The organism is Bradyrhizobium sacchari (assembly GCF_002068095.1).
Classification (GTDB): Bacteria; Pseudomonadota; Alphaproteobacteria; order Rhizobiales; family Xanthobacteraceae; genus Bradyrhizobium; species Bradyrhizobium sacchari.
Window position 1 is genome coordinate 1 of record NZ_LWIG01000057.1, and the last position, 57,671, is coordinate 57,671.

The 57,671-nt window shown below is 60.6% G+C and carries 47 protein-coding genes and 1 pseudogene (1 of these 48 running past the window's edge); 26 read left to right on the forward strand and 22 right to left on the reverse strand.

Going from position 1 to position 57,671, the window contains the following annotated elements; genetic code table 11:
- A partial coding sequence (locus tag A5906_RS35135; protein ID WP_245327062.1) for an AMP-binding protein occupies nt 1-1,307 on the reverse strand: 1,307 nt, incomplete at its 3' end.
- A 336-nt stretch (nt 1,308-1,643) separates the two neighbouring features.
- Nucleotides 1,644-4,601 carry an acetoacetate--CoA ligase gene (locus A5906_RS35140; protein WP_080139693.1) on the reverse strand — a complete coding sequence of 986 codons (2,958 nt, stop codon included), beginning with the start codon at nt 4,599-4,601 and terminating at the stop codon, nt 1,644-1,646.
- Between the two features lie 805 nt (nt 4,602-5,406).
- On the opposite strand from A5906_RS35140, the gene A5906_RS35145 reads away from it, so the two are divergent.
- Nucleotides 5,407-6,171, forward strand: a complete 765-nt coding sequence (locus A5906_RS35145) for an O-methyltransferase (RefSeq protein WP_080139694.1) — start codon at nt 5,407-5,409, stop codon at nt 6,169-6,171.
- Between the two features lie 386 nt (nt 6,172-6,557).
- On the opposite strand, the gene A5906_RS35150 is transcribed toward A5906_RS35145, so the two are convergent.
- Entirely contained in the window at nt 6,558-7,337 is a 780-nt protein-coding gene (locus tag A5906_RS35150) for a class I SAM-dependent methyltransferase (protein WP_080139695.1), read from the reverse strand.
- Between the two features lie 687 nt (nt 7,338-8,024).
- On the opposite strand from A5906_RS35150, the gene asnB (A5906_RS35155) reads away from it, so the two are divergent.
- Nucleotides 8,025-9,983, forward strand: coding sequence for an asparagine synthase (glutamine-hydrolyzing) (asnB, locus tag A5906_RS35155; RefSeq protein ID WP_080139696.1), 1,959 nt, complete (start codon nt 8,025-8,027; stop codon nt 9,981-9,983).
- Between the two features lie 13 nt (nt 9,984-9,996).
- Entirely contained in the window at nt 9,997-11,622 is a 1,626-nt protein-coding gene (locus tag A5906_RS35160) for a hypothetical protein (RefSeq protein WP_136615710.1), read from the forward strand.
- A gap of 288 nt (nt 11,623-11,910) precedes the next feature.
- Here A5906_RS35160 and A5906_RS35165 read toward each other — a convergent pair whose 3' ends face one another.
- The 6 genes from A5906_RS35165 to A5906_RS35190 all read right to left on the reverse strand — a co-directional run bounded on the left by A5906_RS35165 (nt 11,911) and on the right by A5906_RS35190 (nt 18,014).
- Complete coding sequence (locus A5906_RS35165) at nt 11,911-12,879, reverse strand: glycosyltransferase (protein ID WP_080139698.1); 969 nt, start codon at nt 12,877-12,879, stop codon at nt 11,911-11,913.
- A gap of 153 nt (nt 12,880-13,032) precedes the next feature.
- On the reverse strand, nt 13,033-14,163 hold the full coding sequence (locus A5906_RS35170; protein ID WP_080139699.1) for a glycosyltransferase: 1,131 nt from the start codon (nt 14,161-14,163) through the stop codon (nt 13,033-13,035).
- 129 nt (nt 14,164-14,292) lie between these two features.
- Nucleotides 14,293-15,015 carry a hypothetical protein gene (locus tag A5906_RS46055; protein ID WP_201723811.1) on the reverse strand — a complete coding sequence of 241 codons (723 nt, stop codon included), beginning with the start codon at nt 15,013-15,015 and terminating at the stop codon, nt 14,293-14,295.
- Nucleotides 15,016-15,035: 20 nt separating this feature from the next.
- Complete coding sequence (locus A5906_RS35180) at nt 15,036-16,214, reverse strand: DegT/DnrJ/EryC1/StrS family aminotransferase (RefSeq protein ID WP_080139700.1); 1,179 nt, start codon at nt 16,212-16,214, stop codon at nt 15,036-15,038.
- Between the two features lie 41 nt (nt 16,215-16,255).
- Complete coding sequence (locus A5906_RS35185; protein WP_080139701.1) at nt 16,256-16,915, reverse strand: sugar transferase; 660 nt, start codon at nt 16,913-16,915, stop codon at nt 16,256-16,258.
- Nucleotides 16,902-18,014 (reverse strand): Gfo/Idh/MocA family protein, encoded by a 1,113-nt coding sequence (locus A5906_RS35190; protein WP_161495467.1) that lies wholly within the window; start codon nt 18,012-18,014, stop codon nt 16,902-16,904. The genes A5906_RS35185 and A5906_RS35190 overlap by 14 nt, the downstream gene beginning before the upstream one ends.
- Before the next feature lie 1,346 nt (nt 18,015-19,360).
- On the opposite strand from A5906_RS35190, the gene A5906_RS35200 reads away from it, so the two are divergent.
- The 8 genes and pseudogenes from A5906_RS35200 (at nt 19,361) to A5906_RS46255 (ending at nt 29,173) form a co-directional block, all read left to right on the forward strand.
- Entirely contained in the window at nt 19,361-20,794 is a 1,434-nt protein-coding gene (locus tag A5906_RS35200; protein ID WP_161495468.1) for an O-antigen ligase family protein, read from the forward strand.
- Nucleotides 20,791-21,921: a glycosyltransferase family 4 protein gene (locus A5906_RS35205; RefSeq protein ID WP_080139704.1), complete on the forward strand. Its 1,131-nt coding sequence runs from the start codon at nt 20,791-20,793 to the stop codon at nt 21,919-21,921. The genes A5906_RS35200 and A5906_RS35205 overlap by 4 nt, the downstream gene beginning before the upstream one ends.
- The gene (locus A5906_RS35210) at nt 21,918-23,462 is read left to right on the forward strand and encodes a lipopolysaccharide biosynthesis protein (RefSeq protein ID WP_136615711.1); all 1,545 of its coding nucleotides are present in this window, start codon (nt 21,918-21,920) and stop codon (nt 23,460-23,462) included. The genes A5906_RS35205 and A5906_RS35210 overlap by 4 nt, the downstream gene beginning before the upstream one ends.
- Before the next feature lie 463 nt (nt 23,463-23,925).
- A pseudogene (locus A5906_RS46525) lies at nt 23,926-24,054 on the forward strand (Trm112 family protein); the annotation flags it as partial.
- Nucleotides 24,055-24,168: 114 nt separating this feature from the next.
- Entirely contained in the window at nt 24,169-24,936 is a 768-nt protein-coding gene (locus tag A5906_RS35215; RefSeq protein ID WP_245327063.1) for a class I SAM-dependent methyltransferase, read from the forward strand.
- 118 nt (nt 24,937-25,054) lie between these two features.
- Nucleotides 25,055-26,905 carry an asparagine synthase (glutamine-hydrolyzing) gene (asnB, locus tag A5906_RS35220; RefSeq protein WP_080139707.1) on the forward strand — a complete coding sequence of 617 codons (1,851 nt, stop codon included), beginning with the start codon at nt 25,055-25,057 and terminating at the stop codon, nt 26,903-26,905.
- Nucleotides 26,906-27,463: 558 nt separating this feature from the next.
- Complete coding sequence (locus tag A5906_RS35225) at nt 27,464-28,837, forward strand: polysaccharide biosynthesis/export family protein (protein WP_080139708.1); 1,374 nt, start codon at nt 27,464-27,466, stop codon at nt 28,835-28,837.
- 66 nt (nt 28,838-28,903) lie between these two features.
- A complete protein-coding gene (locus A5906_RS46255) occupies nt 28,904-29,173 on the forward strand; it encodes an NAD-dependent epimerase/dehydratase family protein (protein WP_347337635.1) in 270 nt (89 codons plus the stop codon).
- Nucleotides 29,174-29,995: 822 nt separating this feature from the next.
- Here A5906_RS46255 and A5906_RS35240 read toward each other — a convergent pair.
- Nucleotides 29,996-30,526 (reverse strand): VanZ family protein, encoded by a 531-nt coding sequence (locus A5906_RS35240; RefSeq protein ID WP_430642440.1) that lies wholly within the window; start codon nt 30,524-30,526, stop codon nt 29,996-29,998.
- Nucleotides 30,527-31,247: 721 nt separating this feature from the next.
- Here A5906_RS35240 and A5906_RS35245 point away from each other — a divergent pair.
- From A5906_RS35245 to A5906_RS35265, 4 genes are all read left to right on the forward strand, one after another.
- Nucleotides 31,248-33,779, forward strand: coding sequence for a hypothetical protein (locus A5906_RS35245; RefSeq protein ID WP_136615712.1), 2,532 nt, complete (start codon nt 31,248-31,250; stop codon nt 33,777-33,779).
- Nucleotides 33,780-33,821: 42 nt separating this feature from the next.
- Nucleotides 33,822-34,865, forward strand: a complete 1,044-nt coding sequence (locus tag A5906_RS35250; RefSeq protein WP_080139710.1) for a TAXI family TRAP transporter solute-binding subunit — start codon at nt 33,822-33,824, stop codon at nt 34,863-34,865.
- Nucleotides 34,866-35,518: 653 nt separating this feature from the next.
- Nucleotides 35,519-36,109: a DsrE family protein gene (locus tag A5906_RS35260; RefSeq protein ID WP_080139712.1), complete on the forward strand. Its 591-nt coding sequence runs from the start codon at nt 35,519-35,521 to the stop codon at nt 36,107-36,109.
- Nucleotides 36,110-36,125: 16 nt separating this feature from the next.
- Nucleotides 36,126-36,440 (forward strand): hypothetical protein, encoded by a 315-nt coding sequence (locus tag A5906_RS35265; RefSeq protein ID WP_245327064.1) that lies wholly within the window; start codon nt 36,126-36,128, stop codon nt 36,438-36,440.
- A gap of 62 nt (nt 36,441-36,502) precedes the next feature.
- Here A5906_RS35265 and A5906_RS35270 read toward each other — a convergent pair whose 3' ends face one another.
- The 12 genes from A5906_RS35270 to A5906_RS35325 form a co-directional block, all read right to left on the reverse strand.
- The gene (locus A5906_RS35270; protein ID WP_080139810.1) at nt 36,503-36,934 is read right to left on the reverse strand and encodes a cupin domain-containing protein; all 432 of its coding nucleotides are present in this window, start codon (nt 36,932-36,934) and stop codon (nt 36,503-36,505) included.
- A 260-nt stretch (nt 36,935-37,194) separates the two neighbouring features.
- Nucleotides 37,195-38,238 carry a uroporphyrinogen decarboxylase family protein gene (locus A5906_RS35275; RefSeq protein ID WP_201723812.1) on the reverse strand — a complete coding sequence of 348 codons (1,044 nt, stop codon included), beginning with the start codon at nt 38,236-38,238 and terminating at the stop codon, nt 37,195-37,197.
- A 35-nt stretch (nt 38,239-38,273) separates the two neighbouring features.
- Nucleotides 38,274-39,128 (reverse strand): fumarylacetoacetate hydrolase family protein, encoded by an 855-nt coding sequence (locus A5906_RS35280; RefSeq protein WP_080139713.1) that lies wholly within the window; start codon nt 39,126-39,128, stop codon nt 38,274-38,276.
- Nucleotides 39,129-39,131: 3 nt separating this feature from the next.
- On the reverse strand, nt 39,132-39,791 hold the full coding sequence (locus tag A5906_RS35285; RefSeq protein WP_080139714.1) for a polysaccharide deacetylase family protein: 660 nt from the start codon (nt 39,789-39,791) through the stop codon (nt 39,132-39,134).
- 9 nt (nt 39,792-39,800) lie between these two features.
- Entirely contained in the window at nt 39,801-40,598 is a 798-nt protein-coding gene (locus A5906_RS35290; RefSeq protein WP_080139715.1) for an ABC transporter permease, read from the reverse strand.
- 7 nt (nt 40,599-40,605) lie between these two features.
- Nucleotides 40,606-41,412 carry an ABC transporter ATP-binding protein gene (locus A5906_RS35295; RefSeq protein WP_245327065.1) on the reverse strand — a complete coding sequence of 269 codons (807 nt, stop codon included), beginning with the start codon at nt 41,410-41,412 and terminating at the stop codon, nt 40,606-40,608.
- Complete coding sequence (locus tag A5906_RS35300) at nt 41,391-42,146, reverse strand: ABC transporter permease (protein WP_080139717.1); 756 nt, start codon at nt 42,144-42,146, stop codon at nt 41,391-41,393. Before A5906_RS35300 ends, A5906_RS35295 begins: the two co-directional genes overlap by 22 nt.
- A gap of 2 nt (nt 42,147-42,148) precedes the next feature.
- Entirely contained in the window at nt 42,149-43,114 is a 966-nt protein-coding gene (locus A5906_RS35305; protein ID WP_080139718.1) for an ABC transporter substrate-binding protein, read from the reverse strand.
- Between the two features lie 46 nt (nt 43,115-43,160).
- The gene (locus A5906_RS35310; RefSeq protein WP_245327066.1) at nt 43,161-44,009 is read right to left on the reverse strand and encodes a GntR family transcriptional regulator; all 849 of its coding nucleotides are present in this window, start codon (nt 44,007-44,009) and stop codon (nt 43,161-43,163) included.
- Nucleotides 43,963-44,772 (reverse strand): N-acyl homoserine lactonase family protein, encoded by an 810-nt coding sequence (locus A5906_RS35315; protein ID WP_080139720.1) that lies wholly within the window; start codon nt 44,770-44,772, stop codon nt 43,963-43,965. The genes A5906_RS35310 and A5906_RS35315 overlap by 47 nt, the downstream gene beginning before the upstream one ends.
- A gap of 11 nt (nt 44,773-44,783) precedes the next feature.
- The gene (locus tag A5906_RS35320; RefSeq protein WP_080139721.1) at nt 44,784-45,173 is read right to left on the reverse strand and encodes a carboxymuconolactone decarboxylase family protein; all 390 of its coding nucleotides are present in this window, start codon (nt 45,171-45,173) and stop codon (nt 44,784-44,786) included.
- A 27-nt stretch (nt 45,174-45,200) separates the two neighbouring features.
- Nucleotides 45,201-46,577: an MmgE/PrpD family protein gene (locus tag A5906_RS35325; RefSeq protein ID WP_080139722.1), complete on the reverse strand. Its 1,377-nt coding sequence runs from the start codon at nt 46,575-46,577 to the stop codon at nt 45,201-45,203.
- Between the two features lie 61 nt (nt 46,578-46,638).
- Here A5906_RS35325 and A5906_RS35330 point away from each other — a divergent pair, with 61 nt between their 5' ends.
- The 11 genes from A5906_RS35330 to A5906_RS35380 all read left to right on the forward strand — a co-directional run.
- Entirely contained in the window at nt 46,639-47,697 is a 1,059-nt protein-coding gene (locus A5906_RS35330; RefSeq protein ID WP_245327077.1) for an NAD(P)-dependent oxidoreductase, read from the forward strand.
- A 30-nt stretch (nt 47,698-47,727) separates the two neighbouring features.
- Complete coding sequence (locus A5906_RS35335) at nt 47,728-49,119, forward strand: MmgE/PrpD family protein (RefSeq protein WP_080139724.1); 1,392 nt, start codon at nt 47,728-47,730, stop codon at nt 49,117-49,119.
- Nucleotides 49,120-49,212: 93 nt separating this feature from the next.
- Complete coding sequence (locus A5906_RS35340) at nt 49,213-50,148, forward strand: branched-chain amino acid ABC transporter permease (protein ID WP_080139725.1); 936 nt, start codon at nt 49,213-49,215, stop codon at nt 50,146-50,148.
- A 2-nt stretch (nt 50,149-50,150) separates the two neighbouring features.
- Nucleotides 50,151-51,926: a branched-chain amino acid ABC transporter ATP-binding protein/permease gene (locus tag A5906_RS35345; protein WP_186465136.1), complete on the forward strand. Its 1,776-nt coding sequence runs from the start codon at nt 50,151-50,153 to the stop codon at nt 51,924-51,926.
- The gene (locus A5906_RS35350) at nt 51,913-52,620 is read left to right on the forward strand and encodes an ABC transporter ATP-binding protein (RefSeq protein ID WP_080139727.1); all 708 of its coding nucleotides are present in this window, start codon (nt 51,913-51,915) and stop codon (nt 52,618-52,620) included. The genes A5906_RS35345 and A5906_RS35350 overlap by 14 nt, the downstream gene beginning before the upstream one ends.
- 36 nt (nt 52,621-52,656) lie before the next feature.
- Nucleotides 52,657-53,907, forward strand: coding sequence for an ABC transporter substrate-binding protein (locus A5906_RS35355; RefSeq protein WP_080139728.1), 1,251 nt, complete (start codon nt 52,657-52,659; stop codon nt 53,905-53,907).
- Nucleotides 53,908-53,942: 35 nt separating this feature from the next.
- The gene (locus tag A5906_RS35360) at nt 53,943-55,181 is read left to right on the forward strand and encodes an ABC transporter substrate-binding protein (protein WP_080139729.1); all 1,239 of its coding nucleotides are present in this window, start codon (nt 53,943-53,945) and stop codon (nt 55,179-55,181) included.
- Between the two features lie 29 nt (nt 55,182-55,210).
- Complete coding sequence (locus A5906_RS35365; RefSeq protein WP_080139730.1) at nt 55,211-55,591, forward strand: carboxymuconolactone decarboxylase family protein; 381 nt, start codon at nt 55,211-55,213, stop codon at nt 55,589-55,591.
- Nucleotides 55,592-55,606: 15 nt separating this feature from the next.
- A complete protein-coding gene (locus A5906_RS35370) occupies nt 55,607-56,377 on the forward strand; it encodes a 3-hydroxybutyrate dehydrogenase (protein WP_080139731.1) in 771 nt (256 codons plus the stop codon).
- Between the two features lie 24 nt (nt 56,378-56,401).
- Nucleotides 56,402-57,142, forward strand: coding sequence for an SDR family oxidoreductase (locus A5906_RS35375; protein WP_080139732.1), 741 nt, complete (start codon nt 56,402-56,404; stop codon nt 57,140-57,142).
- A 23-nt stretch (nt 57,143-57,165) separates the two neighbouring features.
- A protein-coding gene (locus A5906_RS35380; RefSeq protein WP_080139733.1) for a GntR family transcriptional regulator crosses the window boundary here: on the forward strand, nt 57,166-57,671 show its 5' portion. 211 nt of this gene lie beyond the right edge of the window; 506 of the gene's 717 nt are visible here — the first part of the coding sequence; its start codon is at nt 57,166-57,168; its stop codon lies off the right edge, out of view.

Consider the following 57,671-nt stretch of genomic DNA (forward strand, 5'->3'; position numbering starts at 1 on the left):
TCGCCGCCGCGATTGATCAGCTCTCCCAGGCGGCCATGCAAAGAAAGAAAGCCGTCTTCGTCGAGGCTGCCGATGTCGCCCGTGCGAAACCAGCCCCCGACGAAAGCGGCTTGATTGAGCTCCGGCGCATCGAGATAGCCGGAGAACACCGTCGGTCCACGAATCCAGATCTCGCCGCGCTCGCCCGCCGTCAGGAAGCGTCCATCCTCACCAGCGATGGCCAGAGTCCCGGGCGGAGGTTGGCCGCAGGTCCCCGGCCTATTCGGGCCGGGCGGCGGCAGATTGGCAGCGATTTGCGCGGCTTCGCTGGAGCCGTAGTGCTCTAGCACAGGCACGCCTAAAACGCGCTGCAGGCCGTCCCGTACGTCGGGCAGCAGCGGCGCGCCGCCCGATACGATAAACCGCAACGTATGCGCCACGCGCACGTCTGCGAGCGAGCTCACCTTGTCCAGCATTGCAGCATGAAGCGCGGGACCTGCCGAGTACCAGGTCGGGCTGAGACAATCGAGCCACTCATCCAGCGCGACGATGGCATTGTTTGCCGGGACAGCAATGCTGCCGCCGGTGAGCAGCGGTGTGAACACCGTTACCTTGAGCCCATGAGAATAAAATGGGGGCGAGACGCTCAAGCAGCGATCTTGATGCGTGAGGCCGAACCAGGCCTGAAGACGCGCGGACGCGGCCAGCATGTTGCTGTGGCTGAACGGAATGAGCTTTGGCTGCGCGGTCGTGCCGGAGGTCTGCAGAATGAAGGCCGGCGAGTGTGGAGCAGGTTCAGCGTCGATAGCAGCGCGGTCGGCGGCCCGGACCGGGACATCAAGTCCGAGCTGGCCGCCATATGCGGGAACGGCTTCGATGATGGCGATCCCACGCCGCTCGGCCGCTTGCCGCGCTTCTGTGTCACTGCCTTGCGGCACGAGAAGAGCGTTCAGGTGCAGCATGCCGAAACGCAGATCGACCTCTACCGGAGACAGCCGCGGATCAAGAGGAACCGCAATGCTGCAGCAAGCCACAGCCACGATGGCGAGAACCGCCTCCGGACCGAACGGCATGAGCACCCCGATCCGAGCGCTGCAATCGAACCCACCCACACGCAACTGCCCGCGGATGTCGTCCAACCGGCGCTGGAGATCGCCGTAAGTCAGCGGGGCAAACCCGGTGGAGACGATCGCAGCCCGTTGTGGGAACCGGCTGGCAGTCCGACCAATGACTTGACCCAGCGTGCATTGCGCGTCGGGCTCTGTGCCGTCGAGGACGAACGTGATTTCCTCGGACGACTTCGCGATCTCTCGGAGCAAATTCGTCACGGCAGGCTCTGTCATCTTCAGAGAGATGGGCAAAGCCGCCGCAACGCCCGTTGCGAAGCTTAGGCCGCTTTCCTCCAAATCGCGCAACTGGCAATGAGGAGTACCTCCTCGGGATGTCTCCTTTGGGTGAGACACAAGCAGATACGAGGTGTGCCCCACGGAGTCCGCCAAGGCTGTTATCGGACTGCAGACGGCGGTCGGTCAGATTGACCGCGATCCGCCGACACGAGCCCTATCGAGCCCGGGAGGGCTGGTCGATCCCCCTTTTTTTTGCGGAAATCAGAGGCATGTCACAAACGCCAGCGAATCTACGTCCGCGGGCGCAGCGTCTTCCGTCTATGGTTCGAATTTGAGTTCAATACATTCTGCGCCACCAATCGCTGCAGACTTTTCGCGGGTTCTTTCCTGGATTGGGCCCCGGGTTCCCCATGGGCCCGTTACAATATTCTTCAGAACGATTTTGGCTGGATTGCCCATTACGATGGATCCCGCTGGGACATTTTGCAGAACGACGCTGTTTGGTGACACAATGCAATTATTTCCGATTTGAACCCCTGGCATTATCAATGAACCTGCTCCGATTAAGCAGTTGTCACCGATAAAAACGTCCTTGTACCTTCCGTTTACGAAATCATGAGCAAGTATTGCAGATCGAAAAGCAACCGCAGTATTCCTACCAATGTGCACACCAGAAGGATTTACCTTATCAAGTTTTGCGCTAAGCGAGATGCGTGTCCCCTTTTTTATATCCATTTTCCAAAGCAAAACAAAATACAACCGCCTCAATTCATAGTTGAGCAGAGCTAACTTGGATCTAACAAGCGAGATCATCGGTATTGGCATATTATCACTCCGAACAATACTAGCTGTCGCAATTGTCGCGCGCTCGGCTCGCGCCTCTTCGAGGAAGCGGCAGAACGGCTCCTGGTCGTCCGGACCCGAACCAGCCTGCTGCGCCGCCATTGCCCCAGCGCCGGTGGACAGTACCGTGGCCAAGGCTTCGACCGACTGCGCCGACAGAAAGGCCGAAAGGGACATGGGACGCCCAGCATAGCCCTCGATCTCGAGCAGCAGATTCACCAGTGCCAGCGAGTCCGCGCCGAGGCCAAGAAGATTCTCGGACCAGCCGATGGGCGAGACGCCCAGCACGTGCTCGCAGATCGCCTGCAGCTCCCGCCGCAGCCGGTCACCATCCCGGATCACCCCACCGGCTGGCGTCGCCCCGCGCGCTGCCCTGATGGCCGGAGGCGCCCGGAGAACTGGATGCTTGGCAATTGATTTGAGGCATTCCGGGTTCTGCAAGGCATCACGGTTCCGCACAGGGCGGCCATTCACCGCATCCCGCGCCGCCGCCTCGGACCGCTTGCCGCTAAAGGTGACGGGAAGCGCCGCGACCTGTGCGATGCCCGCCGGCACGAAGGCGGGAGAGCCGCAGCGCGCAAGCTCCGAGCGGATGTGCTTCGCCAGCATGTCGTCGAGCACCAGGCCTTCGCGCAGCACGATCAGCAGAATCATGCGCGAGCCGCCCGCCTCCTCCTCGGCCTGCTGCTCAACCGCGATTGCCTCGCGAATCTCCTCGATGTTGTCCAGGATCCGGTAAATCTCCGCGGTGCCGATGCGGATGCCGCGCACGTTAAGAACGCCGTCGGAACGACCATGCAGCCGCCAGCCGCCCCGAGGAGTAACCTCGATAAGATCGCCATGTGTCCAGAAGCCCGGGTTCTGGGCGAAGTAGGCGGCATGGAAACGCGTGCTGCCGGCGTCACCGTGAAAGCCGAGCGGGCGAGAGGGAAAAGGATTGGCGCAGACCAGCTCGCCGATGCCCGCCTCCGGATCGTCGGGCGGCGGCAGCGAGCGGACATCGAGGCCAAGGCTGCGGCATTGTATCTCTCCGCGATGGATGGGCAGGTTCGGATTGCCCAGCACAAAGCAGCCAATAATGTCGGTGCCGCCGGAGATCGACTGCAATGGCATCGCTCCATTCACTTCATCCCGAACCCAGTCGTACTGACGGGGATATAAGATCGATCCCGTAGAGAGCACAGCCCGCAGAGCGGAAAGATCGAACGCCCGCCCCGGAGAAAAGCGCCTCTGCTCGCAAAAATGTAGATAGCCAGGATTGGTGCCGAACACGGTCACACGTTCCTCGGCGACGATCCGCCAGAAGGTGTCCGGCCCTTCGAGCGGCCCGTCGTAGAGAACGAGCTCCGCGCCGGAGGCGAGCGCGGAGAGCTGCCAATTCCACATCATCCAGCCGCAGGAGGTCTGGAATAACAGCTTGTCGCCCGGGGCGAGATCGCAGTGCAACCGGTGCTCCTTCACATGCTCCAGCAGGGTGCCACCAGCGCCATGCTGGATGCATTTCGGCGGCCCCGTAGTGCCGGAGGAGAACATCGTGAACAGGGGCTGATTGAATGGATGACGCAGCCAGCGCGGCCCCTCCCCGTCGCCAACAGCATCGCAGAGCAGATCGGCGAGCCTGTGCAAGGGCACCGTCCTCTCGCCGGCGGGAAGAGAGCCGTTGTCCAGCGCAACGATCGCGGCGAGGCTCGGTAGACCGGCCGCCGCACCGGCGACACGCTCGGCGACGGGGGCCCCCGAATCCCACGGCTTCGCCCCGAGACATCCGAATAGCACCACGGGATCTAAGGGGGCGAAGCGCGCGAGGATGGCTGGGACGCCCATGTCCGGCGCGCAGCTGGCGAAGGTCGCGCCAACGGCAGCGGTGGCGAGCGCGGCAATGACCACTTCCGCATTGTTGCGTGCGATGGCCGCGACATGGTCGCCACGACGCACACCCAACCGCTGTAACGATGACGCCAGCCCGACGACCGCGACGCGCAGTGCGCCGCGCGTGAACCTCTCCCGGCTGCCGCCCCCATGGCAGGCCGTCATGACGGGTTGGTCTGGACTACCGGCGAGGAGGCACTCGGTGTAGTTAAGACGGAGATCCGGGAAAAAGCGGGCGGTCTCGCAGGCATCGCCGACACAGACCGGTTCGACCGCACCCTCCCGAGGTAGGTCGCACCACTCCAGGAAGAGGCGCCAAAAGCTGCGGAACTCCTTCACCGAGAAACGGTCCATCGCAGCATGATCGGACAGGTTCAGCCCCGTCCGAGCCTCGCACCATTGCCTGAAGGCGGTCAGCTGCGAATGCGCGACAGCCCCGTCATCGGGACGGTACACCACTTCCTCTCCCGTTCCGCCAGAAGAACGACCGTTGCGCAAAACCTCAGTCAGCTGATCGGCAAAAGCTCCTGGCTGGGTGAGTTGGACAACGTTAGCGTCGGTCATGGCGTAGCACTCCTTTGGTGGAGAAGTGGGAGGCTTCGAACACCCCCAAATACGCTCATGCCGTCACCAACTTTCGCCCATAGCTTGCCGGACCTCTAGCTCACGCTCGCTGCGGGTCGAACGCAACAGCGCCGAAGGATTACTCCCTCCGGTTTCGTCGCTTCAGTATGGCCAATCGTCAGGGATAGCCCTCAAGTCAAATGCTCGGTTCTCGGATTGGCGTGGTCGGCAATGTCGCCATGGCGCGGACTCAGCACGCTCGCAATGTGCCAGCGCCACCTTAGTTCCGATGTCGACGACGCCGAAAGGTCCGGGTGCTGAGCTGCGCGTTGCGCCGGTTGACTTCGATCTGTCGGATTGAGGTCATTGGGCTCCCTGCATCAAATTGGGTTCGTTTCGTCATTTGGACTGCTGGGCGCGGTATCGTACGTTCCGAACCGGGCACCATTCAATCGTCCCCTCAAGCTCGTCCGCGCCGCTCGCCGGGATTCCAAATTCATGTGTTTTCCTCCAAGCGCGGCAGCGACGCCAAGCGGCTTTATTCCGTAGCGACGCCACCGATGCTGGATAACGCCGCGCTGCGGCGCGACTACAACCATGTGCGGCCTCATTCGCGGATCGGTTGGCTGGCGCTCGCGGTCTACGCCGCAAATTTCTCACCGCAATCGCGGCCAAGGCGCTGCGTTCCGCAATGGCTCCGCGCCTTGGCCCCTTGCTCCAACTGTGCAAAATGGCAACTCCCGGACTCTCAGCGAACCTGGATAAGAGCCGGTGGCAACGTCACTGATTTTAGAGGAGCTTAGTGATGCGGTTTGAAGAAATCCGGGAGTTGCTTGGTGACATACCATTTATTAGCCCCGAACGGGGACATGTCCTCTACCAACATATTCGACAACATAAGCCTCAACATGTTCTCGAACTAGGGATCGGCCACGGTGTCAGTAGCTGTTATATGGCGGCAGCTCTTCATGAAAATGGTGCAGGGCACCTAACTTGTGTTGATTTGATTGACGCAGCATTTTCCCCATCTGCTGAAGAGTTGGTGAGCCGGGCAAATTTGACGTCTTTTGTGTCCGTCGTTCGCGAAAAGTCATCTTATACTTGGTATCTAAAAAACCTGATTGAGAAGCGTACTCCTGCTGGCGGAATCTGCGAGCCGCAGTTTGATTTCTGCTTTATCGACGGACCTAAAAACTGGACCATCGATGGAGCCGCGTTTTTCATGGTCGATAAACTTATGAAAGCAGGCGGTTGGATCATTTTTGATGATTATGACTGGACCTACAACTCCGTTTATGATCCTAAAACAGGGGGAACCAGCTGCGATGGCATCAATATACCGGAGTTGGCTGAGGACGAGAGGACCCAACCGCACATTGAGGCGATATTTCGTCTCCTAGTTACCCAGCATCCAAATTACGGAGCTTTCCGGATAGATGGAAACACCTGGGCTTGGGCACAGAAAGTCCAGTCTAACGACCGTAAAATCAGTCTGACCTACACTCCAGATTTCCGTTACAGTTTCTTTTCAAGATTACGCTCCCTATACAAGAGATTTCGTTTGAGCTGACCTGACGGCCGCATCGAACGACAACAATACGGTCGGCCTCAGCGCGAGACCGGCTGCGGGGTCTGACGTTGCCCCTTTGGTTTTATCCAGGTTGAACTGGAGTCTGGCCCCTGAAGGAGGACCAGACGATGAAGCGGAAGCGGTTTACGGAAGAGCAGATCAGCCGCGCAAGGAGTTCGGCGCGCATCTGGAGGTCGAGACCATCATCGAGCCCGAGGTTGCCTGATTGCGAAGCGTTGGAGAAGGTCCTGATCAGCGAGGACGGGTTGAAGCGCCTGGTCGTGACGCCGGCGAATTCCGCCTGATTGTGACGTGCCGCCCGAAGGCCGGAAATAGCTCAAGAGACCGACACTTGATGGACGTGACGCGTCGCTAGAGGCCGCAGATCAGGCGGGAGAGGCGACGCTGACCTGCAGGTCAGCCCTCGCGGGGAGAGCCGGCTTGCGGATCATCAAGATGATGTCGTCGTAATCGGAGCTCAGGCGGCCGAGAGACAGGACGTGAAGCGTCTTTTTGTAGGCTTCCACCAAGTTCTGTCTAAGGCTCTTGTTAGTCAGGGTGCCAGAGTACCCATATTCAGCGGCCAGGACCAGTCCGTTCTGTCTGCAGAAGGCCCGAATGCCTTCGCGCGACACCACCTTATCGTAGGTGACGCGGTAGGGGGCGTAGCCTGGCTTGCCGGCGTTCTTCGATCCGCGGATCAGGCGATAGAAGAGCACATGAAACCAGTGCGGCGTCATCCTGGAGGTGAAGCCGAATGCGGAATAGGGATCCGGGATCACGATGATGATCAGCCCGCCCGGTTTCACCCATCTGTTGAATTTCTCCAGGACCTGCTGCGCCCCCGACACGTGCTCCAGGACATAGCAGTTGAAGATCACGTCGAAGGTCCGCCCACCGAAATCAGCCGTGCGCAGATCCCCGAGGATCGCTTCGTGGAGGTCCTTCGTTTCGTCGCGCCGGATGCGAAGGGCTTCGGGGTCGAGGTCGATGCCGGTCAGCACATAGCCGCCATCGCCGATGTCGAGATCCCACTTCTGGCCGCAACCGGCTTCGAGGATCTCAAGAACCTTGCCGGGATCCTTGATCGAGCGAATCTCCCGGGACATCACCTGCACCGCGTGATTCCAACCGTTCGTCAGCGGAATTCGGCTTCGTGCTTTCATCGACTTAGCTCCATGCTTGCGGAAGATCTCGTGTGACCGAGAATTCGGCAAGATCGTCGGACAACGATAGTGACAGGAGCGCCTTAGGGTCGGTTTGTTGCATCTGTTTTCTATCTAAGCATTCACTCGTCTCGAACGCTGGCTGGACCAGAGCCGACACGAATCCCTCACTCTGCCGCCAACAGGCCGGCTTGCGTCACTAGCGCTCGACTTTTTTATTACAACCAGCCCAGTGGAGAGCGCACTATTGAGGACTACCCCCTAACCATGAGCAGCGCGAAATCACCGCGTCGCAACCGCCAAACTGATCGATCGATAGGCCCAATAAACGGGAAACGGGTCGTGTCCTCAGTGATGGTCTAGCTCGGTATAGCAAAGCCGCTCGAGGGCGGGCCAATCCCGCCCAACACACATGATACTTAATTGCATGTGCAGCTGGCTTCACCTTCGGGTAGGAACTGGAGTCGCGGCATACCGCGTCCTCGAGTCGACAGAGCGGACGGGCACGAGCCGGGACTGTTGAGAAAACGGAGCTTTCGGTGGAGCTACTGCTTGCTGCCAAGGTTCTAATTGCCGCACTGCGTCGTCTCTTGCCAGAAGCGCTGGGCCTGGTCGGGGATCGTTTTGGCATCGGCTGCACTCTCAACTAGTCACCGAGTCACCAGGTCGCGCTGAAAGGACTCCGTCGTGTGTGGCATTTGCGGGCAGTTTAACTTCGGCAGCGGTGCGCCCGTCAGCGCTTCCACCATTGAAGCGATGATGGGCACGATCATCCACCGCGGCCCCGACGATGCCGGCCAGCATTTGGACGGGAATCTCGGCTTGGGTTTCCGCCGCCTGGCGATCATCGATCTGTCACCCGCCGGCCACCAACCGATGTCCGACCAAGCCCAGACGGTGTGGGTGGTCTTCAACGGGGAGATTTACAACTATCAGCAGCTTCGGCAGGAGTTGCAGGGGCACGGCCACGTGTTTCGCTCAAACTGTGACACCGAGGTGATCGTTCACGGCTATAAGCAGTGGGGGGACGGCGTGCTGAACCGCTTCAACGGCATGTTCGGCCTCGCCGTTTGGGACGTGAAAAAGCGCCGGCTGCTGCTGGCGCGCGATCCGATGGGCATCAAGCCGGTCTACTACGCAATCCGCAACGGATCGCTCGCCTTTGGTTCGGAGATCCGGCCGGTCCGCGTTGCTCTCGGCGAGCCGCCGGGCATTGATCCCGAAGCCGTCGCTCTTTTTCTGCGCTATCGCTACACGCCCGCCCCGCGCACGATATTCAAGGGCATCCACAAGCTCGCCGCCGGTGAAAAACTCGTTGTCGAAGACGGCCAGGTGCGCGTCTCGCGCTACTACCAGTTCGCGCCGGTGCCATTCGCCCCGCAGCCCCGCCCTGAGGAGGCGGCGGAGAAATTGATCGAGCTCTACAAGGCGGCCATGAAGCGGCATCTCATCAGCGACGTTCCGCTCGGACTGCTGCTCAGCGGCGGCCTGGATTCGGGCCTGCTGCTCGCGCTGATGAGCTTCTATGGCCGCGACTGGCACACGTTCAGCGTCGGGTATGGATCCTCGTTCGCCGATGATGAGCTCGAGGATGCCGCTAAAACGGCCCGGACCTACGGAGCCAAGCACAACGCGGTTCGCCTCACCCGGGAAACCTTTGAAGACGTCCTGCCCCGCGTCGTAAACGTCCTCGAAGAACCGGTCGCCTCGTCGTCGATCGTGCCGATGTACTTCGTCTGCCAGCGGGCCCGTGAAAACGTGAAGGTGGCGCTCATCGGCCAGGGGCCGGATGAGCTGTTCGGCGGATACACCCGACACCTTGGCGTGCACTATGGCGCCACCTGGCGCGCGCTGCCCGGCTGGTTGCAGACACCCAGTGCCGCACTCGCACGCGCCCTCCCGCGGAACGATACGGTCAAGCGTGGGCTTTACTCGCTGCACGAGCCCGACCGGCTTCGTCGTTTTCAGCAGGTATTCTCCCTGGTATCGGAAAACGCGATGCAGGGGCTTCTTCGACCCGAGCTGATCCCCGACGGCGAAGCCACCGTGGCCGCCCGCTGCTGGGAGGAATATCGGCCGGCCTTCGAAAACCTGGACGACCTGAACGCCTTTCAGTTACTCGAGCTGCGCTCGTCGCTCCCGGACGAACTGCTCATGTATGGCGACAAGCTGTCCATGGTGCACGCCCTCGAGCTTCGCGTACCCTACCTCGATCGCGAAGTGACCGAGCACGTCCAGCAATTGGGCGCGTCCTTCAAAGTGCGTCATGGCGTTCGCAAGTGGCTTCATCGCGAAGTGAGCAAGCGGCTGTTGTCGTCGGAAATCATCCATCGCAAGAAGCGCGGATTTGCGGTGAATGTGGTCGATGGGTGGCTCCGCCAATCTCTCGACGGACGGATCCGGCAATACCTGGCCGATCCGCAGTCACAGGTCTACCGGTTCTTGGAGCCGGCTGCGGTGCAATCCATGCTGCGTGACCACGCGGCCGGCCGGGCCGACCACCACAAGATGTTATTCAGTGTCGTCCTGCTGGAGCAATGGTTGCGCATCGCCCGCGAACGCGACGTAAACATCCTCTGCGCGCGCGACGCCTTAAGCGAGTCTCCAAGCGGGCTGGCAGCGAGTAGTTCCCCGGCGAGGACCTAGGACACCCATGCGTATGTCCAATTATCGGCACTTAATCACTCGCTTTTGCTTGTTCGCGTCGGCCAACGTCGCCGCAGTCACGGGCTATTCGGACGTGGACTTTGTGGTCGCTAGGGGAGCGTGGCCTCTAGCGATCATGAAGTGGATCCGCGGCGCCGGACCGCCTGGACCGGTTGTTGGTTGGAAATCCCCTTCTATCACTCTGCCGCATTTGCTGTTGTGGGCATGTGGTCAACGCATCTTCTTGTTCCTAGCCATTCTGTTTTTGCCCTCAATGATTGCTCCGACCGCAGCGTTCGGTGTCACGTATCTTGTAAATCCCGGAGACAACATTTCGGCAAAACTAAGCGTACTAAAGCCCGGAGACACGCTCATTTTCAACGACGGCACCTATTACCAATTGTACATCAACCCAGCGAACGGCACGGCTCTGAAAGGAACCGCGGCCGCTCCTATTGCTCTCAGAGCTGCTAACGACGGCAAAGCAGTTTTTGACTCTGGAGGTACTGCAGAGCCGATCTTTATTACCGGAAGTTCCTATTTGACTCTTCAAGGCTTTGTCGCGCGCAATTCCTCGGCCAGCGTGGTCCATGTTTATGGAGGAGGCCGCGGCGGGCAAAACAACGATCACATTACTCTGCGACGGATCACTGCTTACAATGCGGGCGCCGACAACCACCACGTCTTCAACATTGAGTACCCGCAAACCAACATTCTGGTCGAGGACTGCGCTGCCTGGGGAAGAGGCAGGTACAAGTTTGTCGCTTATCATTCCAGTTACGTCACGTTCAGACGAGATTGGGCTTTTTGGGAGGGAATCACTACCTTTAGCCCCGCCCCGCGCGCGCCCTTTGCCGTGTATGGCGCAAGCAATGTGAGCCTGGAGAATGTCATCGGCACCAACGCGATCCCCACTCAGGCTGACGACAATTACTACACATCGCTTTGGCACACCACCGATGATGCCATCAATTATCCGGCCAACAACATGACCATTCTTGGGTCCATCTTTTACAATAACTGTGAAGGTCATTGGGAGAACGAGTCGGCTAGCCCTGGCACGTACATGAAGGACAATTACTTCTCCATTCCCGTCAACCCAGCATGCCCACAGTTTACGACGCGCCCCTACGGCGATGGTTTGACGTGGAATTACAATGCCAACACCGGGATCATCACCAACGCAGTATTTGTAAACAACAAAGTCGGACTCAACCAATTTGGCGCAGTCGGATCGCTCTTACTCAGCAACTCCGTCATGCTCAGCAACACAACCGCGATCGTTTCAAGCGCCACCCACAGCTACGTCGATTTTTGGGGCAACGGTCATAATGGCATCGCCGTAAAGTCCGGTGATCAAACCATCAACCCGGGCTACGACAGGAACACCTTCGGAACCGGCGCCTACTTTTTCGTGCCCGCGCGCTCCCCCCTCAAGGGCGCAGGATCTGGAGGCTCGGACATCGGTGCCAATATCATTCATCAATACGTCAACGGCACATTGACTCAAACGCCACTTTGGCCGTGGCCGATGGAAGGAAGAATCCTCGACGAAAAGGGCATCAGCGTAACTTACTCGAGCAATGGCGGTTTTTGGAATACCCTTAATGGCGTATACTCAACACCCGCGGATAAGTAGAAACCCTCGTCCCACCAAGCATTGACTTCTTCTCCCTTGAGAGTCCTAGAAGCTTCGCAGTTCTCACAGCGAGCCCCTGTGCGGCTGTCCGGCGCGCAGTTGTCGCAACTTTTCGCGGGGCGCCGCAAGGCAAAGGCCTCTGGGGTGGTCGTGTTGTTGGCAGCAGCCCGAGCAAGCCGGTCAAATTTGCGCGCTTTGAAGCGATGCGGAGCGACATGGCAGAAATTGTTATCAGCGATAACGATCCTCATCCACGCGCCCCGCGCCAACCCCTCCTCTCCGGCAGCTTCAGGAGAGAACGTGCTCGTACAAAGATTGTATTCGCCTGCCGATCTTCGCGAGCGAAATTTCATCGACCGCGGCATAAGCACCGGAAAGACGCTTTCCACGGACCAGTACCTTCGCTACAGCTTCCGCGATAAAGGCCGGTTCATCAGGCACGATGTAACATCCTTCGAATTCTCTAATTCGCTCGGCCACGTCGCCAACATCGACGGAAACAATCGGTAGATTGCAGGCAAGAGCTTCTTTGACAATGTTCGGAGAACCCTCATGAGCGGATGTAAGCAGCAAACAATCGACGGCGTTCAGGAAACGCGCGACTTCTTGTTGAGTTCTCTTATCAAGAGTGACCAATTTGGCAGATGGATTTGACTTTCGCACTAACTCAAAAGCGGCTTCGGCGAGCGGGTATCTCTTATAACCCCCTGCCGAGGGCCTGCCGGCAAATAGAACGTGCTGCTCGTCCTCCTTCAGATCCACTTCGCGCTTAGCGACCGTTCTGGGATAGAAGATATCAAGATCCACTCCATTGGAAATAATCGACGTTGTTTTGGCGCGAAGATATTTTGCAAGGCCGGCACTCTTCGCAATATTGTGAGCCGTCGCGTACGACAATAAACGGGAGAATAGTCCGTGCAACATTCGATTGTAGAATCGATATTCTCCCCGCTCGCTGCAATCTCCATATACGTCGTTGCCCATAAACGACACAACGAGTGGCAGGGCAGTAGCTAATCTGGCAGTCCAGCCCGAGTACATATAGTGCGCATGAACAATATCGTACTCACGCGAACGCACAGCCTTCCGGACTTCAGCAATGCCCTTGATATATTTGCCAATGCCAGTGCCATTGAGCAGGCAAACATCAACATCAATCCCAAGCTTCGCCAGCGACTCCACTTGAGTACGGATAAACACTCCCTCAGACGGATTCTGTTTAGTAGGGTATGCGCCCGTCACATGCAGAACCATCATCGCGGCTTGCTCCTTGTAGTCTCCGGCTGCGCCGCGAGACTAGGATCAATCAAACCTGCAATCCCGCACATAGCGACCAATACCCTTTCAGCAGCCTCCAAATATGATCGGATCAACTCGAGGCCCCATCTCGCAATCAAACCTCAAAGCGCTCTATTCCCACTTTGCCAATCGCCGAAAGAGTTCTACGTGCTTCTGCACCATTTGCTCAATCCCGAACTTCTGCTCCACGAGCGCCCGTCCTGCGCGACCGAACGCGCTTCCAACGTCAGGACGGTCGACAATTTCCCTTATCCGCAACGCCAGTGCATTTTCATCTCCGAATGGAATCAGGAATCCATTCTCCCCGTCCCTGACAATTTCGCGATTGCCAGCTGCGTCTGTGGCTATGACCGGCTTTTCCAGCGCCATGTACTCCAGAATTGCATTAGCTATTCCCTCTCCGTGGTATCTTGTGTCCGTTACCAAGACTCCGACGGAAAACGTTTTTACGATTTCTTCGACCCGTTTGCTGACCCCTAGAATGCGTATATTCGCCTGACTGTCGCTCTTCAGAACCCCCCTGAAGCCTTCCAGATCCGGTCCTTCACCGACAGCAACGAATGTAATGTCATTCCGCTCGCTGCACAGCAATTTTGCTGCTCTAAAAAACGTACTGTAATCCTTCTGTCGGTGGAATCTCGCGATCATACCGACCACATGGCTGGTTCTTATCTCCAACGAACGCTTGACTGAGTTGACGTCAGGAAGATCGCTTATTCTGTCAAAATCAAAACCGTTGTATATGCAAAGACCTTTTTTGCCATCAACTCTGAAAGCTCTAAGTCCCGCCAATGAGTTTGCCAAGATTACCGTTGAAAATGGAGCTGTCAGAAGTAAACGTCGGTACGCTTGATCTTTCAAATTCAAAACGAGCGGTGCGTATCGTATCATTCCATTGATCAAAGCCGATCCGAATAACAACGCAATTGGCGACGCATACACGGAGCACATCGACTCCCAGGAGTATACTATATTCGGCCGGTATCGTCTCGCCACGCCATACAGCTTTTCGAAAATACGGAAGTCCCATTTTCGGCTTCTTCTGAAGATGTGTATGTTTATTCCCAGTGTCCCAACCTCATCGTAGTGGATGGTATCTGAAAGAACGACTAGCTCGTTAACGAACCCATCTATTTTGTTCAACCCGCGCAACAATTCAATCAGTTGTCGCTCCTTCCCCCCGGAGCCCAACGTGTCGGTTATATGCAGGACCCTGATCGCAGGCCTTGACGAACTCAGCATTCCATCACCCGACCGTTATCACCCTGCAGTCCCAGCGTTCAACCAAAATTCGGAATTCGATACATGTTGGTGACGCCGAGTTTCCTCACGATTGTGTTCGCTCCACGCTTGGCAGGAACCATCGAGTCTCTAGGCTGCGTCGGTAGTCGCTTTGAACCGTCGTCGGGCCCCCGCTGGGACACCCATCACGAGCGCACCGTCAGGCACGTCCTTCGTCACCACCGCGCCGGCGCCGACGACGGCGCCAACCCCGATTCTGACGCCTGGCAGTAAGTTGGCTCCCACTCCTATTGCCGCGCCGCGCGCGATATGGGGCCCGAGCATGGTCGAACCGTCGTAGCCGTTCCGGCCCATCGCATTGTCGTTCGAAGTGCCGACACAGCCCGAGATGAATACGTCGTCTTCGATCGTCATGTTGCCCGCCAGCCAAGTGTGATCCTGCACCCGGACGCGATCGCCTATTCGCATGTTGTAGTTGACCGTGACGTAACGTCCGATGACGGTCTTCGAGCCGATCCGCGATTGTTCACGGATCGAGGCGCCATCCCCGATCAGGGTCCCCGCGCCGAGCGAGACGTCGTAGAAAATCACCGCGTGCGGCCCGATAGAACAGTCGGCGCCGATATCGACCCACGCCTCGAAACGCGGCGCGCGCGACAACGCGCCGGCTCCCTTGGGCGCCTTGCCGATATAGGCTCCCGGAAAGATTTCGACGTTGTCCCCGACTCTTGCGCCGCTCTCGATCACGACATGCGGATGAATGACCACCCGGTTGCCAATCGTAACATCAGGCCGTACGACGGCGAACTCGGCGATCGCCACGTCCGCACCGATCGCCTCGGTCTCGACCACCGCCCACGCGCTAATTCGATTCATCGCCATGCCCTCCCGCGATCCGCGCGAAGCGCGGCGGGCGAAAACATTGACTTCGGCTGCAATTTCTCACCGTCCCGCTCAGCCGCAGCGCGTGCAATCGCGGCGATGCGGCGCACCTGGTCGCGTGTGAGCTCCGGGAACATGGGCAGGGACAATGATCGCGCGGCCGATGCTTCGCAGCATGGCAAGTCGCCCTGCCTGTAACCGAGATGGGCGAGAGCAGGCTGCAGGTGGAGCGGCAACGGATAGTGGATCCCGGTCGCCACGCCGGCCTCTTCGAGATCATTCCGCATTGCGTCACGGTCGTTCGTATCGATCACATACAAGTGGTAGACGTGCGTCGACCCCTTTCGAACGAACGGAGTCTTGATTCCCGACTCCGCCAACTCCGCGGCGTACCACTCCGCGGCGCGCTGCCGATTGGTGTTCCATTCATCCAGGCGCCGGAGCTTGATCTGCAGGACCGCCGCCTGGAGAGCGTCGAGCCGGCTGTTGAACCCGACCTCGGCGTGGCTGTAATGGGTGGTTCGACCGTGGTCGCGCAGTCGTTCGATCCGCTCGGCGATCGCGGCACTGTTGGTGGTGACCGCTCCGCCGTCTCCATAAGCCCCGAGGTTCTTCGCAGGATAAAACGAGAAACATGCGATATCGCCGAGCGCGCCGGTCCGGATCCCCTGATATTCCGCCCCGTGCGCCTGGGCCGCATCTTCTAGTACATAGAGTCCGCGCCGCCGTGCGATGTCATTGATTGGGCCCATGTCCGCCGGCTGCCCGAAGAGGTGGACTGCGATGATCGCTCTTGTACGATCCGTTAAGGCGCGCTCGATCATTTTGGGATCGATCGTGTAGGTGTCCGGATCGATATCGACCAACACGGGCCGCGCTCCCGTCGCCAAGATCGCGGCAGCGGTGGCAATGAAGGTGTGGGCGGTTGTAATCACGTCGTCGCCATGACCAATACCCAAGGCCCGCAGCGCCAGATGAATCGCGTCCGTGCCGTTCGCCACACCGCGCGCATGACGCACCTGGCAATACGCGGCGAAATCTCTTTCGAACGAGGCAAGCGTCTCGCCGCCTATGTACTGCGCGGAGTTGAGAACGCCTCGAATTGCTTCGGCCACCTCGTCTTTCAGCGTCTGATATTGCGCTTTGAGATCGACAAACGGAATGTGCATTTTCGAACCTCACGAGAATCCGTCTTTGCTTCTTGAGAACGTCATCGGGCACCGTGCCCCCGCAGCACGACTGGAAACGTCAGGGCAATCAACTTCAGGTCGGTCCATAAGGTCCAGTTCATTGCATATTCGACGTCCATCTCGAGCATCACCTCGGGGCTGACACGACCCCGACCGCGCACCTGGCAAAGTCCGGTTATTCCGGGCTTCACAATGTGACGCGTATGGTGCCAGTCACGGAAGTATTCGAGTTCATAAGGAATCGCCGGCCGTGGACCGACGATGCTCATTTCGCCTCGCAGCACGTTGAGGAATTGGGGAAGCTCGTCGAGGCTGGTTCTCCGCAGCCACCGTCCCACGCGCGTCACGCGAGGATCGTCTGTCAGCTTGTATGGGGCGGCGGGGTCGTTCGAGAGGGGTTCATTCGCCCAAGCCCGCCGGATCGCCTCGCGATGGACGTTTTCGTCGGCGTTATGGCGGAGCGTTCGGAATTTGAAGCAGGTGAACGGCTTCTCGTCTCGTCCGATCCGACGTTGGCGAAAGAGCGCTGGTCCGGGACTATCGAGATGGATTGCTATCCACACCCCCGTGGAGACGAGGGCCAGCATCGGGCTCGCGAGAACGCAGATCGCGATGTCGAGCGCCCGTTTTCCGAATTCTCGCGGGATCACCTTCCGTCGCGTGGCTTCATGCGATAGCAATTTCGGGACCTCCCGCCGGCATGTTCCGCCGCCGAAATATCCGTTGATCCCTACCGTTGCTACGGTGTTTGTGCTTGAGCCGTAGACACGCCGATGCCGCCTCGAGCGCTTCGACAACGCGCAGCGCGTGCATTGCGTCCGCGCGCGGCCGTTTCCCGGTCATGATCGCATTGACGAAGTCGTGTATCTCGAGTTTCAGCGGTTCGCTGCTGGATATCGCGGGGATATGCACGTCGCCGTGATGATAGGCCGACTGGAAGTCGGCATAGGAATCGCCGTCGATCCGCGGCCTGAATCGCTTCTGGTAAACGCGCACTTTCTCGGACGGCTGCACGTCGTCGAACACCAGCATCGCATCGCTTCCGACGACCGTGATCTGGCGTACCTTAACCGGGTCCAACCAGGAAACATGCACATGGGCGGTCGGGCCGCTTTTGAAGCCCATCTTGGCGTAAACAACATCCTCAACGTTGGGCAGAACGTGCGCGCAACCCCAGGCGCCGATGGTTTGAGGCACCTCCTCCAGCAAGCAGAAGATGATCGAGAGGTCGTGCGGGGCCAAGTCCCAAAGGACATTGGCGTCCTGCCGGTAGAGACCAAGATTCAGGCGCCGCGAATCAATGTAGTAGAGCTCGCCAAGAGAGCCGCTCTGGATCATCTGGCGCATGACGCCGACCGCCGGGTGATACTCGAACGTGTGCCCGACCATTAGCACACGCTTGCGCTCTTCGGCGATCGCATTCAACTCGCGGCATTGCGCGCTCGTCATGGCCATCGGCTTCTCGACGAGCGCGTGCTTTCCGGCTTGGAGCACAGCCCGCGCCAATTCAAAGTGCGTGTCCACAGGGGTGGCGACAATGACCCCGTCTATAGAAGGATTATTCAGTACTGCGCCGATATCACGCGAAACGGCGACACAAGGATATTGTGAACGGATATATTCCAATCTGTCAGGGCGCGGATCGACGGCCATCGCCATCCTTGCGTCGCGTATATCGCAGCTGACGCGGATGTGTTTCGAACCCCAGTAACCGCAACCGATGACCGCGAGCGACGGGCCGCGGTTCGCGGTCTGATTTTCCGCGTCCTTATTCGCCATGTTGGCTCCTTGTTTGAAGGCCGTCATCGTGGTTCATTCAAGATAATCAATCTGGCCCGCGGGCTGTCGAAGAACATGGGTAATGATCTACGCTCTTTGGGAGTACTACCGGGCCGGGCGCCAGGACAATGATCGGTTGAGGAAGGCGAAACACTCTGTGGCCAATTGCGCAATTCGCAAGGCCTATACGCGTGTTGATCCGCTCTTCGGTGGTTCGTTCACTTTACTCTCGGTAGCGCTCACCGCCAGCGTCACGTCGCGGCTCAGCTCATCGTATTCCGTCTCTCGACGAGAGACCGGCAATCTCGTTTTTTGCACTCCGGAGCTCTGTGCGAAGCTGTGCCTCCATTGCGTCAGCTTGAAACGAGCAGCCATTGTGTCCTGATAACTGCGGATGAGCTCGGCGAGAGATCGCCTCGCCTGGCTCGTGGAGCCACTTTCATCCCTTTCAGCATTGGTTGCTCTCAAACTGCTCACAATCCCGCAGACGTCTTGCGATTGCGTGGCCGACGTCAGCCTCAGTAACTGTTCGGTCAATGCTGCTTCCGGACCTTTATAGCTACGCCATGGAGCCCTACATTGATTCGCATGGTCGTTCGCACGCCTGAGTGCTGATCATTGATGGAACAGATCGAGACTGCAGCCGAAAAGCTCCGAACCTGGAGGCAGCCTTCTGAACCTCCTCCCTCAGCTGTTTCCTCTGCACCTCAAGCAATTGAAAGGCGCCCCGCACGTTAAGGAGCTCAGCCTGCTTCAACCGATCGGTGCAATGCAACACTCTAATCTTTTAGCAGAGATGGATGCTGTGCCAGTATCTTCCGCCTGCCATCGATATGTCCCTGTATAGCCGGGCCAAGCTCAGCGCGATCGCAAGGCAGCTCAATGAAAGGCCTCGAAAGACTTTGCTCTATCAGACCCGAGCTGAGGAGTTCGTAGAATGTGTTACGGCGATCCGTTGTCATCATCGTGCGTTCAGTCGAAATTGGCACACGCGCTGCTGAAAACAGAGACTATTACCTACCTCCTCTGAGGTACACAGCCGGGAGTACCTGCGCGCGCACGCGGAGTACCCACCAGCATCGCTCATGATTCTTGTTGGAATATTTGGCGCAGCCGTGGGTAGATTGACCGCCATGATCGGAACGTTATGCTTGGCCTCGCTCTTAAGCCGGGAGCCGTTCGGCTTTCCGGACTGACGCTGGCGCTGTTGGCTCATGTCGTCGTCAATTTGAGCGATGAGTGTTTAACCGTGAGCACATACCTGCAACAGCGAGCAGATACCTGCAGGACAGTTTTGCCAAGCCGAAACCAGTCGGCATAGACCTAGAATGTCGGTAAACCAACCAATGTCAACGAATCTGACGCTCGACCATGCCTCTCAATTGAGGGTTAGCATTCTAACTCTAGTACTCCTTGGCATTTCCGCGGCGCTGATCGGTGGCGTGGCAGCATTCCTCGGCGCGTCTGCCTACGGTCTTCTCTATTGCAGCTTCTTGTTCGCACTGATCATTTTTGCTGACTATCGGAAAGGCGTTTGGCTGCTCGCATTTCTGTTACCATTCGCCTCGAGCCAGCTCGTTCCACGAGAACTTTTCGAGATAACCGGATTGAACCCATTCAATATCTTGTTTGGGCTAACACTCTTATCGTTGTTCGCGGCTTCCGCATTCAGGCGAGAGAATATTCAATTCGTCCGCTTCCCAACTACATTCTGGATTTATGTGGGCATCATGACACTTGGCGCCTGCCTCGGTGTCGGTTCGGTGGAAAGGGCGATCGTACTTCCTAACCTTGAGCCCCTAACAAAAACCGCATATCTGCTGGACTTTGCAAAGTCGATGATAATGCTGGCCGTGGCGTGGTTGGCGGCGGTTCTTTCCCGAAGCGGCAATGGACGCCCCGTAATCTGGGCTCTAGCAGCTGCTTACACTACCTTTTTCGTCGTAATTGCCGGTTACTTCGTTATCGATGGCATCAGCCTGCAGGGCCTGGCGGCTGGCGACAGAGATTTTCTAAGTTGGATCGGATTACACGCCAATGAAATCGGCCTGCTGGCCAACATTGGCTTCGCGATTCTCCTCCACGCCGCACTAGCGACCTCTGCGCCCTGGTCGCGTGCAATACTGCTGGCGTGCGCCGGCGCTGCCGCAATGATGGCCGCGTTGACTTTCTCTCGGGCCGCTTTCGTTGGGATTGCCATCATACTGGGCTCCTACATGTGGAAACAGCGAGGCATGGGTCAGTTCTTGCTAGCGCTGTTTGCAATCGTGATGGTTCTATTGCTATTGCCCGACGCGTTCATCGAACGGGCATCGACCGGACTGGCAACCGGGGACCAACAGGCTATAACCGCTGGTCGGCTCGACCTCTGGCTCGTATTGATAGGTACTTTTTGGGAGGCGCCCATTATTGGTGGAGGCCTCTACTCGACGCTGTGGGCGACCCCGAACCTCCGTGGCCTCATGCTTCCGGTCGCTCATCCGCATAATGCCTATCTTGCCGTCGCCCTTGATCTCGGAATAGTGGGTGTTGTGGTTGTGGCGGCTTTCTTCTGGTCGGTATGGCGGACGTTTAGTCATTTGTCCAAGCACCACGTCGATCCGCAATGGCGCGGTGTTTTTGAAGGCTGCATGGTTGGCCTGTTGTGCCTTGCAGCCGACGGATTCACTGACGGTCGATTTACTCCGACTCCCCCGCAGGCGGCCCTATGGCTATGTTACGGGCTCGCCCTCGGTCATCAGGCCCAATCGAGGGGTTCTATCAAGAGACCGCCGCCATGAAGGTGTGTTTCGTCGGTTTCGACAACCTTCCGGTCCTTGCCCGCGAATACAACCACCATGGTAATGGCGGGGCGCAGTTGCAACAGACGTTGCTCGCGAAAGCACTCGTTGCCCATGGATACCAGGTTTCCATGGTCGTCTGGGATTACGGTCAGTCAGACGCAGCAGCCTGGCATGGCGTCACAACCTACAAAGCGTATCGTCCGGATGCGGGTCTTCCGGTACTTCGTTTTGCTTATCCCCGTTTGACCGCAACGTGGGCGGCGTTGATGCGGGCCGATGCCGACGTTTACTACACGAGTACCGAGGGTGGGCTTGTCGGCTTGGTCGCGATGTTCTGCCGCCGACATGGACGTGGCTTCATACACCGGTTAGCACACGACAACGATGCCGATCCTAAACCTAATCGACTGAGCATTCTCTATACGCGAGACAAGCAACTGTACAAATTTGGATTGAGACACGCTCATACTATCCTTTGCCAGCACGCCGGCCAGCAACGCGCGCTCATGGAAAATTACGGGGTGATGAGCGTGGTCGCCGACCCGTTGGTGGATGCCCCGGGCCGGCAGCTGGATCGTGAGAAACACGACTTGGACGTTCTTTGGGTCAGCAACCTGCTTCCCTTCAAGCGACCCGAACTCGCCATCGAGTTGGCGCGTCACATGCCGTCCCGGCATATTCACATGGTCGGTGGTCCACAACCGGGTTTTTCCGATCTGTACAGCAAGATCGAATCTGCCGCGAAGAAACAGCCGAACCTGACGTTTTGCGGTCGCGTGCCTTATCACGACGTAGGTGACCTCTATGACCGCGCCAAGGTCTTCATCAATACCTCCGACGCGGAGGGATTTCCGAATTCCTTTCTTCAATCCTGGAGTCGCGGCGTTCCTGTAATATCTTTTTTTGATCCTGGTGGACTTATCAGTCGCGAAGGCCTGGGCGTCTCTCTCCGGTCCATCGATGAGATGGCTTGCGCTGCTGAGCACTTGATTGCCGATGAAACAGAATGGCGAAAGGTGTCCGCGCGATGCAGGAACTATATGGACCGGGTGCATGGCGATCACGTGGTGCTGAAGCCCTACGTCGCAGCCATCGAGGAAGCGGTTCGCCGAAGGAAGAAATGACGCGCGCCGAGCAAACCGCTCCACTTTGCAGGAAGTGCGAAAGCCTCCTGGAGCGGGCCGCATACAGAAGGCGCGCGCGCGGCATGGGATCGGGTATTCGCCGGAAGGCAGGATTTCTCGCGGCTGCAGGATTGCTCGAATATGCCATGCAGTTGGCGGTGCCTGTCATCCTGGTCCGCCACCTGACCAAGCAGGAGTTCGGGGACTACCGCCTGATGTGGCTGCTCGCACAAACGGGGTTGATCCTCTTTCCCCTGTTCCTCCCGCAGTCCCTGTTCTATTTCCTGCCGCGCGCCGCTCCAGGAACCCGCCGAAAGCTCTTGGGTAATACGTTCGCAAGTCTCTCCGCTCTTGGGGGGCTCTCGATTCTGCTGCTTTTAGGGCTGATGCCCGTCTTGCCGAGTTCGATTGGAGGCCTCCGGCCTTACTCGCCCCTCGTTCAGATCTTCGTTGGCATCTGGATATTGGCGTCGATTCTTGATGTCTTGCCGACGGCGGACGGAAAAGCGCAATGGGGGGCCTGCGTAACGATCGGGTTTGCGATAATCAGGACAGCAGCATTGGGAGGTGCAGCAGTCGCATCTGGCGATGTCGGTTGGATTCTGGTGGTAATGTGCGGCCTGGCCATGCTGAAGGTCGGCCTTGCCGTGTTCTATGCCCTCTTTGCCGCGCAGGAACGGGGTCTCGGATTCGACGGCCAGTTGGCCCGCGCGCAATTTAAGTACTCGCTGCCCTTTGCGATGGCCGATGGCCTTTTCGCCTTGCGTGGGCAGGCCAGTCAATGGGTCGTGGCAGCGAGCTTTTCCAGCTCGGCCTTTGCACTCATCTCGATTGCATCGACGGCCATGCTCCTCGGAACCTTGACCCGCCAGCCTCTAGGTAACGCGCTTCTGCCTAACTTCAGTTCCTTGGTGGGCGAAGGCAACGTTGATGGCGCCCGCAAGCTGGTGTCGAAAGCGTATCTGCTGCTGGCATGCACGCTACCGCCGCTCTTCGGGTTGCTGATCGCGACCGCGGACGACCTTGTGGAACTGATCTATACACGCGAGTATCTCGGGGCAGCGCCGCTCATGCGGATTTATTCCTTGGGACAGATCGCAACTGTTTTCGGGGCCGGCCAGCTTCTTTGGGCGTTAGGATTGGGCCGGCAGGCCGCCACGCTAAGCGCGATATCGCTTTTCCTGTCAGTTGCCTTGAGCATCCTTGGTCTCCAGTTGTTCGGCCTCGCCGGTGCGGTTGCAGGAAGCATCACTGGTCTAGTTCTTTGGGAGTGGTGGGCGTTGATCAAGGTCGCCACGGCGCTCAGAACCAGTATCGCCAAATTGATACCGATGGATCAGACCTGGAAAGTCGCCTTCGTGGTTTCCGTCGGTGTACTTGTCGCTCATATCGTCTCCTCCGAGCTAGACACATCCGTTTTTTTGCGACTCGTGGCGAAGTCTTCGGCGTTTATGACGACCGTGCTGCTTGGGTTCGTGCTCACGAAGGTCCATCATTCGGTGCTACCTCTCGTTTTCGGCGCGGGCGAAGAGCGCGTTTAGCAATTGTGAAATTCAAGGGCAGTCGGAGGATGTATGGAAGAAAGGCGACTGCGTTCAACACCGAACGAACGATGACGATTCGCACTGGGCCGCGAGGGCAGTTCATGCCTGGGAAAGAGTGCCCGGACCGCAAGGTTTATTCGTCGAACGGGTCTAACGCTGTTGGCCGCTTTGAGCCTTGCCGCAACGCATGCAGGCATTGTCATCGGGAGCGACGGACGGGCCGTCTTCTACGGTGGACCGTTTGATGCCGTCCCAAGCTCGCAACTGCAATGATTAGTATTGTCGACCCACTCAATCCTTGTTCCGCATCCGCGGCTTTCAATCGTCGCATTGGGCAAATGCTTCTCCTTGGGGGTACGACGCATGCACGTTTGACTGCTCTTCCTCTCACGTATCGACTACGATACCGTGGATTGTTCAATATCGCGCGACTCGTGGTTTAACATGAGGTCAGACGCCGATGCGCACGGAGCACATTGTACACCTCTGCTGTCCGTCCTGTCGGTCTGGGCTCACAATCGTCGACGGCAATTCCGAGGGTGCGATCACCGAAGGTGCCCTGGAGTGCGAACGATGCGGTTCCATTTATCCAATCGTCCGTTCGGTTCCGCGCTTCGTACCAGAGGAGAATTACGCTGCTAGCTTCGGACTTGAATGGACGGAGCATGCACGTACGCAATACGACGCGACAAGCGGACGTGCTTTGTCCAAGCAGAGGTTCTTCGAAGAGACGCGCTGGCCCTACAATCTCCAGGGTCAGATTCTGATCGAGCCGGGCAGCGGATCGGGAAGGTTCACTGAGATAGCAGCCTCAACCGGAGCGACGCTCCTTTCACTCGATATGAGTGTGGCCGCGGATGTAAACTTCGCAACCAACGGCCACAACGAAAACGTGCTGATCGTCCAGGGCGACATCACGCAGATGCCGTTCCCGTACGAGTACGCCAACCGTCTCTTCTGCTTCGGAGTCCTGCAACATACGCCCGATCCGAGGCAAGCTTTCTTGTCGCTCCCTCGCCATCTGAGACCAGGTGGCCGTCTCGTCGCGGACGTATATCAGAAGAAATTTACGAACTACGTGCTTGGGACTAAGTACTGGGTAAGGCCGCTGACGCGCAGGGTACCGCCAGAGCGGCTGTACCGGCTCGTCCGTCGCTACGTCGATCTCATGTGGCCCACCGCCCGCGTTGTTCGCACGATTCCGCGCATCGGCCCGACCCTCAATTGGCGGTTACTCGTTGCGGATTACAGTCGCGAGCTCGGTAAAGAAGGCGCAATCGATGATGCTGTGCTGAAGGATTGGGCATACCTCGACACGTTCGACATGCTGTCACCTCAGTTCGACCAACCTCAAACACTCGGCGCGGTGCGACGCTGGTGTAATGAGGCAGGCCTCAACGATGTTGAAGTGGTCGTCGGTTACAATGGCATCGAAATTCACGCGACAACCTCCCAGTTAGGACGAAGCTAGTATCCAATTGCGCCCACGCGGACACAAATAAACCAGGACCGCACCGAACACCGCCTGGAACGAGGTGGGCGACGAGTACGCGCTAACTAGATTATCTTTGAAAAGGCTCGGGGCAAGCATGTGCGGAATCGCCGGTATAGTCGAGGCCGAGAAGCCGGTTAGCTTTCAATTGGTGCAAAGCATGTGCGATGCGCTCGCACACCGCGGTCCGGACGACGCTGGTACCTGGCTCAGTCCTGATCGGCGGGTAGGCTTAGGTCATCGGCGCTTAGCCATAATCGATCTCAGCCCTCTCGGCCATCAGCCAATGAGCTCGGACGATGGCCAGATAACAATTGTCTTTAATGGTGAGATTTACAATTTTCAAGAAGTTCGAGCCGAACTTCAGGCGCGTGGCAATAGTTTTCGCAGCACAAGCGATACCGAGGTCGTGATCGCCGCGTATCGAACGTGGGGCCCCGCGTGTCTCGATCGTTTGGTCGGAATGTTCGCGCTCGCGATCTGGGACGGCACCAAACGACGCCTGTTCGTTACTCGCGATCGGGCCGGCGAAAAGCCTTTATTCTATTTGCACAAGAATGGCCGGTTTGCTTTCGCGTCCGAACTGAAAGCTATTCTCGTTGATCCGAAGATCCCACGGAGCATCAATCGCGAGGCGCTCGACGATTACTTGGCGTATGGTTACGTGTCGGGGTCACTTTGCATCTTCGACGGATTCGCAAAGCTACCGCCGGGGCATTGGCTGACTTACGAACCCGATCTGGATCGACTGCGGATCAGCAGATATTGGGACCTACCGATACGTTCCACCAACACCGCGCAGAGCGATTTGCAAGAGCTCACGAGCGATCTGGACGTACTGCTGACGCAGAGCGTGCGCTGCCAGCTCATCGCTGATGTGCCGATTGGCATCATGCTGAGCGGTGGCCTTGATTCGAGCCTCGTGACTGCCGCGGCGGTCAGGAGTTCGGGGCGGGCTGTTCGCACTTTCAACGTCGCGTTTCCAGGCTATCCGAGCTTCGACGAGTCGCACCACGCGCGTCGGGTCGCTGATTATCTCGGTTCAAACCATACTGAACTCGTCGCTGAGCCGGGCTCGGGCGAGTTCCTGCCTTCACTCATCCGTCAATATGACGAGCCTATCGCTGACAACTCGGTGCTTCCCACCTATCTGGTGAGTCGCGCAATTCGAAAGGAATGCGCTGTCGCCCTAGGAGGCGATGGCGGCGATGAACTCTTCGGTGGCTACATTCATCATCCTTGGCTTCTGAAGATCGCGCAGCTACGGAAGCTTGGTCTGCATCGGCTCGGATTGGAGGCACTTGCCGCAAAATCGATACCGTTGGGACTCGAAGGACGCAACGCGATCATGGGGCTACTCAGCTGCAATGAGCCACAAACAGCGCTGACGCGACTACTTGATCCGATTACGCGGTCGCGACTGACCGGCCGGCCGATGTCGGCTACCCCGGAACTTCGCCGCGCTGGATTGGAAACAGTCTGCGGTGGCATAGATGCGATTTGTGCCGCCGAGTTTCGCAGCTACTTACCGGATGACATTCTCGTCAAAGTCGATCGGGCCAGCATGCTCACATCCCTGGAGGTGCGCGCGCCGCTTCTGGATTATCGAATCGTCGAGTTTGCTTTTGGGCGGTTGCCCGGAAGATTCAAAGTCCAGGATGCTCGAAGAAAGATCATTTTGCGTGCTCTTGCACAGCGCTGGCTACCTCCCGACTTTGACAGTCACCGAAAGCAGGGTTTCTCGATCCCTCTGCATGAATGGTTCCAGGGGCCTTGGAGGCCACTCGTGGACGATCTCATCGCGACCGGTTCGCCACTTTTTGAAAAACGATTTTTGACGCGCCTCCTGTCAAGACTTCGTTCGACAGAGCGCGGAAGTCGCCGCTTATTTCAGCTCATGATGGTCGAGATGTGGCGCCGTGAGTATCGTGCTTCCGTGCCAGAATAGCTCGCAACTCGGTTCGAGCGTGTTCACCAGCAGTGCCTGCGCTCGGCGGATCCTGGCGCCGGCGTGATCATCGGCGGTGAAGCGTTCGTCCGCGATGGCCGTACTGTCGTCATCTGCGCATCCATAGTCCGCACCGGCTACGAACAGGAACTCGGCACCTGCCGCCAATAGCAATAGAGCGGCCAATCTGCCCCTTCCAACGGCCTGCGGTCGCCCTGCCGCCATCGACCGGATGTGCCGGAAGCTTAGCGGAGGCCGGCAAAACGGGCAATAAGTGGGTAACTACGATGGTCGATTGAGCCGCGACCACGCGAGACTAGATTCGGGCGGCAATGGAAGCGCCCGTCCCGATGGGTTCGATGAGCATGATAGAGAACCGATCAATCGAACTGTGCGGAAGAAGGCATCGAGCGGTTGGACGTCAATGAGAGAACGGAACGTAATCTTGCGGATCGCCTGTCGGAACGGCTACTCGGACGGTCGTTCACGTGCTGCCTTCCGCCACCAAATTTGAAAGACTTTCACCTCGGTGACGACGTTCGTACAGGGAATGACGCCATGCCGAACTCCAGACTGCGCAATAGCTTCTATTCTGGCAGCGACCTGGGACGTTGCATCAAATGGGCCTTGGTGGCTGTTGGCCTGACAATTTCCGCCACTCAAGCAAAGGCGGAATATCTGGTAAACGTCGGAGATGTGCTGGAGGTTGCGGTGGCGGGCGTGCCGGAGCTGCGGCATCGTGCCCCCGTGCAAATGGACGGGAATGTTTCGTTGCCACTGGTCGGAACGCTTCCAGTGGCGGGCCTGCCCTTGCCCCAGATCCGAGCCAAAATCGGGGCTGCACTTGCGCGCAAGGTATTTCGACAGAGGACGTCCGATGGACGTGAGACGGTCGTCGTGATCGACGCAGACGAGGTCACGACGATCATCGCCGAATACAAGCCTGTATACGTAAATGGCGATGTATCAAAGCCGGGTGAGTACCCTTATCGTCCGTCTATCACCGCACGCCAAGTCGTCGCGGTGGCGGGCGGTTACGACATCATGCATATGAGAATGAACAACCCGTATCTCGAGTCAGCAGACCTGAGAAGCGAATATGGTTCGCTTTGGACAGAACTGGCCAAAGAACAAGCGCGTATGTGGCGCATCAAGACCGAACTTGGAGAGGGAGCCCATATCACTCCAGGCGCTCTGATGGACGCGCCCTTAGCTCGATCGGCGATTTCGGAAATCGTTAATGCAGAAGGGGAGTATCTGAAGACCAAGCAGAGTGATTATCAGCAGGAAAAGACGTACCTTCAGCGCGGCATTCGACAGGGAGACGACGAGGTCCGCGTGCTGTCAGAGCAGCAGAAGAAGGATGAAGAAGGACTTCAGGGAGATCTTGAAGAACTGCAGAAGGTGACCGAGCTCTTCGGCAAGGGTTCCTTGATCAGCCCTCGCGTTACGGATGCGCGTCGCGCAGTGCTGCTGTCATCAACCCGGAAGCTGCAAACCTCTGCGCAACTGCTGCAAGTCAAGAAGCAGCAGGACGAGTTCGTCAGGAAGCTGGCGAAACTAGATGACCAGCGGAGGCTCGACCTGCTCCGCGAGCTGCAAGATACCAGCGTGAAGCTCAATCAAATTCGCGAGAAGCTGCAGAGCGTCGGCGAGAAGCTTCAATACACTGCGATGGTTCGATCACAACTCGTGCGAGGCGCCGGAAACCACGCGGAGATTGCCATCGTCCGGAAGGGTGACAAGGGGCCGGAACGGATCATCGCAAGCGAAGATACCGAGTTGCAACCGGGTGACGCCGTGGAGGTCAGCCTCCAATACCAGGATGGTCCTGCCGTCCCTCCCCGAAGGGTAGGCAGTTCAGATATTCCATCAGGGACAAGCCGGACCGATGCGACCGCAGGCGATTCGGTGCGCGTGGGGCAGAGATGATAAGACGATTGGCGGATCGCCAATCTGCGCTACTTCAATCCGGTTGGCGCGCACGAAAGCGGGCTCATCGGAGAACGCCCGCTGGGCGTTCCCAACCACTTGCTACCGTTTGTGGCGCAGGTTGCTGCAGATTGGGAAGACGACTATGAAATGCCCGATGGCACCGGAATCAGCGACTTCATTCATGTAGTCGATCTCGCATCCGGGCATTTGAGTGCCTTGCGCCACCTCGGACGGCCCGGCGTGCTCACGATCAATCTTGGCACGGGCAACGGCAGCAGCGTTCTGGACGTCGTTCGCACATTCGAGGCAGCGAGCGGGCGCTCGGTCCCCTAAGAAATCAGGGAGCGCCGGGCCGGTGACGTCGCCGTCTGCTTTGCAGACCCGACCTCTGCGCGCGAGGTATTGGGTTGGAGATCGACCCGGTCGTCGTAGCAAATGTATACGAACCATTGGGGTTGGCAGCTGCAAAACCCCGACGGTTATAATGGTAGCGAGCTTCCGAAATTTCAGGAGCGGTCCGGGCATTTCCGCCGTCACGGCTGAGTGTGTGCCCGAAGGTGTTCGAACGGGCAGCGAAGGCTCCGACCGAATGAGCGTGTACGACAAAGCATACCGCTCATCAGAGGTAGCTCGTAATGACCCAAAATCTCCAAGCCGCAGAGCGAGGCTACAGGTAAGATGCTCTCGCATGGGGATTTCCGATGCCACACTATCGTGCATTCGTTCTGGACGAACACGGCCAATTGGGGGGCGTGGTCAACCTTCACTGCCCAGATGACGCGTCCGCGACCGAGCGGGCTGGGCGGTTGGCGGACGGCCACGAGGTTCAACTCTGGCGGTTGGTTGCCGAGCTCAAGTTTGGCGATCCGCGGCAGCGACCCAAGCGGCGCCGGAACTCCCGCGCACCAATGCACTGAGCTCGATTGAGCGTTGCGCGTTTGTCTCGCAGTCAGCTCCGCTGACAATCTGCATACGGTTCGACTGTGACCTCCTCGCCGGCTCGCGCATCAGCGACGCCGTGCCAACGGTAGACGCCGGTAAACCGCCTGGCCGTGGCAGCGGCTGACGTGCGCGGCTCGCCGCGTTTGAGAGAAGGAGCCGATCCGCCCCGGCATGTGGCTCGCAGGACGCCTTCGAGGCCGATCAGCCTGCCCGTTAAGGACGTTCGCGCGTCAATTGGTCGGGATCTCCGCCAAATTGCGCCATGATCCGGTCGGCAGCTGCGAGCAACGCGAAGCCGACGCAGAGCGAGAGCGCGTCGACCATAAAATCCCCAAACCTCGCGTGCCGTCCCGGCACCCATAGTTGCATGATCTCGAGCAGGCCGATCAACGCAACGGCAACCACTGAAGCAGTCCAGCGGCGCTGCGGATAGGCAAGCCCGAAGACGATCCCGACCAGAAGGAAGGCGAGCGCGTGATCGGCGTGCTGTCCGAAAACAGGGTGAGGCCGAACGTCCCGAGGTCCGAGCGTTACGAAAGTGACAGCGGCCGCGAGCAGCCACGCGACGAACCGAAGAAGAGCGCTAATAATCACCAGAGCGTCTCGATTGGTAGCCCCAGCCGGGGGGTTCTGAGACTCGACTTCAAGAACATGCTCCCTCCACTCCGCGACAACGGCAACGTCAATAACCGCCCCCTTCAGCAAGTATTCTTCGTACACCGCGCCTAGGCCGCGAACCTTCAACGATCCAGTCGGCTACAGGCTCCCGGCTCGAAGCAGATCGACCTGCCCGCGCTGAGCTTGCGGACTGCAGCAGGGTGTGTTCGTACGCGATTGCATCATGTAGCGGCGCTGGGCTCCGAGCGCTGGGACACTAGGTCGATCGTTACCACCTGCTCCCGACATACGAGTGCAGAATTCCTGATGTGCGTGAACGAAAGGAGAGTACTCCAAAAGGATCGGACACTGAGCCAAAATCCGGGCCTTTCTGCAACGGCTCGGCGATGCGGGCTTGCGCGCTTTGCTCTGGATCGGCACAGGCCGATTAGGTGCGAAATATCATTGGACGCTCGACATACAATTTCAAATAGCGGTTGGTGCAGGCTGATCCGCACAGGGAGTACCCATCCATGGCAGTTGTTAAGCGCTGCTTCTTGGAAACAATATCTCTGCTTTCCTCGCGATTGAGGGCATCGCAATGGCGACCCTCAGAATTGAAAGCAATGCAATGACGATCCAGGCAGGCGCTACTCGCGGGCGCGGGAATTGGACGCCCCAGGCTCGAGCCCGCTGACGCCATCGCATTGTTCACGGCGTGGATGATCGGGCTAATCCGTAGCCTAACCCCAAAGTGGTGGGAGGGTCCTCCATGCGAGCTATATGATTCGCATAAAGATGGAGCGCATAATGAGGCATCTGAAAGCATCTGAAGGATATCAGATCGCCAAGCGACAGGTACTTGCAGATGGCTCGCACGGTCATGCTCAGCGGCGAAGTGAAGATCTCCCTCGCGCGGGGGAGATCCGCTCCCCGGTGGATGGCAGCGGTCATCCTCGCTATGACATGGGCGTCGGAAACTGAGGCTTCCCAGGATCAGGCACGACACCTCTCAGACGCGCAACTGGCAACGACTGCCCACAATCTGGATTCTGACGAGTTCAAGAAGTTGCTGCCGAGCCCGGGTGGCGGCGACAAATCGATACAGGTTGCACAAGCACCAACTAGCGACACAGGGGCCCTGCAGCAGCCCCCTAAACAGCAACGCGACTGGCCAGAGTCCCTGTCATGCGAACTTGCCCTTGCAAGGCGCGACATCGCGTTGCTGCAACGTCTGGAGCAGGAGCACGATCGGGCCGAGCGGCTGGCGCAGGGTCTTGAAACTGCGCGGCGCGAGATCGAAGCCCAAAAGGCGTTAGCGGCGAAGGCCATCGAGGACGCTTCCCGACTGAAGGAAGCTTCCCGACGGAATCAAGCGGGCGAGAGTGGCGCGGCTGAGCTGCAAACATCGCTGCAGCAAGAGCGCGAGCGGTCGGCGCGGCTGGAGCAGGATCTCGCAGCCGCGCGGCGCGATGTCGAAACCAAGACCGCGCTGGCGACGAAGGCTGGTGAGGAAACGTCCCGGCTGAAACAGGCGGACGAAAGCGCCGCCGCGGAGCTGCAGACATCGCTCCAGGAGGAGCGCGAGCGATCGGCGCGGCTGGAGCAGGATCTCGCAGCCGCGCGGCGCGATGTCGAAACCCAGACTGCGCTGGCGACGAAAGCAGGTGAGGAAACGTCCCGGCTGAAACAGGCGGGTGAAAGCGGCGCCGCGGAGCTGCAGACATCGCTCCAGGAGGAGCGCGAGCGGTCGGCGCGGCTGGAGCAGGATCTCGCAGCCGCGGTCCGCGATGTCCAAACCCAGACTGCGCTGGTGGCGAAAGCAGGCGAAGAAACGTCCCAACTGAAACAGGCGGGCGAAAGCGGTGCAGCGGAGCTGCAGAAGGAGCGCGGGCGATCGGCGCGGCTGGAGCAGGATCTCGCAGCCGCGCGGGGCGATCTCGAAACCCAGACTGCTCTGGCGACGAAAGCAGGTGAGGAAACTTTGCGGCTGAAACAGGCGGGCGAACGCGGCGCCGCGGAATTCCAGAAGACGCTGCAGCAGGAGCGCGGGCGCTCGGTGCGGCTGGAGCAGGATCTGGCAGCCGCGCGGCAAGATGCCGAAACCCAGTCTGCGCTGGCGGCAAGAGCAAGCGAGGAACTTTCGCAGCGAAGCGCTGCGGAGGCCAGTGCATTGAGGCAATCGATGCAGAAAGAGCGCCCCGGGGCCGACACGCCTGAGCAGGATCTTTCCCTGACAAGAACCGCTATTTATGCATACCAGATACAAACGGCACCGGTGGCGAAAGCCGACGAGAACGCCTCCCTACCGAAAGTGGCAGGAGAAAGCAGCGCAGCACAGTTGCAAAGCTCCCTGAAACAGGAGCAGGATCGGATCGGCCAACTCGAGCAGGCGCTTGCGGCTGCGCGACGAGACATTGATGCGCAGACGGCGCTGGCGGCAAATGCCAACGAGGAAGTCGCCAAGCTGACGCAAGCAGCCAAGGCTGGCGCCGCGGAGCAGAGACGGTCGATGCAGAAGGAGCGCGAGAGAGCCGATGCGCTGGCGCAGGATCTCTCGATCGCTCGCAGCAAGGTCTACGCATACGAAGCCCAAGCGGCCAAAGCCAGCGAGGAAGCGGCACAGCTCAGCCAGACGGCGGCGAGCAATACGGCCTCGCTGGAGCAGTCGCAGCGGCGCGAGCGCGAGCGGGCTGAACAGCTGGCCCGGGACTTTGCGAAAGCAAGCCGCGAGCTCGACGCGCAGACCGAACGGGCGTCCAAGGCGAGCGAGGACGTGGCACGGATCAAGCAGGCTGTAGAGCGCGAATCGGCCGAGCTGCGGAGCCTGTTGCAGCGTGAGCGCGAGCGCGCCGAGGGGTTGGAAAGGGATCTGACACTGGCGCGTCGGGATAACGGCGCGCTTGCGGCGAAGACTCTCTCCGCTGCGCCTCCGCCGGCTACCACCGGCAAGGCCGCGCGCGAGGAGCCACCGTCGGTGCCGGCGCGGCCAATCCAAAACCGGCCTACGCAAGATGGACTCGTCCACGACAAGCCCACCCAACCGAAATCTGTCGGAGACAGACCAGTCCAAGACAAGGCCATATCGGCGCGTAGCCAGGGCGATGCTGAGGTCCAGTCTAACAACAGCGCGCAGGCGGAGAAACTGGTCGCGCGCGCGAGCGCATTACTTGAACAGGGAGACATCGGCTCGGCGCGGATCGTGCTGGAGCGCGCCGCTGAGATGGGGAGCGCGAAAGCAAGCTTCGCGCTCGCGGAAACCTACGATCCGCTGATCCTGCCGAATTTCGGAACGTTCGGAACGCAAGGGGATTCCACTAAAGCGCGAGATCTTTATGCGCGAGCCGAAGCCGGGGGCATCAAGGAAGCAAAAGCGCGATACGAAGCGTTGCGCCGATAGAAAGCCCAAACACGGATGCAGCGTGCGTAAAGGAGTTCGTCGATGAAAGGGCTCGTAGGATTCCGCCGGCTGGCCTTGCTTGCGGCGTTCGCATCATCGCTCATGGCCGTTCAGTCCTGGGCGGATGCGCGGCCGTTGAATTCGCAATCCCACAATGCTCGGCCGGTTCGCCCCGCGCCTTCGCAGCCAAGACCTGAGGTGCTCTCGATGAACGCCTGGACTGTTGGCCTCGCCGGAGGCCTGCTCGAGGGCGCACCGATACGGCTGGCGGCGGAGATCGCGCGTGTGGTCGACGAGGGGGATCGCCTACACGTTCTGCCGATCGTCACTCGCGGAGCCACTGAAAACGTGAATTCCCTGCTCTATTTACGCGGCATCGATGCGGCAATCATCAATTCCGACGCGCTCGAGGAATACAAAAGCCAGGTGCCCGACATCCAGCAACGAATTGCATATGTCCTGAATCTGTTCCCGTCCGAGCTGCATATCTTCGTTCGACCGGAGATCCAGAGCTTGAGCGATCTTTCCGGCAAGAAGGTCAATTTCAATACGCAAGGCACCGCTGCGGCCTATTCGGGCCCGCTGATCTTCAGCCGCCTCAAGCTCGAGGTGGAAAAGACGTTCATCCCGCACCAGATCGCGCTCGAGCAGATGCGCAAGGGCGAGATTGCAGCGGTCGTCTTCATTACATCGAAGCCGGTGGATGCCTTCGTGCGGGGCCGCTGGGAGCCGGGCTTCAAGTTTCTGTCCCTTCCCTATGACGGCAGGTTCGAGGACTACTATCTCCCCGCCTCCCTCGGCGAAGCCGACTATCCCAATCTGATCAAGCCGGGCGAACGGATTTCGACGATCGCCGTGCCGACCGCACTGGTCGCCTTCAATTGGCCGATCAAGTCAAACCGCTCCGAGCGCGTCTCACGTTTCATCGACCACCTGTTCTCCCGGATCGACAGGCTGCAGGCGCCCGGTTTCGACCCGAAATGGAAATCCATCAATCTTGCTGCAACAGTTCCGGGTCTCACCCGCGTCCCTGCGGCGCAGGCGTGGCTGGATCGTCAGCACCGCGCAACACAAGCATCACAATGAACCGGGCCGCGCCCCTGCTTCTCTTGGCGCTCGCGGCTACAGGCGGCGTAGCCTCGGCGCAGGATTCGATGAGGCAACTGCACTCCTGCCTTCAGAGGCAACATGCCGAGCGCCTCGAATGTCTGGACAAACTGACTCGCACCGTGGCGCCTCAGCATCGTCAATCCCCCGAAGACGGCTGGGTCGTCAGCCAGACGACCTCGCCGATAGACTACTCTCCGATCGCGACTGCCACGACATCCTCACGCAGCGGAGCCGGCGAGTCCGCGATGCAATTGTCGATTCGCTGCCGCAGCGGGCGGACCGAATTGGTGCTCACGGGACCAGGCATCTCCCGTGGGGGCGGTGACGATGCAATTTTTTACCGCATCAATGATAACCCGACGATGCAAATCGGGGCAGCCGTCCCGGCCTTCGGGCCCGGCGTTGCGTTTACGGGGGACGTTGTTCGCTTGGTGCAGTCGCTTCCAGACAGCGGGGATCTCATTGTCCTGTTCTCGCGACGGGGCGGCGCCGCCAATGACGGATCGTTCTCCCTCGCTGGATTGGACGAAGCGCGTGCGAAGATAGCAGCGGCATGCAAATGGCCGCGCGCGCTCGCGACACCGAGTCATTGATGACATGCAAAACGATTTTCTCGATGGAGGCGGATAATGATGACGTTCCAAGATACTGCCAAGGTGTTCGCGATGGCGGCGATTATTGTTGTGGCTTCTGCACAGTTTGCGGCCGCGGAGCAAGGCGGAAGATACTGGACGCCGGCAGACGGGCAACAAGTCCAGTACAGGGCGCACGCGAGACAACACGTGGCGAAGCCGGCAAAGCGAAAGCAGGACGCGTTTGCCCATATGAAGAATTCGGCGGCGCCGAAGGAAAGAGAGCATCATTTGATCCTGCAGGTAAATACCAATGACGCCCCGGCGATGAATCTCGCGCTCAACAACGCGATGAACGTGGCGCAATACTACAAGGACGCCGGCGAGAAGGTGAAGATCGAGGTCGTCACATTTGGGCCCGGGCTACACATGCTGCGTGACGACACGTCGCCGGTAAGAGCGCGCATCGAGGAAATGGCCCTGAGCACGCCTGAGGTTTCGTTCAAGGCCTGCGGCAACACCCAGGAGAAAATGAAGAAGGCCGAGAACAAGGACATACCGATTGTGCGTCAGGCGGAGATCGTGAAATCGGGCGTCGTGCGCGTGATGGAATTGCAGGAGATGGGCTGGACCTACGTCAAGCCGTGACAGGTAAGTAGCGGCAGTGACGTCGGCCGCCATCGCGGCGTCTAAGAGCATTTCATCTGAAATTCGCGGGGTGAGCATTGTCTCATTCGCTGCTGAGGAAGCCATGCCGGAATCCGCCTGCACCCATCTCGGGTTTCCCCCGGGCTCACGCGTTCAGGTCAAACCTGAAGCTGGTGCTCGCTTGGCTGGAAAAACCGGACGCGTCATTGGCGGCGGATTTTATCCGAGAAGCCTCCGTCTGGTTCTAGACGGATCGAAGGTTCCGATCACCCTGCACGTAAACTATGTGGCGGCGATCGACGACGAGATCGACCGGGTGAAATCGGATTGAGGGATGGGGCGAGGTCGGAACGCAACCGACTCCCGTTCCGGGAGCGTTCCAATTCGCTGCCGTCAAGTAAGTCGCGACGCCGCAGGCTGGCCGGGCATCAGTGACTTGAGTTTGCTGGCGGCACGGATGACAAGGCCTAGCGGAGTCCGCCGGCAGAAGGCGACCTTCTTCACGCGATCTACGACGTGCCATTTGGCATGCGTACCGGTGCGGAACAAGATCACGTCTCCGGCGCCATAACACGTCGGCGCTGCACCATCGACCTCGAGCATGATTGATCCTTCGAGGATCACGACGGTCTCGTCGAAATGGTAATGCCAATTGAACTTGCCTTCGGTGCAGGACCAAATCATCGTCCACCAAGTCTTGAACGCGCTCTTCGACAGAAGGTGCGAACGAGCTTCCGGGCGACCTTCAATGATCCACGACGGCTCGATGGGTGACGGCGTGAGTTCAAACGTCTCGCAATATGCCGCTTTAACAAGTTCGCGCATCAATGCCTCGAATACATGATTTGCACTGCTTGATAGACAATTGGTCTCCTGTCCACCTCGGCATATTCGTGTTTCCGTCGAAGCCAGTGAAGATGTCGCCTTGTCGCACTCCCCCGCTTGTCGTGCACCATTGCGAGGTACCTCGGATCGCCCTGGGCTCCGCGGCGCTTGCTCCGGCAAGGTTCCAAGACCGCATTCGAGTGCCTGGCCACGGCTAGCCGACTACCGGTAGACGAAAGCGTATCCGGGCGTCCGCTTCTTCAGCCGATCTCCTGCCGCACCTTGGCCGCGGCGTCGCACATCGCCTTCAGTTTTCCGAATGCGGTTGCGCGCGGCATGTATTTCATGCCGCAATCGGGCGCCGCAATCAGACGATCGGGCGACACGTATTTCAGGCCGTTGCGGATGCGGCCGGCCACGGTTTCGACGTCCTCGATCTCCGGATCCGCCAGGTCGAGCACGCCGAGCATGATCTTCTTCGATGAGAGATCTTTCAGGACGCCGAGGTCGAGCTTCGGCTGCGCCGCCTCGATCGAGATCTGCTCTGCGATGGTATCGTCGAGTTCGGCAAGGAAGGAATAGCCGGCCGGCTTATTCGAGCCCGGCACGACCGCCGCATAGCCGAAACAGAGATGCACGACGGTCGGCACCGTAATACCCCTCAGCGCGCGGTTAATCGCCTTGACCGCATAGCGCATGGCAAGCTCGGGATTGTTGCGCACCCAGGGCTCGTCGAGCTGGATCACATCCGCGCCAGCTTTTTGCAGATCGAGCGCCTCGGCGTTGACGGCCTCGGCGAGCGCCATCGCGAGTTCTTCCTCGTCCTTGTAGAACTCGTTCTTGGCCTGCTGGCTCATCGTGAATGGGCCCGGCAAGGTGATCTTGGCGGCGCGGTCGGTATTCCTGCGCAGGAACTGCATATCGTGCAGCTCCACCGGGCGCTTGCGCTTCACGGGGCCGACGACGCGCGGCACCGGGGTCTGGGTGTTACCGGTGCGCGCGACGATCATCGCGGGATTGTCGCCGTCGATGCCATCAAGCGCCGTGGCAAAGCGATTGGAGTAGCTCTCGCGCCGGATCTCGCCATCGGTGACGATGTCGATGCCGGTGCGCTCCATGTCGCGGATCGCGACGATGGTCGCATCGTCCTGTGCTTCCTCCAGATGCTCGGCCGGCAGCCGCCACATGTCGTGCAGGCGGGTGCGCGGCACCACCTTCGACAGCATCGCGCGGTCCACCAGCCATTCGGGCTGCGGATAGCTGCCGACCACTGTGGTCGGCAGGATATGCGTTGGCATGGGCATGGGGATCTCCTTCTTATTGTTGTTGAACGCCGCTATCAGGCCGCGCGTCCCTCATCCTTGACGGGATTGCGCAGGATGCCGATGCCGGAGATCTCGATCTCGACGGTGTCGCCACCCTTCATCCACAGCGGCGGCGTGCGGTATGCGCCCACGCCGCCGGTCGTGCCGGTGACGATGACATCGCCGGGGGCGAGCTCGGTAAAGGTCGAGCAATAGGCGATCAGGGCCTGTACATCGAACACAAGATCGGAAATCGGGGCTCTCTGCACCTCGACGCCATTCAGCCGCGTGATCAGCGTCTGCCGGGCGACGTCAGTCAATTCGTCGGTCGTGACCATCCAGGGACCGAAGCCGCCGGTGCCGACAAAGTTCTTGCCCGGCGCGAATTGCGAGGTGTGGCGCTGCCAGTCGCGGATGCTGCCGTCATTGTAGCAGGCATAGCCGGCGACATGGCCGAGCGCAGAGTCGCGCGAGATGCGGCGACCCGCCTTCCCGATGATGACGGCCATCTCGCCTTCATAATCGAAACGCTCGGACTCCAGCGGCCGGATCATTGGCTGGCCATGCCCGACCTGGCTGTTGGCAAAGCGCGTGAAGATCATCGGATGCGCCGGCGTCGGATGGCCGCTCTCGGCCAGGTGCGTGGCGTAGTTGACGCCGATGCAGAAGATCTTGTCGGGATCGGGAATGGTCGGCAGCAGCGCGACATCCGGCAGCGCGTAGTCGGGCCCCTCGCCGGCGAGCTTCTTCAGTTCATCGAGCGAGCCCTTCGCAAGCAGCGTCTTGAGTGTCGGAAACATCTTCAGCCGCTTGCCGCAATCGATCACGCCCTCGTCGGTGACGACGCCATAGCTCGCGGTGCCGGCGATCGTGAAGCTTGCGACTTTCATTGGTCAAACACTCTCTTCGATGGAGGAAACATAGTCGTTGATCGGAAGTGCGATCTCGCCGCTGCGGATCGGAACGCATTGGGGCGGGAAATCCTGGCGGAAACAGGCGCCGCCTGCCTCGGCACGGTCGAGGAACCGCTCGAGATGATCCATCGCGCCGGTCGGGAGATCATGCAGCACCATCAGCGTCCAGGGCTGCCGGCTGCACTGATCGAGTGCGCGCCCGGTCCAGCCGTCAGGGTCCTCCCAGTCGCGCGGGATGGAATTCCAAAGCACGCAGCTGTGCTTATAACGCGTGAGATGATCGACGACAGACGGCTTCAACAGCCTTGCATCCAGATTGCCGCCGCCGCCGAACGGCCGGAACCAGCGCAGCGGATGCGTGAGACCGCCGATTGCTTCCTGCGTGCGGGCGATTTCGTTCTCCGCCGTCTTGCTATCCTTCTGCTGACCGAGCGGAATGCTGTGCGTAAAGGTGTGATTGCCGATCCAGTGCCCCTTCCCGTGCGCACGCATCGCAAGACCGCGCCGCGCGGGGTCGGCGAGCTTCTCACCGATCACGAAGAAGGTGGTCTTGATGCCGCGCTCGCCGAGGATGTCAAGCACACGCGGCGTCACGTCGGGATCGGGGCCGTTGTCGAATGTCAGGGTCAGATGGTACACGCGAATACCTCAGGTCGCCGGCTGCATCGCCCCCGACGCGATCTCGTCATTGGCCTCGCCAGCGCGCGTGCCGGTTTGCCAGATCGCCGCCTTTCGCTCGATCCAGCGGATCACGGCGTTGAAGGCGATGGCGAGGAACAGCACGAGCAGCACGCCCGCGAACACGTGCGGACTGTCAAGGATAGTGCGGTAGCGCGAGATCAGGTAGCCGATGCCGGCCGAGGAGATTAGCATCTCCGAGACGACCACGCCGACGATGACAAGCGCGCCACCGACGCGCAGGCCCGACAGCACAGTTGGGATCGCTGCTGGAATGATGACGCGGACCAGGCGCTGGCTCAGCGTCGCGCCCATGCTGCGCGCGGCGAGCAGAAGTTGCGGGTCGATGGTCTGGATGCCGGCGGCAGTGGCGAGCATTGTCGGGAGGAAGCCGTAGATCGAGGCGAAGGCGATCTTGGACTCCGAGCCGATGCCGAGCCATACCGTGAACACCGGATAGAGGATCACGAGCGGCACCGCGTAGAGGCTCGACACCATCGGCATGATCAGCACGCGCGGGCGTGGGAGGCTGCCGACGATGGCGCCGAGCAGGATGCCGCCGCCGCAGGCAAACGCCATGGACACCACGACCTCGTAGAGCGTTACCGCGAGCGCATGGCCATATTCGCCTGCATCCGTCCACCCGGCCATCAGCGTCGATGACAAAGACGGCAGGAACAATTCAGGAATGAGACCGGTGCGTGGCAAGAGCTCCCACAAGGCAATCAGTCCGATCACGATAAGATATCGCAGCGTTTTGGCGCTCATGTCCGCCTCATGCCGATTTGCGGATGTGCCGCCAGATGCGATCGCGCAACGCGCCGAAGGCATCGCCACTGAGCATCTCGTAGGTGCGAGGCCGCGGCAGCTGAACCTGAAGATGATCGACGATCCGCCCGGGCCGCGCCGACATCACGATCACCTCGTCGGCGAGATAGACCGCCTCGGTGAGACTGTGCGTGACGAAGACGACCGTCTTGCCGGTCGCGGCCCAGATGCGCAACAGCTCGTCGCCCATGGTCATGCGCGTCTGCTCGTCGAGGGCGGCGAATGGCTCGTCCATCAGCAGCACCGGCGGGTCCTGCACCAGCCCCCGCGCGATGGAGACACGTTGCTTCATGCCGCCGGAGAGTTCATGCGGATGGCGCCTGCCGAAGCCCTCGAGGCCGACCAACCTGAGCGCATCTTGCGCTTTGGCGCGGCGCTCTGCCTTGGGAACACTGCGAAGCGCAAGCGGAAACTCGACGTTGTCCTCCGCCGTCAGCCAGGGAAACAGACTGGCCTCCTGGAACACCACACCGACCCTGTCCGGGTCGGGCTGCATGATCGGCGCGCCGCTGATGGTGATCGTGCCCGACGTCTGCTGGCGCAGGCCCGCCATCGTCATCAGAAGGGTCGACTTGCCGCAGCCGCTCGGGCCGACCAGCACCACGAAACGGCCGGGCTTGACCTCCAGCGAGACGTCCTCCAGCGCAACGACGTCCTGCGACCTGGTCTTGAAGACCTGGCCGACATTTTTCACCTCGATCGCACCGGCCCGCGCTGCGGACTTCAACGGGGTCACGTTCGCCAATGGCTGCATCGCGCTTCCACCCATCTGACAAGTTCGTTGAACGCCATCGCGATCGCGGCCACCATCACGACGCCGGCGAGGAGCTGCCTCATCTGGAAATTCTCGCCCCAGGTCGCGATCTGGTGGCCGATGCCGTCGCGCGAAGCATACATCTCGGCGAGGATCACGCCGGTGAGGTTGAAAATCATGGAGATTCGCAACGCCTCCAGCAGGACCGGCAGCATGCTCGGCAAATAGACGCGAAACGCGGTCTGCCATGGCGTCGCGCCGTAGGAGCGCGCCACGGTCAGATACTCGACCTTGACCGATTCAACCGCTGTGGTGGTGGACATGATCACGATGAAGATGGTCGAGAAGAAACCGAAACCGACTTTCTGGGCAAAGCCGACGCCGAACACGAGGATGAACATCGGCAGGAAGATCGACTTCGGGATGCTGAAAGCGAAGAACAGCAACGGCTTGGCCACATCGGCGAAGTAGCGGTTCTCCGCGACCAGGAAGCCGATCACCGCACCGACGGGAACGGCCAGCGCGAACGCGGCGAGTACCTCGCTCGCGGTCACCATCAGATCCTTCTGCACGGCGGCGCGCTGCAGGAGATCGCCGAGCGTCACGAACGTATCGGACGCCGACGGCAGCAGGCGGGGATTGACGATGCCGGTGCGCGACAGCATTTCCCATAGTGCCAGGATCGCGACGATCATCGCGACCCGCGTGAGATTGATGGCGAGCGTGCTTTGCATCGCTATTGCTTGGTCGGGACGGGCTTGAACTTGGTCGAGATCACGTCCTCGACCGGCACGATATCCTTGAGCCCGCCGAGCTTGGCGAGATCGAGCGAAAGCTGCACGGCCGCGTTCACATCGGCCGCGCCCATGTCGCCGCTGGTTTCTAGCTTCATGATGGTGTTGTCGTATTCAAGGGCGGCGATCTCCGGCGCCATCTCGTAGAGCTCGGCGATCAGCTTGACAGTAACGTCGCGGTTAGCGCGCATGAACGCGAGGGCGCCGTAGAGGGCGTTCACCGCCTTCTGCACCAGTTGGGGCTTGGCCTCCGCGAATTTGTCGAGCACGATCCAGCCGGCGGTGAGGTTCGGCGGAACCGCGGCCGCGTAGTCGAGGATGGTCTTGGCCTCACCGGACTTCGAGATCTGGAAGCTCAGCGGCGAATAGACCACGGCGGCCTCGACGTTACCGGCGAGCAAGTTCGGCACCAGGCCTCCACCACCGACGGGAACGCGGGTGAAATCGATCTTCTTGTCCTGGATGGTCCACAGCGCGAGCAGGTCCGAGCCCGAGCCCGCAGCGGTGATCGCGACCTTCTTGCCGTTGAGGTCCTTGACGTCGAGCGTCGACTTGGCCGGGACCATCAGCTGCCAGCCGAAATTGCCCATCGCGGCATTGGCGACGATCCGCGACATCACGCCCTTCTTGCGTCCGGCGGAGACCAGCGACGGCGGATCGAGAATGATGTCCGCCGCGCCCGCGGCCATGCCTTCGAACGTCTCCGCGCCGCTGCGATAGATGGTCAATTCGGCCTGGATGCCCTCCTTCTCGAACAGCTTTTGCCTAACCGCGGTCTCGGCGATCGTCGTCGGCCAGTATGTTTTTGTGGGCAGGCCGACGCGAATGGTGTCCGCGGCGCGCGCAGGCCCAGCAAGAACGGCGACGGCAACGAGCGACATGAACGCATGGCGGCAATTGACCTTCATTGTCTCCTCCCGGTTTTTGTTTTTTATGCCGGATTTTTCCGGATCGTCAGGTCGCGCGGCTCACCTCCGCAATACGCGAGGCGGCGAGCTCGACGAATTCTTTGGTGGCGCCAAAATGCTTTGACAAGGCGCGAACTGCCGCATCCGCATCGCGCTTGATGACGGCGGCGACGATCGCCTTATGCTCAGCTTCGACGTCACGTTTCTTGCTGCCAATCTCGCGACGGATCGAGAGCCGGCGATAGCGCTCGCTCTGCTCGTGCAGCACGTCGCGAAAGCCGAGCAGCCACGGCGAGCCGCAGGCGTCGACCAGCGTTCGGTGGAAGATGCGATGACGGATCACCCACTCCTCGTAGTGCACGGTGGGATCATCGGGGTAGCGATGAGGAACGGCCTTCAGATCCGCCCAGGCCGATTTCACCGAAGCGAGCCAGGCATCATCGCCCCGTTCGATCGAACGGCGCAGCGCAAGCCCCTCAATGTCGATCCGCGTCTGGGTCACATCGGCTAAATCCGCCAGCGACACCGGACTTACGCGAAAACCGCGCTGGTCGGACGCCTGCACGAGCCCGTCGGCCACGAGCCGCGACAAAGCCTCGCGCACGGCGGCAAGGCTCACGGAGAACTGCTTGGCGAGCCCCGCAATATGAAGCTTCTGGCCCGGCAACAGCCGCGTCGCCAGGATGTCGGCGCGCAAGCGTTCATGCAGCGCCGACGTCAGGCTGCGCGGACCTTCGCCGGGGCTCCCGGACAACTGGAACTGAAGCGAACCCATGATCGGATGATTGCAAGGCGGCAGGCGAGGGTCAATAGAAAATCGAAAATCGATTTTCGCCCCTCCTGACGGCCTAGGAATGAGCTGGCTCGGATGGCGGCACATCCAGGCGAACTGCAATGCCGCTCAGGTCCGGACTCGGCGCGGGATAGAGCTTCATCACCAACGGATCGTGGCCGGGCACGATGTGATCTGCGTCCGGCGCTGCGGCGCGCAGCTTGTCGAAGCCAACCAGCATGTCGCCGACATGAAACGCTGTCGTGAATGGTCGCTCGCTCGTCATGTTCTCGTAGAAATGGCTGACGTCGGAGGCGAGCACGACCGGGCCACGGCGCGTGTTGACGCGAACGAACTGAAGCCCGGCGGAATGGCCGCCGGCGGCATGGACGGTCAGTCCGGGCGCGATCTCGGCCTCGCCATCGTAGAACAGCACCCGGCGCGCATAGTTCAGCCGCACCAGCCCGCAGACATCCTCGACCTCGAAGGAATGCGACAACCGCGGATATTGCATGTAGCGCCCGGTGGCATAGGCAAGCTCACGCTCCTGGAGATGAAAGCGCGCATTCGGAAAGCGGTCGAAATTGCCGGCGTGATCGTAGTGCAGATGCGTGAGGATCACGTCCCTGACGTCGGCGACATCGATGTCGAACGCCGCAAGCGCCTCCACCGGACAGCGCAAGAACGTCCGCTTGCGCTGCCTGGCGATCTCGGCATTGAACCCGGTGTCGATGACGAAGGCTCGCCCGTCGCCCCTCGCCAGCCACATGAAATAGTCCATCGGCATCGGCCCGTCATGCGGGTCGCCGCCGATGAAATGTTCGCTCCGCTGCGCATCGCGCGTGGCATAGCGGATAGCAAAGAGCTCGTATTGCGGGTCAGCCATGGGACCCTCGCTCAGGAACCGGCCGAGTCGACCTCGTTAAACGCCTCGCGCGCGTTGCGGAAGGCGTCGATGCCGGCAGGCACGCCGCAATAGACGGCGACCTGGAGCAGGATCTCCTTGATCTCTTCCTTGGTGAGCCCGTTCTTCAGGGCACCCTTGACATGCAGCTTCAATTCATGCGGGCGATTCAGCGCGCCGAGCATCGCCAGATTGACGATCGAGCGCGTGCGCCGATCAACGCCGGGCCTGGTCCACAGCGCACCCCAGCAGAATTCGGTCGACCATTCCGCCATGGTGCGCGTGAACTCGTCAGCACCAGCGATCGACCTGTTCACGTAGTCCTCACCGAGCACCTCCTTGCGAACCTTGAGGCCCTTTTCGAACAGTTCGGTCTTGCTCATGATCGTCCCTTTCAGGTCTTGGAGAGTCTAGTTGGAAGAAGTATCGCGAGCCGCCAATGCCGGGCGCAGCGATCGCAGGAGATGACCGGCGTCGTCCGACGTATCGAACCGCCAGACCGCGTCAATGACGCGGTCCGCGTCCCAGTCGCTTTGACCGGTGCGAACGCCATCGCGCAGCTTCTCTTCGAGATCGCGGTCGGACAGCGGCGCAGCCTGGCTGCCGCGCGGCGAGACGACGGTCTCGGTGAGCACCTCGCCGGACAGCAGGCGCAAGGTGACACGCGCAGCGCCAGCCGGCATCTGAGCATCGAGGGCTGCCCTCACCTTCTGTCGCAGCTGTACGATATCGGGCCGGACCACGGTTTCGTTTGCGAACTCGGTCACACCGGCCGCGCCGAGCAGCAAACCGCAGGCCACACAATGATGGATACTGACGCGCGCATCGCGCTCGTTATTGACGGGGCGATCGCCGCGCGCGAGCAGCAGCGCCGAGCCCTGCACTGTAACGAACTCGATCTGGTCGACGTTGCGATCGATCCGTTCGCGCAACAACAGGCAGGCATCGATGACGGAATGGAACACGATGCCGGCGGGATATGGCTTGTAGGTGTTCTTGGCGATCTCCCAGCGCTTGCCGAGACCGTCGAACAAACGAAACAGATCCGGCTCGTCGCCCATGGTGCGCGCCCAGCCGAGCGGGCCTTCGATGGCGCCTGGCGCGGCCTCATAGCCCTGCTGCGCAAGCAGCGCGGCGAATAATCCGTTACGCGCCGCGTTGCCGACGCTGACATTCTTCGCGGCGCTCGGCAGGTTTTCGACGTTGCCGGCGGACTGGCTCGCCGCAATCCCGATTGCGTTCGCAATCCCCTCCGCAGGCAAGCCCAGGAGCTTCGCACAGGCAGCAGCGGCACCAAAAATGCCGCAGGTCGAAGTGATGTGCCAGCCCCGGGCATAATGGCGCGGCGAAACCGCATTGCCGATGCGGCATTCCACGTCCACGCCGAGGATGAACGCCGTCAGCACCTCGCGGCCCGACAGATTTCGCGTCTCCGCAAGCGCGAATATGGCAGCGGCGACCGGCGCTGCCGGATGAATGATCGTCTCGGGATGTGTGTCGTCGAAGTCGAGCAGATTGGCCGATATGGCATTGAGGAACGAGGCGCACAGCGCATCCATCGGCTGCGAATGACCGATGACCGTGGATGTCCCAGCGCCGCTGAAAGGGGCCAGCGTGCGCATCGCCGCCATGACGACGGGATCGCGCGCGGAGCCGAGCGCGGTTGCAAAGAAATTGAGGATCGATCGCCGCGCCTCACCGCTCTGCGCCTCCACGTTCGCCCACGACGAGGACGCGACGAAGTCGGCGAGCGTCTTGCTCACACTTGGAATTGGGTCTTGCGGCACCAGAGCGTCTTCCTCGTTTTCACGGACCTTATGCCGATCCGCGGCAAACTGTCGACCCCAAATGTTATGCTTGACAGCTTGTCTGACAATCATAACAATCTCCTCCGTTGGCGCGGGATGCCGCTGCCACCATGACGGCGGCCGACGAGGCCGGCCGGCGAAAGCGGTTGACCAACGAGATCAAGAAGGCGCGCCCGTCACGGGATCGCGCGACAGGGAGCAGACGATGGCGGGAGAGATCCTCGGCGTAATCGGCACGGGCCGCATGGGCGGTCCCATGGCAGGTCGATTGATCGACGCGGGCTATTCGCTCGTTGTCTATGACACCCAGACCGAGGCCACCCAGCCGTTGGTCAAACGCGGCGCGCAGCTCGGCAAGTCGCCGGCGGACGTCGCCTCGCGCGCCGACATCGTGCTCGCCAGCCTGCCGACGCCCGACATCGTCAAGGCGGTCACGCTCGGACAGGACGGCATCAGCAGCGGAAACCGCGCCCGGATCGTGATCGATCTTTCAACGTCGGGTCCGGGTGCAGCAAAACTCGTTGCCGAAGGCCTGAAGGCCAAGAACATGACGCTGGTCGATGCGCCCGTGAGCGGCGGCATCAAGGGCGCAGTCAACGGTACGCTGGCCGTTATGGTGTCGTGCCCGCAGGCAACCTACGACAGCGTTCAGCCGATCCTGAAGAACTTTGGCAAGCTGTTCTACACCGGCGACAAGCCCGGCGTGGCACAGACGGCCAAGCTTGCCAACAATCTGATGGCAGCGGCGGCGCTGGTGATCACCTCGGAAGCGGTCGCGATGGGCGTCAAGGGTGGCGTCAATGCAAAGGTGCTGATCGACATCATCAATGCGAGCAGCGGGCGCAACAGCGCCTCCGAAGACAAATTCCCCCGCGCGGTGCTGCCCGGCACGTTCGATTTCGGCTTCGCCACCGGCCTTTCCTACAAGGATGTCCGACTGTGCGTGGACGAGGCCGAGGCGATGGGGGTGCCGATGGTCTGCGGCGCTGTGGTGCGGCAAATGCTCGCAATCACCAACGCTAAATATGGCGCGGCTTCCGACTTCACCTCGATCGCCAAAGTGCTCGAGGAGTGGGCTGGCGTCCAGATGCGCGCCTGATCGCGCGAGCTATCGAGGGAAGCGATTGCGATGACGATCGGCCCGACCGGTTCAGGCAAGGTCCCGCTCGCGCGCCAGATGGCGCGGAGCGCGCTTGCGCGGGATCTCGGCGATTTCGAGTCCGAAGTCGTCGCCAAGGCGAAGCTCTGCCTGCTCGACTTCCTGTCCTGCGCCTTCCACGCAGGCAACCATCCCTGGAGCCGCCAGGCTGTTGCGATCGCGCAGGCCGGCGGCAGCACGACGATCATCGGGATCTCGCAGCGCTCCTCACCTGCCGACGCCGCCTTCGCCAATGCCGTGATGGGGCATGGGCTCGTGCGGGAAGACATGCATGCGGCCAGCATCGCGCACCACGGCGTCGTGATCTGGCCGACCTTGCTCGCGCTGTCGGAACAGGTGCCGATAAGTGGAGCGAAACTGCTCGCGTCGGCCGTCATCGGCTATGAGGCCGGCGCACGAATCGGCCGCGCGCTCCTGACCACCGACCTCGCGCGTCTCTATCGTCCGACGGGCCTGGTGGCGCCTCCAGGCGCGGCACTCGCCGGAAGCTATGCGATCGGCCTGTCCGAGGACCAGGCAATCAGCGCCATCGCGATCGGTGCCAACACATCCAGCGGACTTAACGAATGGCCGCATGCCGGCGGCTCGGACATGTACTTCCATCCGGGTTTTGCGGCGAGCAACGCGATCAAGGCGGTCGGACTTGCGGCGGCCGGTGCGTTTGGCTCGGAAACGATCCTCGAAGGCCAAGCCGGCCTGTTCGCCGCCTATCGCCGCCAGGCCGCGCCCGACAGCATTGAGCTCTTTCCGGATGGCGTGTGCGAGATCATGGCTGTCTACAACAAGCCGGTCCCGGCCTGCAATTTCGCGCAGACGGCCGCGCAAGCGGCGCTCCGCGTCTCGCACGAGCTCGTCAGCTCCGACGAGATCGACCGCGTCGTCATTCGTGCACCTGACGCCGCGGTTCGTTATCCCGGCTGCGACTCAATGGGGCCCTACCGCAACGCCCTTCAAGCCAAGATGAGCATTCCCTTCAGCGTCGCCGCGACCCTGGCGCGGGGCGAGATCGAGGAAGAGAATTACTCCGAGCTCGACGATGCCGACATTATCCGCCTCGTCTCGATTACAGACCTCCAGGCCGACCCAGGCTTCACCGCCACCTTCCCCGCCAAGCAGGGCGCGGATGTGACGGTTCATCTGCGGAACGGCCGAACGATCCGGCACGCGTTGCCCGACGTCATCGCCGCAACGCCGTCGGATATTCGCGCACGCTTTCGCACTGCCGCCGGCGCCGTCCTCGGCGAGGACGGCGCGCGCCGCCTTGAGCAACTCATCGACGAATGCGAGCAGCTCGGCAATGCGAGCGCAATCGCAGCGCACTGCCGCCCGGCAACGGAACGGGTTTTTCGGTCGGCATCGTAAGAATGCCGGAGAGTACGGGGGAAACATGGTCGACTTGGAGACCGGCATTGCATCGTCGACAGATGACGCGATCGCCGCGTGGAGGCGAGGCTGATGGAAGGATTTCTGCAAGCCCTTGCCGCGGGCCTTCTGATCGGCGCCGTCTACGGCTTGATGTGCGTCGGCCTCGGCCTGATCTTCGGCGTCATGCGCGTCATCAACTTCGCCCACGGCGATTTCATGATGCTCGGCATGTACACCGCCTTCTACCTCTTCACCGCCGCCGGGGTGCAGGCGATGTTCGGCAATACGGTCGGACCGTTCGTCGCCATTCTGCTGGCGGGGCCCGTACTCGCCGTGTTCGGCTATTTCGTCCACCGCACGCTGATCTCGCACGTGTCGGGGACACGCACCGCCGCGCTGGAGGGTGAAGGGCATTACGCCCAGCTCATCCTCACGCTGGGCATCGCGCTGATCCTGCAGAACGGTGGCCTCATCGTGTTCGGCTCGGTGCTGGCCTCGATCCGCACGCCGCTGTCGAGCTCGGCATGGGAGCTCGGCCCCTTCTTCGACATGAGCATTTTTCTCAACAAGGCGCGCAGCATCGATGCGATCGTCTCGCTGGCGATGATGATATCGCTCTCGCTCCTGATCACCCGCACCCGGATCGGCAAGTCGCTGCGCGCCGCCGCGGACAATCCGACCGCCGCGACCTATATGGGCATCGACGTCGACCGCGCGCACCGCACTGCCTTCGCGCTCGGCTGCGGCATCACCGCGATTGCCGGCGGCCTGCTCGCTACCAACTATCCGTTCCATCCCTTCGTGGGTCTCGAATATGTCATCGTCATGTATGCCGGGGTCGTTCTCGGCGGTATGGGCAGCATCATCGGCGCCTTCTGGGGCGGCATGACCATTGGCCTCGTGCAGCAGATGTCGACGCTGGTCCTGCCGACGCAACTCCAGAACGCTGCGATCTTCGCCGTCTTCCTCCTCATCATCTTCTTCCGTCCGCAAGGCTTCTTCGGGCGCATGGTCGAAAGGACGTGACCATGCTTCGGATGCGATCCTTTCTGCCTCCCCTCCTCTTCACCCTTGCCTATGCCGGCGTCTCGCTTGGCGTCACCAACTCGTATTACCAGCTGATCCTGACGCTGGTGCCGGTGTGGGCGGTGTTCGGTCTGTCATGGAACCTGCTTAGCGGCTACACCGGTCTGATCTCGTTCGGCCACGCCGCCTTCTTTGGCATCGGGGCCTATGCGACCGCGCTCGGGCAGATCTATTTCAACATCTCGCCTTGGCTGCTGATCCCGATCGCCGCCATGCTGGGCGGCATCGCCGGACTGCTGATCGGTTTTCCGACCTTCCGTCTCCAAGGCCACTATTTCGCGCTGGCGATGCTCGCCTATCCGCTCGCCATTCTCTACGTGTTCGAATGGCTCGGCTTCCAGGAGGTGACGCTTCCGATCAAGCGCGACGCGCCGATCGCCTATATGCAGTTCGCCGATCCCCACATCTATACGCTGCTCGGGCTCGCCATCATGCTGGCCACCATCGTGCTGACACAGGTGATCGAGCGCTCGCGCTTCGGCATAGCGCTGCTCGCGATCAAGCAGAACGAAGCCGCGGCCGAAGCCGCCGGGATCAACACGCTGGCCTGGAAACTGCGCGCGATCATGCTGAGCGGGGCAATCGCTGCCGCCATCGGCGGGTTCTATGCGCAGGTGCTGCTGGTCGTGACCCCGCAATCGGTGTTCGGCATGTTGGTGTCGGCACAGGCGCTGACGGTCGCAATGTTCGGCGGCGTCGGCACGGTCTGGGGCCCGGTCATCGGCTCCGTAATCCTCATTCCCCTTGCCGAGATCCTGCACGCCGAGGCCGGCGCGCGCATCCCCGGCATTCAGGGTGTCATCTTCGGGCTCGCTATCGTCTGCGTCATCCTGCTTGCGCCCGAAGGCCTGTTCTGGAAACTCCGCGATCTCCTGCGCAAACGAACCGCATCCAAGGCGACCGTCAGCGACGCCACGGAAACCGCGGCGGCCGCCAACGTCACGGCGCTGAAGCCCGCCGCGCGGCAGGGCGCGGCCACCGGCCAAGTCGTTCTCGAGGTTCGCAACCTCTCGCGTTCTTTTGGCGGCCTCAAGGCGGTGCAGGACGTCAGCTTCAGGCTGCACAAAAACGAGATCCTCGGCATCATCGGCCCCAATGGCGCGGGCAAGACGACGCTGTTCAACCTCCTCAACGGCTTTCTGAAGCCGAGCCAGGGCGAGGTGTTGATCGACGGCCGCGACATGTCCGGCCAGCGGCCGCACGTGATCTGCGAGGCTGGCGTCGGTCGCACCTTCCAGGTCATGCGACCTTTCCTGCGCATGTCGATTCTCGACAATGTCGTGGTCGGCGCCTATGTGCGCGCGCGATCCGACGAGGAGGCGCGCAAGATGGCCGCCGACGCCGTTGTGCGCGTCGGACTCTCCGCCGTCGCCGATCGTATCGCCGGCGAACTCTCGACCAAGGAGCTGCGGTTGATGGAGCTTGCCCGTGCGATCGCCGGCCGACCGCGCATCCTGCTGCTCGACGAGACGCTCGCGGGCCTCGGGCACAGCGAGGCGGATGAGGTCGTCGCCGTGATCCAACAACTCGCCCGCGACGGCATGACGATCGCCATCATCGAGCACACCATGCAGGCGATGGTCCGCCTGGTCGACAGCTTCCTCGTGCTAGACCACGGCGCCGTCATTACCGAGGGCCTGCCCGAGGTCGTGACGCGCGACAGCCGCGTGATCGAAGCCTATCTCGGCAAGAAATGGGTGGGCCATGTTGCGAATTGAGGGTTTGAGCGCGGGTTACTCCGCAAAGCCCGTGCTAAACGACGTCTCGATCAACGTCGGTGCTGGCCAGTTCGTGGCGATCGTCGGGCCCAATGGCGCCGGCAAGACCACGCTGTTCAAGACGGTCTCCGGCATCGTGAAGCCGAGCGGCGGAAAAATCACGTTTGACGGCGTCGATCTGCTCGCAGTACCGCCGCCGCAGCGCGCCCATCTCGGCATCGCTCACGTTCCCGAGGGCCGTCAGGTTTTCCCGTCGCTAACCGTGATGGAGAACCTGGAGATGGGCGCGATGACAGAGAGCGGCCGGCGCGACTGGCAAGCCAATATCGAGCGCATCTTCGAATGGCTTCCGGTCCTGAAGGAGCGCCACAATCAGTTCGCCGGCACGATGTCTGGTGGCCAGCAGCAGATGCTTGCGATCGGCCGCGGCCTCGCCTCCTCACCAAAGCTGCTGATGCTGGACGAGCCCTCGATGGGACTCGCGCCATCGACCGCGGACTTCATCTTCGAACGCCTGATCGAAATCCGCCGCCAGTCCGGGCTGACGATGCTTCTTGTCGAGCAGCGCGTCGCAGAAGCTCTGGAATCGGCCGACCATGGCTACGTCCTCGAAGCCGGACACGTCGTGCTCGAAGGCAACAACGATACCCTGCGCGCCGACGACCGCGTGCGCAAAGCCTATCTCGGCATGTGACCAAAACAAAAACAGAGACCAGGGAGCAAACAAAAAATGAACAAGACATCGAAAGGCAAGATAGCGAACGGATTGACGCGCCGAACCGTGCTGTCTGGCGCCGCCGCTGTCAGCCTCGCAGGCATCGCCCGCGCGCAAGAACCGGCCCAGATCAAGGTCGGGCTGATCGTGCCGCTCTCGGGCATCTACACCCGCCCCGGCCAGGTGATGAAGATGGGCGCTGAAATGGGGATCGAGCACATCAATGCGCAAGGCGGCATCAAGGCTCTCGGCGGCGCCAAGCTGAAGCTGGTCGTGATCGATTGTGGCGACACCACCGAGAAGGCCAAGAACGCGGCGCAGCGCATGGTGGCGCAGGAGCCCGATCTCGTCGCCGCCACCGGCTCCTATCTCTCTTCTTTCACGCTCGCGGTCACCGAAGTGACCGAGCGCGCCGAACTACCGGTTCTGACGCTGTCTTATTCCGACCTTTTGACCGACCGCGGCTTCAAATACATCTTCCAGACCGCCGCGACCGCAAGCCGCCAGTCCGAGCTTGGCCTGCCAACCTTGATGAAGCTCGCCGAGAATGCGTCGGGCAAGAAGCCCAAGACCGTGGCGATGCTGATGGACAACACGGCAACCTCGGTCGCCACCGCCAAGGCGCTCAAGGAGAAGCTGTTGGCGCAGGAAGGCCTCCAGCTCGTCGTCGAGGAGGTCTGGACCCCGCCGCTGTCGGATGCAACGCCGCTGATCCAGAAGGTTCGCTCGGCCAAGCCAGACCTGCTGCTGTTCATGCCGAATGCGGTATCTGACGCCAAGCTTGGCCTCGAGAAGATCAGCGAGTTCGGCCTCGGCCAGGGCAAGATCCCGACGGTCTCCTTCAGCATCACCATCGCCGAGCCCGACATGCTCCAGAGCGTCAGCCCGGACACCGTGCAGGGCATCATGACCATCGTCGCCAATTGGGGCTCCAAGGGCCACGAGGCGCTGATCGCCGAGCTCAAGGCCAGGTACAAGGAGCCCTGGATGACGCAGAACGTCATCTCGACCTATGGCGACATGTGGCTGATGAAGGAAGCGCTGGAAAAGGCCGGCAAGGCCGATCGCAACGCGGTCGCGCAGGCCTTCCGCACCATGGATGCCGGTCCGTCGAAATACTATCCGGGTGGCCAGCTGAAATTCGACGAGAAAGGCCGCCGCGTCGGCGCCGGCGTCGTCATCGTGCAATGGCAATCGGGCGTGCCTGTCACCGTCTATCCGCCCGAGCTCGCGCAGGCTCAGCCGTTCTGGCCAAAGAAATCCTAAAGCGGCGCGCATTTTTTTTAGGGAGGAGAATTGTCATGACTGCAAAGGGCAAGACCGGGATCTCTCGCAGAGCATTGCTAGCTGGCGCCTCCGGCACTCTGATCGCATCCCGCGCCGGCTTGGGGCAGCAACCTGCCGAGGTGAAGGTCGGCCTTCTGGTGCCGATCTCCGGGCTTTACGCCCGCCCGGGCACGGTGATGCGCGAAGGCGCCGAGATGGCGGTCGATCACATCAACGCGCAAGGCGGCATCAAGGCACTCGGCGGTGCCAAGCTGAAGCTTGTGGTGCTCGATTCGGGCGACACCACGGAGAAGGCCAAGAACGCCGCCCAACGCATGGTCGCACAGGAGACTGACCTGGTCGCGGCCAGCGGCGCCTATCTGTCTTCGTTCACCCTCGCGGTGACCGAGGTCACCGAGCGCGCAAACCTGCCTATGCTCACCCTCTCCTATTCCGACCTCATCACTGAGCGGGGGTTCAAATACGTGTTCCAGACCGCGGCCACCGCAGGTTCGCAGGCGCGGCAAGCATTGCCGCAGCTTATCAAGCTGGCGGAGACGGCCTCCGGCAAGCGACCGAAGACCGTCGCGATCCTCACCGACAACACCGGGGCCTCGATCGCCTCCGCAAAGGCGATGCGCGAGGGCCTGCTCGCCGAGAACCAGTTGCAGCTGATCGTCGACGAGACATTCACGCCGCCGCTGGCAGATGCGACATCGCTGGTACAGAAGATCCGCTCGGCGAAGCCCGACCTGCTCTTCTTCCTGCCGACAGTGATTTCGGATGCAAAGCTGCTGCTCGAGAAGATGAACGAGTTCGGCCTTGGCCAAGGCAAAGTGCCGACTATCTCGTTCGGCATCGCGATCGCCGAGCCGGACATGCTGCAGACCGTCAGCCCGGAACTGCTCCAGGGCGTCCTGACCTGCGTCGCGAGCTGGGGTGCCAAGGGCCACGAGACGTTGATCGCCGAATTGAAGACCCGCTACAAGGAGCCGTGGATGACGCAGAATGCGATCTCCACCTACGGCGACATGTGGGTGATCAAGGATGCGCTGGAGAAGGCCGGCAAGGCCGATCGCGTTGCCGTCGGCGAAGCGCTGCGCACCATGGATGGCGGTCCCTCCAAATATTACCCACTCGGGGAGATCAAGTTCGACGAAAAGGGCCGCCGCGTCGGCGCCGGCATGACCATCGTGCAGTGGCAGTCCGGCGTACCGGTGACGGTATTCCCGCCCGAGCTCGCGCTGGCAAAGCCGTTCTGGCCGAAGAGCTGACAACGCCCGAACAAGAGACGGAGAACAAGATGGACAAAGCGACCTACGACCGCGGCCTCGAGATCCGCAAAAGCGTGCTCGGCAATGAGTTCGTCGACAAGGCAATCGCGTCCGCCGACGAGTTCAATCGCCCGATGCAGGACCTCACCACCGAATATTGCTGGGGCTACGTCTGGGGCCGCGAGGGCCTCACGCGCAAGACCCGCAGCTTCCTTAACCTCGCAATGCTCTGCGCGCTCAACCGTCCGCACGAACTGAAGACCCACGTCCGCGGCGCCCTCGCCAATGGCGCAACGCGCGAGGAGATCCGCGAGGTCTTCATGCAGGTCGCAATTTATTGCGGCGTGCCGGCTGGCGTCGATGCATTCCGGAACGCGAAGGAAGTCTTTGCCGAGCTCGACAAGAAGTAACGGACGGCGGCTGCGATGAAGGGCAAATGGGCACTGGTGACCGGCGCGACAGCGGGCCTTGGCCTCGCCGTCGCGGAAGGCCTTGCCGGCGCGGGCGTCAATATTGTCCTTCACGATCTCGTTGCACCGAAGCAGGCCGCGGATGATCTGCACACCCGCTCCGGCGTGGAGGTCATCGCGGTGGGTGTCGATCTGACCCAGCGCGACGCGATCGAGGCCATGATGGCCGATCTGCTCGACCGCTGCGGTGCCATCGACATCCTCGTCAACAACGCTGTGGTCCGGCATTTCTCGGCGATCGAGCAGTTTCCGCCCGAAAGATGGGAACAGGCGCTCGCCGTCAATCTCTCGGCCCCATTCCATCTGATCCGCCTGGCGCTGCCGGCCATGAAGCAGCGGGGCTGGGGCCGGATCATCAATATGGGCTCGATCTATTCGAGCCGCGCGATCGAGGGCCGCATTGACTACGTCACCACCAAGACGGCGATTTTGGGTATCACCCGCGCCGTCGCCATCGAGACGGCCCGTAGCGGCATCACCTGCAACGCGCTTTGCCCGGGCACGCTGCCGACGCCCGCCATCCTCAATAAGATCGCGACGATCGCGTCGAACAACGGCCGTCCGATCGACGACGTGACCCGTGAGTATCTCGGCGAACGCCAGCCGACACAGCGTTTCGTCGAACTGAATGCCGTTGCCGCTATGGTCGTCTTTCTCTGCGGTCCGGCCGCAAAGGACATCACCGGAGCCAGCCTACCGATCGATGGCGGTTGGTCCGTCGCATGAAGACATTGGATTGGGAGTGCTGCGATGACTGAACAATCAGGCCAGACCGTCATACTTACGGGCGCCGCCGGCGGCATGGGACGCGCGATCACCAAGGCGCTGCTCGAGAGCGGCCGCCGTGTCGTGCTGGTCGATCGCGACGCCAAGGCACTTCAGGAGCTAGCGGCGACCGGCCGGGACGCCGTATTCCCGATCCAGCTCGACATCAGCGATGCAAAGGCTGTGGATGGCCTTCCGGACGCCATTCCCAGTCATTTCAAGCCGCTCGACGTTCTCATCAATAACGCGGGCCACGATATCGGCGGGCGGACCCGCTTCGACATCGGCTCGGCGGACGACTGGTCCAACATTATCCAGACCAACCTGATCGGCTTGATGCGCGTCACCCGAGCGATCCTCCCTGCGATGGTCCAGCGCAATACCGGCCATGTCGTCAACATCAGCTCCATCAACGCGGTCCGGATCGTCCCCGATATGGCCGCCTACAGCGCCAGCAAGGCGGGCGTGCACATGTTTACCGAGACCCTCCGTGGCGAGCTGGCGGAAACCGCAATTCGGGTCACCGAGCTCCAGCCCGGCCTGACCCGGACCAATATCATCCTGACCCGCTACCGTGGTGATCAGCAGAAGGAAAAGGACTATTTCAACCAGTTCAAGATGGCGCTCGATCCAGCCGATATCGCCCGCTCAATCGTCTTTGCCCTTGACCAGCCACCCCACGTTCAAATTGCCGAGATGATGATTCTGCCTGTAAACCGGTACTGACTTTTCCCAATTAGGATCCGGACATGGAAAGACGCCGCGAATTGCAGTCGACACTCCGCATCGAGGACGTCCCGACCGTCCGGGCGATGGTCGCGCAAAAGCTGCGCGAGGCGATCATGTCCGGAACACTGAAACCAGGCCAGCGCCTCGTCGAACGCGAACTCTGCGAAATGATGGGCGTCAGCCGCCCCTCGATCCGCGAAGCGCTGCGCGCCCTCGAGGCCGACGGGCTGGTCAACTCCGTCCCCCACCGAGGCCCCGTCGTCTCCACGATCAGCCTGGAGGAAGCCCGGCAGCTCTACGCGGCACGCGCGGTCCTCGAAGGATATGCCGGCCGCGAATGCGCCCGGCTCAACGACCCCGAGGTCGCGCGCCGAATTGGTGATGCGCTCGCGCGGCTGAAGGCCGCCGCCGCCAAGCAGGATCTGGTCGGCTGCCTTGAAGCTAAGACCGACTTTTACGCCGCGCTGATCGGCGGCTGCCGCAATGCCTTCATCGAGCGTATGCTCAAGCCGCTCCACGACCGAAT

Excerpts from the sequence above, each read along its gene's own strand:
- A5906_RS35375 (WP_080139732.1), top strand. The coding sequence starts at position 56,402 with ATGACTGAACAATCAGGCCAGACCGTCATACTTACGGGCGCCGCCGGC.
- A5906_RS35280 (WP_080139713.1), bottom strand. The coding sequence starts at position 39,128 with ATGAAAGTCGCAAGCTTCACGATCGCCGGCACCGCGAGCTATGGCGTC.
- A5906_RS35170 (WP_080139699.1), bottom strand. The coding sequence starts at position 14,163 with ATGCTGAGTTCGTCAAGGCCTGCGATCAGGGTCCTGCATATAACCGAC.
- A5906_RS35225 (WP_080139708.1), top strand. The coding sequence starts at position 27,464 with ATGCCGAACTCCAGACTGCGCAATAGCTTCTATTCTGGCAGCGACCTG.
- A5906_RS35140 (WP_080139693.1), bottom strand. The coding sequence starts at position 4,601 with ATGACCGACGCTAACGTTGTCCAACTCACCCAGCCAGGAGCTTTTGCC.
- A5906_RS35145 (WP_080139694.1), top strand. The coding sequence starts at position 5,407 with ATGCGGTTTGAAGAAATCCGGGAGTTGCTTGGTGACATACCATTTATT.
- A5906_RS35275 (WP_201723812.1), bottom strand. The coding sequence starts at position 38,238 with ATGCCCATGCCAACGCATATCCTGCCGACCACAGTGGTCGGCAGCTAT.
- A5906_RS35260 (WP_080139712.1), top strand. The coding sequence starts at position 35,519 with ATGATGACGTTCCAAGATACTGCCAAGGTGTTCGCGATGGCGGCGATT.
- A5906_RS35300 (WP_080139717.1), bottom strand. The coding sequence starts at position 42,146 with ATGCAAAGCACGCTCGCCATCAATCTCACGCGGGTCGCGATGATCGTC.
- A5906_RS35290 (WP_080139715.1), bottom strand. The coding sequence starts at position 40,598 with ATGAGCGCCAAAACGCTGCGATATCTTATCGTGATCGGACTGATTGCC.
- A5906_RS35320 (WP_080139721.1), bottom strand. The coding sequence starts at position 45,173 with ATGAGCAAGACCGAACTGTTCGAAAAGGGCCTCAAGGTTCGCAAGGAG.
- A5906_RS35330 (WP_245327077.1), top strand. The coding sequence starts at position 46,639 with ATGTTATGCTTGACAGCTTGTCTGACAATCATAACAATCTCCTCCGTT.
- asnB (WP_080139707.1), top strand. The coding sequence starts at position 25,055 with ATGTGCGGAATCGCCGGTATAGTCGAGGCCGAGAAGCCGGTTAGCTTT.
- A5906_RS35160 (WP_136615710.1), top strand. The coding sequence starts at position 9,997 with ATGTCCAATTATCGGCACTTAATCACTCGCTTTTGCTTGTTCGCGTCG.
- A5906_RS35335 (WP_080139724.1), top strand. The coding sequence starts at position 47,728 with ATGACGATCGGCCCGACCGGTTCAGGCAAGGTCCCGCTCGCGCGCCAG.
- A5906_RS35250 (WP_080139710.1), top strand. The coding sequence starts at position 33,822 with ATGAAAGGGCTCGTAGGATTCCGCCGGCTGGCCTTGCTTGCGGCGTTC.
- A5906_RS35360 (WP_080139729.1), top strand. The coding sequence starts at position 53,943 with ATGACTGCAAAGGGCAAGACCGGGATCTCTCGCAGAGCATTGCTAGCT.
- A5906_RS35200 (WP_161495468.1), top strand. The coding sequence starts at position 19,361 with ATGTCAACGAATCTGACGCTCGACCATGCCTCTCAATTGAGGGTTAGC.
- A5906_RS35365 (WP_080139730.1), top strand. The coding sequence starts at position 55,211 with ATGGACAAAGCGACCTACGACCGCGGCCTCGAGATCCGCAAAAGCGTG.
- A5906_RS35245 (WP_136615712.1), top strand. The coding sequence starts at position 31,248 with ATGGCTCGCACGGTCATGCTCAGCGGCGAAGTGAAGATCTCCCTCGCG.
- A5906_RS35205 (WP_080139704.1), top strand. The coding sequence starts at position 20,791 with ATGAAGGTGTGTTTCGTCGGTTTCGACAACCTTCCGGTCCTTGCCCGC.
- A5906_RS35180 (WP_080139700.1), bottom strand. The coding sequence starts at position 16,214 with ATGCACATTCCGTTTGTCGATCTCAAAGCGCAATATCAGACGCTGAAA.
- A5906_RS35315 (WP_080139720.1), bottom strand. The coding sequence starts at position 44,772 with ATGGCTGACCCGCAATACGAGCTCTTTGCTATCCGCTATGCCACGCGC.
- A5906_RS35370 (WP_080139731.1), top strand. The coding sequence starts at position 55,607 with ATGAAGGGCAAATGGGCACTGGTGACCGGCGCGACAGCGGGCCTTGGC.
- A5906_RS35305 (WP_080139718.1), bottom strand. The coding sequence starts at position 43,114 with ATGAAGGTCAATTGCCGCCATGCGTTCATGTCGCTCGTTGCCGTCGCC.
- A5906_RS35165 (WP_080139698.1), bottom strand. The coding sequence starts at position 12,879 with ATGATGGTTCTGCATGTGACGGGCGCATACCCTACTAAACAGAATCCG.
- A5906_RS35295 (WP_245327065.1), bottom strand. The coding sequence starts at position 41,412 with ATGCAGCCATTGGCGAACGTGACCCCGTTGAAGTCCGCAGCGCGGGCC.
- A5906_RS35190 (WP_161495467.1), bottom strand. The coding sequence starts at position 18,014 with ATGGCGAATAAGGACGCGGAAAATCAGACCGCGAACCGCGGCCCGTCG.
- A5906_RS35150 (WP_080139695.1), bottom strand. The coding sequence starts at position 7,337 with ATGAAAGCACGAAGCCGAATTCCGCTGACGAACGGTTGGAATCACGCG.
- A5906_RS35210 (WP_136615711.1), top strand. The coding sequence starts at position 21,918 with ATGACGCGCGCCGAGCAAACCGCTCCACTTTGCAGGAAGTGCGAAAGC.
- A5906_RS35345 (WP_186465136.1), top strand. The coding sequence starts at position 50,151 with ATGCTTCGGATGCGATCCTTTCTGCCTCCCCTCCTCTTCACCCTTGCC.
- A5906_RS35350 (WP_080139727.1), top strand. The coding sequence starts at position 51,913 with ATGTTGCGAATTGAGGGTTTGAGCGCGGGTTACTCCGCAAAGCCCGTG.
- A5906_RS35355 (WP_080139728.1), top strand. The coding sequence starts at position 52,657 with ATGAACAAGACATCGAAAGGCAAGATAGCGAACGGATTGACGCGCCGA.
- A5906_RS35340 (WP_080139725.1), top strand. The coding sequence starts at position 49,213 with ATGGAAGGATTTCTGCAAGCCCTTGCCGCGGGCCTTCTGATCGGCGCC.
- A5906_RS35270 (WP_080139810.1), bottom strand. The coding sequence starts at position 36,934 with ATGCGCGAACTTGTTAAAGCGGCATATTGCGAGACGTTTGAACTCACG.